Genomic DNA, 57671 nt, shown 5'->3' on the forward strand with positions numbered 1-57671 from the left:
ATGCTGCTGGCCAAGGTCCTAGTGAACGGCCACCAAGAAAGTAATCCGATGAGTTTTTCGTTCGTTGATAAGCGATAACACCAATAGCCAGCATCAAAATAAGATACAGGATAAAGGTGCTTGTAATAGCAAAGCTATTTTCCATTGTGTTTGTCCTCTTTAAAAGATCGCCTTCCATGCCCCTCCCGAAGGAGGGGAATAAAACAGAAAGGATTAGTGGGTTTCGCTACCAAGTTCAAGCAAGGTCGCATTACCACCCACTGCTGTTATATTTATTGTGCGAGTACGCTCGGTAATAAAGCGCAACGATAAATGTGGATCATGTGCTACCGGAATAGCGTTCAAATCCGTTTCAGACACTAGGCTGACAATCGCACCAGTGCGACTTGCTAGCTGACGGTTGAGCGTACGTTCAACCGAGGTGTGGCCAACATAACCTAGACATCTTACGTCTGATTCCATCAACTGGTGATAGGCATCAAAAGATGAAAATTGAATCACGTTAGCCGGTAAAGAAGATTGCTCAAAAGCAGCCTGTAGAGCTTGGGTTAACTCAATATCGTCACTACAAAAGACAACGCTATTACCCGCGACAAGCGCGGCGCAAAGTTGAGCAACCGAAGCTTGTTTCGCTTTATCGCTATGCTCACCTTGAATGATGAGGGCAACCCCACGCCCAGCGGTATAAAGCTCATTGGTTTCTCCAGTGGGTCCGATAAGCTGATGCGGTTGCGCCAACAAAGCAGAAGCCTGATGAAGATGATAAGACATGACTTTGGCCAACTGTGGAATAGAACTTTGTAATAAACCTTTAAATGAAAGTAAGCACTCACATTTAGAGTCAAAGTCGGTAATGTTCCAGTTCTCCCATGCTGAAAAAGCGTCGGAAAAACGAGTCACTTGATGAACCATAATACTTCTCCTTCGCTTGAATTAATGAGCAAATACAGTTTGCGTAAAACGATACAGGTAATGAGGCCCACCCGCTTTAGGTCCAGTGCCTGAAAGCCCTTGGCCACCAAATGGTTGAACACCTACCACTGCACCGACTTGGTCACGGTTGATGTAACAGTTGCCAACACGAGCATGTTTCTCTACCCAGCGATACGTTGTTTCATTACGGCTATGAATGCCCATGGTTAAGCCAAAGCCTGTTTGATTAATTTGCTCAACGACATCGGTTAACTCACGCGCTTTAAAGCGAACAATGTGTAAAATTGGACCAAACTGCTCTTCCGTTAAACAAGAAATATCCGAGATTTCAAAAGCAGTAGGAGGCACAAAGTCACCCAGTTCACACGCCTCACTGAGGGTCAATTGAGCTACTTTTTTTTGTGTTTGCGTCATATGTTCAATGTGAGCAAGCAATTTTTGCTTGGCTTTATCATCAATCACAGGACCCACATCCGTGCTGTGTAAATGGGGAATACCGACGCTAAGCTCGTTCATCGCACCTTGGATCAAATTAATAATACGATCAGCGATATCTTGTTGAACAAACAACACCCGTAATGCCGAACAACGTTGTCCTGCGGAGGCAAATGCCGAGCGAATAACATCTCGCACGACCTGCTCTGGTAACGCGGTGCTATCAACGATCATCGCATTTTGGCCACCAGTCTCGGCAATAAATGGTACTGGGGCTGCATCGCGTTCCGCCAACGTCTTATTAATACGTTGCGCCGTTGCCGTCGAACCGGTAAACACTACTCCCGCAATTGCTGGATGAGAGGTCAATGCACTACCAATTTCAGCGCCACGTCCAGGGAGGAGTTGAATCACACCTGTTGGGAAGCCAGCTTCTAGCATCAGCTCTACAGCTCGCGCTGCAATTAAACTGGTTTGCTCCGCAGGTTTTGCCACAACCGTATTACCGGCGACCAGCGCCGCAGCAATTTGACCAAGGAAAATTGCCAGTGGGAAATTCCACGGGCTGATACACACAAAGACACCCCGCCCCTCGCGACAAACTTGACGCGTTTCGCCATCAAAACTTTCTACTTCAAATGGTTTTAATGTTGCGACTTGCTTAGCGTAATAGCGACAAAAATCCACCGCTTCACGAACTTCATCAATACTATCGTGAATTGTTTTACCCGCCTCTTGATGGCAAAGCGCAACTAATTCAGCAAGATTCTCTTCCAATAAATCAGCAAGTTTGTCTAATTTTTCAGCGCGTTGCGTTGAAGGTTGCAGATTCCACGCTTCAAAGGCTTGCGCAGCCACCTCAATAGCAGCGGAAGCATGATCAAGGTTAGCAAACATCACCTGACCAACTTCAACTCGGCGATCATAAGGTGCGGAGACCACTTCAGGCTCAACGCCTTGGTTCACCATGCTTTGGTAGTGGTCAGTACCACCGATAACTGGTGCAGCACGCCATTGCTTGCTTAACCACGCTTCCACTTTCTCTGCAAAAGGTTTTGCTTCACTTTCGATATCAATATTAACTCCGTACGAGTTCGCTCGCTCAGGGAAGATATTCGAAGGTAATGGAATTTTGTTGTTGTACAGTGTGTCGTACGCTAGCAGCATATCAACCGGGTGTTGAGTTAGGCTGCTGATAGGACAACGAGCATCCACCAAGCGGTGAACAAACGAACTATTTGCCCCATTTTCTAGTAAACGGCGTACCAAGTACGGCAGCAAGTCTTTGTGGCTGCCAACTGGTGCATAAATACGCACAGACTGCTTGTAAGCGCTCATTGCATGGTGGTAGAGAGCGTCACCCATTCCATGTAAGCGTTGGAATTCAAAATCTTTGTGCTGCGCCATCACTGCAATTGCCGTCACGGTTTGCGCATTATGGCTAGCAAATTGTGGAAAAATATTACCGCGAACATTCTCACTAAGTAGGAAGCGGGCGCACGCAAGGTAGGCAACATCAGTCGCTTCTTTACGAGTATAGACTGGGTAATTGCTATAGCCTGCTTGCTGTGACCATTTGACTTCACTATCCCAGTAAGCCCCTTTGACTAGACGCAGCGGAATTAAATCTCCTTGAGCTTTAGCAAGTCCATTTAGCCACATCAAAACAGGTAAAGCACGTTTAGAGTAAGCTTGCACCACTAACCCAAACTTACCCCATTCTTTCACTAAATCGCTGCGATAGACTTTCTCAAAAAGCTTAAGCGATAGCTCAAGGCGATCAGCCTCTTCCGCATCAATTGTAATCGCCACATTCAGTTCAACTGCACGTTCCAAAAGCGAAAGTAATGTGCCGTAAAGTTCGGTGAGAACGCGTTCTTCATTCGCCACTTCATAACGAGGATGTAATGCGGAAAGCTTAATGGAAACCGAGGGGGCAGGGCTTGTTTCCAAACCATATTGGTCACGACCAACCGCCTCAATCGCCATCAAATAGTCTTTGAAATACTTGTTAGCATCTGCTGTTGTCAGCGCTGCTTCACCGAGCATATCAAATGAATAGGTGTAACCCTTATCACGCATCGGGCGGCCATTCTTCTGTGCTTCAGCAATGGTGCGCCCCAAAACAAATTGATGGCCCATTACTTTCATTGCTTGGTGCATCGCTTTGCGAATAACGGGTTCTGAAAGTTTGTTGACTAATCGATTCAATGCTTGTGCTGGACTGGCAGTTTCCGAGTCTGATAAACCAACAACTTTACCCGTTAACATTAAACCCCATGTTGAGGCATTAACAAAAACTGATTCAGAATTCTTAAGGTGAGATTTCCAGTCCGCCACGCTGAGACGATCTTTGATAAAGGCATCAGCCGTTTCAGTATCAGGGATACGCATCAATGCTTCAGCTAAGCACATCAGCAAAATACCTTCTTGTGTATCTAAGCTGTACTCAAGTAACAGGGCATCAATCATCTGAACTGACTTTTTGTCAGCTCGTATCGCTTCAATTAATAATGTGGTTTTGCTCGACATTGCCGACTTTTCAGGCTCCGTCGGAGTTGCTAATGGAAGCAATTGTTTTAGCCATTGGGATTCGTCCACCATATAAAGTGGCGAGATCAGCGACCAAAGCTTATCAAGCGGCTGCTCGACAAACTCAGCTTTCAACACATCTGTTGCTGTAAACATGCGTTTTCCTCAATCTCACACCCGAAAAGGTCGGGTTTCCTGCAATGGCTAGCAGTGTATTTTGAGCCCGAGAAGAATACTTGTCAAAAACTCCGAGCTTTTTGCTAAAAACTCTGGCTATTAACAAAATAAAAACACAATCACATCAAAGAAAGCCACACGTTATGCCGTAAATTGCTACTTTGTTGCTAGAATTTAACTAAACTGAAGACACAGAAAAAACAAGCTTAGAAAAGAAATAGGAAAAAATGTCCTCAACTGCGACACATTTTCTTGTACTGGGAAGGAGAAACGCCTTGTAGGCGAGTAAATGAATGAGTAAAAGTACTTTGTCCGGAAAACCCTGTCAGTTCAGCAATTTGACCAAAACTTAAACGTCCTTGCTCAATCAATGTTTTCGCCATATCAATTCTCTTACCGAGTAGATATTGATGCGGTGTAATGCCCATCTGTTCTTTAAATAACATATGAAACTGACTTTCACCCAGAAATACACTGCCTGCTAATTGAGCGACCGAAATCTTATGGCTTAAATGCAATTCGATATAGCGATCGATCACTTCAAGATCAAAGCGAGACTCTTTACGGTGAGTGTCAAATACAGAGATATGGCGTTGTAGCAAAGCGATAACGGTATCATTACATGCGCGACTCAGCAGTAGGTCATCAGGGGTTGACTGCATTTCCTTGACCAGTAGATGGATCAATTTTTGAATTTGACCATCAAGCTTAAAATAAGTATCCGCACTCGATATCTCATTGATTTTTTGTAGTAATAAAGGATCATCGTTGCTGGGCAAGGCCATGTTCAATACTAAAATATCAGACTGCCCCACCACGCCACCGAAAGCATGATCAGAGCCAGATGTCACCACACACCCCTGCCCAGGGCCGACTAAGTTGCCCACGCCTTGAACTTCAAATTCAGCCTGACCTTTAAGCCCAATGACAATTTGCGTATAGCTATGATCATGACAATCCATATACGAGGGTAACGTCACCAACTCCGCAGGTTTTGGCGACAAAACTTTGTCATTTAGCTGGTAGTTAACCCGCTTAATCGGCGCAATATCACTCATTTTCGAACATCATATTGGATTGATTGCCAAATGTTATAACAAAACTATCAAGAGCCAAAATAAAGCCGTCCTTTTTAACCATATAATCATCAAAGCACATATAAAAAAAATGTCCATGGGTGAAATTAGTTTCGATTCTCAAATCGGAACAATGATCAAGTGCACATAAATTACGGTCAACGCGTGTTCAATCCCAAAACCCCTAAGTAGATCGAAAATAGAGGCTTGCATATTTCGTCATTAGGCTCAAAATGAGGATGCGCACTTATAAAATTTAAAAAATCAGTCACCTATTGGCAGATTTCAATAAATTTAGGTGTTATTCGGAATAGAATTTGCATTACGAAAACAGCTTATCTACTACAGCTGTCAAAAGTTTGTCTTTCCCACTTTTGTGGTTAAACGTTAATTTGTTGCAGGGACCTATGATCACACGTCACATCCCAGCGCTATTGCTTGCGCTAAGCCCTATTTGGGTATCTGCATCGGTGTACGCGGAAGAAGTTACTCAGGTTGATCCTGTCACCGCTATCGATGAAAAAATGACTACTAAACAGAGTGAAATCGACGCGATTTCTTCAGAATATGAAGCAGAGGGAGCCAAGCTTCAACAACTCAAAAATGAACAAGCTCGCCTTCAGCGTGAAGGTGAAGAGCTTAATGCTAAGCGAAATCGCGCTAAGTCTGCATTGGACAAACAGTATGGCCGTCTTTTAGATGATCCAGATACAGATTTAGTCTCATTTCAAAAGAGGTACCAAGAAACTTGGTCTGCAGTAAAACAGAACCAAGCTGAGAAGCTCGAGAACAATCAAACCATGACCGAAAGTGAAATGCGTTTGTCTCAAATTAAACAAAAGCAAGCTCGCTTGAGTAATGAATACTCAAACCTTGCAGAATCACGCATTGAAGCAAGAGTAAAACGCTTAGAAGCTGAACTGCGTGAAAGCAGTGTTCTCGAAACAAGCTATAAAACGGCTTGTTCTACTACGATGACGCTAGGTGAATGTTCTAATCAAGGACAACATCTAACAAAACAAAAAGCAGTGAAGTCATTCCGTGCTAAATTGCTTGATAACTTGACTGAATCGGTTATTGCCAAGCAAAACCTCAAAGGTGTTGAGCTCAATATCTTTGTGCAAGAAAGTCAGATCATCCGCAGTGGTTTCGAAGGTAACAATGAATATTTCACGCAAATGCAAGCCCAGCTTCAGGCAAAACCAGAAGCCGTTGCTGCTTGTAAGTTGTTGAATGTTTCTTCTAGATATTGCTTAAAAGGCGGAACATCGGAAGGCACAAAAAAGAATGACAAACAGTGGGCAAATGTTACTGTCCGTTCAGATCAGTACAATGACGCTGTGACGATCAATGGCATTAACTATGGCAGTACACCGGTTGAAATCGTCCTACCAAGTGGCCGCCACCAAGTAACGGTATCGAAAGATGGTTACGAAACCTACAATCGTGTGCTCACTATTAACGGCAACGATACGGTTTGGGTCAAACTTAGACCAAACAAAGATAGCTAAATAGTCCGCAGATAACGCAGTTTTTCTGTCGTAATTCACAAAGATGCGGTTAAAACGCCATTTTGTCACTAAGTTATTGAAAGATGACTTCAGACAAAATGGCGTTTTCGTTTAGAATAGTCACAATGAACTAATAACCTAACTGAAGTAGATAACAATGCGACAAGGTTTACCCGCTCTCTTATTAGCACTTTCGCCTTGCTTAGTGGCAACGTCGACGATGGCAGAAGGAACGCCTTCCTCAGTTATTGCCATTGATGACGCGTTGTTTACTAAACAGTCCGAGTTACAAGCAGCCCAAACGGCAGCCAATGATCAGCAGGTGATGGTCAATAATCACCAAAGCGAACTGGATAGGCTTAATCAACAGACCCAAAGCTTAGATGCCGCGCTCACTAAAGCGAAAGCCGATTTAGAACGCGACTACATGAAAATGATCGATGACCCTGATCTGGACATCATGCCATCTCAAAATGCCTATCAGTCGGCTTGGGCCAATGTAAAGCAAAACCAGAAAGCACGTTTAGAAGCAGAGCAAAAACTCCAAGAGCTCGAAGCCCTACTGGCTGAAAAAAAAGCGGCTCAACATACCGTCGAAAAAGGCATTGCTGAATTAGAGCAACATAAGTTGCGTGCACGCGTTGAACGTTTAAGAGGTGAGCTCAGACAAAACGGTGAGCAAACGGTCAGCTTTACTAATGCATGTAGTGCAGACATGACACTCGCTCAATGCGCAAAACAAACTAACGATTTAGCCTTACAAAAAGCCGTTAACCAATACCAAAGTCACTTAATCGATCAAACTACTGAATCTAACCTAGTGAAGCAGCACTTAGCGAATGTGTCACTCAACATTCATGTGCTACGTCATAAAGCAGTAGAATCAGGATTTTACAGTGGCAACAAGTTCAAAACCGTACTGGATGTACAACTGGACGCAAGACCTAGTGAAAATACGCCCTGCAAACTACTGAATGTCGATTCACAATACTGTTTCGCCCCAGGAGAATACTCGCCAAACGGTGAAAAGCAGAAAGAGGTAGCCTGGGTCACACTCTCTATTCGTTCTAACCAATACAGTGACAAAGTCACCATTGATAGCGTTCACTACGGCAGTACCCCCGTTGAGGTGATGCTTCCTGTTGGACCTCATGTCGTAACAATAGAAAAAGAAGGTTATCACTCTTTCCATCAAGAGCTCAAAATTACATCCGACAATACGTTGCGAGCCGTTTTGCGCGAAAAAGACAATATATTAAAAGCTGGCCATAAGTTTGCCGACACATTAAAAGGGGATATTAAAGCCCCAGAGCTTGTCACATTAATTTCCGGTGAATACTTAATTGGTGAACATGCATCAAAACAGATTCGCCTTGATCATGCTTTCGCAATTGGAACAACACCAATCACGGTTGGTCAATTTGAAACCTTTATTAATCAAACGACTTATCAAACGGATGCTGAGTTACAAAAACTTTGTACCACAGTCTCTGAGTCTGAGATCACTCCGATTGCCGGAAGCTACTGGCGCGATCCCGGCTTTAAACAATTAAGCCAATCTCCGGTCGTGTGCATCAGCCAAAATGACGCTAAAGCTTATACTCGTTGGCTAAGTAAACAGACTGGCTATACCTACCGCCTTCCAACCGAAGACGAATGGGAAATAGCGGCGAGAGCTGGGGCACAAACCGATTACTGGTGGGGCAATGACTTTGGTACAGGAAAAGCCAATACAGGCTGGAGTGGCACTCCTTGGTCAAATAAAAGCACCTCACCCGTTAAGTCATTTGCACCTAATAACTTGGGTATCTATGACGTCGTAGGTAATGTTTGGGAATGGACCAATGACCCTGTAGGTAAAGCAAAAGGTGGGGCATGGAGCTTTTCTCCATCGACAGCAGCCGCTCATGGCAAACTCTTTATCGCTCCAGCTACATCTGCTAACTATGTTGGTTTTAGAGTAGTTAGAGAACTTTAAGCATAATCAAAGCAGAAAAAGGGGGAATTCCCCCCTTTTTCGTGCTGTATAGATCGAATATAGTAGCGACGATTATTAAACAAGTTTAATAATTTATATCCATGTGGTATATCCGTGAATTCAGCGAGACCCTAGCAGGATTCACAGAACCTCTTCTACACGTCGACAAGATTCATTTCTTGTTTTTATGCCAGCCCCTCTTCAGGCTGGCTTTTTTTATTCATGATTTTGCATGATTACAACTGTTAATGCTCTTGGTATCATATCGGTCTGATATCTAGGGGATCTATCGTGAGTAACTTTCTCAGTGACGAACAAATTTCGTTATTTAAGCAACTACCTGGCTACTGGGGGTGCAAAGACCTTAACTCAGTATTTGTTTACGCGAATGATGCTTACGGTAGGTTAATCGGTGTTGAGGATGCAAAACAGTGTATCGGTCTTACCGATTTCGAGATGCCTAGCCCAACCACAACGTGTGCAGCTGAATTTCAGCAACAAGATCACTATGTCATCACCACTCAAAAACAGTTAAAAGTACTCGATATCCACCCTTATCCCGATGGCTCTTGGCGAGCACATATCTTTACCAAAACACCGTGGTTCAATGTTCAAGGAGAAGTTCAAGGCACGATTTTCTTTGGTCAAGAGTTAACCGATACCGCTATCTTGGAGGTAGGACATTGGATATGCAGAGCAACGGGACTGACGACAGCTCAGCATGCCACTAGCCTTCACGAGACGTTGAAAAACACATTAACAACCAGAGAATCCGAAGTGTTATTTTTGCTTCTCTATGGTAAAAAGCCCAAACACATTGCTCGGGTAATGAATATTTCAACTAAAACCGTCGAGGGTTATGAAGCAAAGCTAAGAACTAAGTTTGGCGCACACAGCAAAGAGCAGTTAATCGATATGGCACTCGACCAAGGTTATGGTTCTCATATCCCTAAGACACTACTCAAAACACAGTTATCAATCGTCTTAAATAACGAATGCCCCGCATAAATCGGGGCATTTTATCAAGTCATAGTCACTATGGAGCTAGGCGTTCAATATCCCATGCTTGATCATGATGAGTAAATATAAATCGGTCATGCAAACGGTGCTCGCCCCCTTGCCAAAACTCTATCGACTCAGGCTTGATGCGATATCCCCCCCAAAAACTGGGAACGGGAATATCACCTTTCTCGAACTTCTTCTTCAATTCTAAATACTTACCTTCTAAGATGCCTCGAGCAGAGATGCGGCTACTTTGACGACTCGCAATGGCGGCTATTTGGCTCTCTTTAGGACGAGATGTGAAATATTTCATATTTTCAAAAGCTGACAGCTTTTCAACGATACCAGTAATGTGCACTTGCCTCTCAATAGGATGCCAAGGGAAATGCAGACTAATTTTGTTATTGTGCTCAATATGCTGCGCTTTGCGGCTGCCTAAATTGGTATAAAAGACAAATCCTTCTTTTTCGACATTTTTCAACAAGACGATTCGCTGAAAAGGTTGGCCATGCTCGTCAACGGTTGCCACTGTCATGGCGGTAGGATCGGTAAGACCGGCATCAATAGCTTGTTGAAGCCAAAGATTAAATTGATCGATCGGATTGGCCAGCAAATCTTTGCGTCTCAACCCACCTTGAATATATTCACGGCGAATGTCTGAAAGTTCCATTGCGACTCCTGTGAGTTTTTTGGTGATTGTGCGCTTATCAGTGAGAGAACTCAAGCGTGTGGCAACACCACAAAATCAATAATTAACAGCTAAACTGTAATAGAAACTGAAATTGAAAGCATCTATTGATTAAAATACTGAATACAAGCCTAATGATGAGTAGCAAAACCTTAACATTTTGCCAGACAAGTAATAAAATCAAGCAAATACACAATATAACTAGGCACAAGGATAACCCATGAGCAATAAGAGTTATAACAAACTCTCCACCACTGAATTAGAGTATGTGGACGATAAAACTGCCGCTCTACTGCTCAATACACCAAATAGTGCGCGTATTATGCTTTGGGTTATGGTCTGCTTCTTTATTTTGGCGATATTTTGGGCTTCATGGGCAGAAATAGATAAAGTCACCGTCGGACAAGGCAAGGTGGTTCCCTCTTCTCAAATTCAAGTGGTGCAGAACTTGGAAGGCGGCTTGGTAAAACAAATAATGGTTCGCGAAGGTGAAAAGGTCCAAAAAGGGCAACAACTGCTGCTTATTGACGATACTCGTTTTCGTTCTGATTACCGAGAACGCGAACAACAAGTCTCCAACTTAACGGCTAGCGTTTTACAGCTCTCGGCTTCAATTACTAGTGTAGTGATTGACGAAAATTTCGATGAAAATCAATGGCAAAACAGCGTAAGAATTGATTTTAACAAACTGGCTTTTCCTCCCATATTAAAAGATACTCAGCCGCTGTTAGTTGAAAGACAGAAAGCCGAATATCGTCAAGATTTGAATAATCTTCGCAACCAACTCTCCTTACTTGATCAACAAGTTAAACAGAAACAGCAAGATCTCGTTGAAATAGAAGCTAGGGTAAAGAACCTCCGCCAAAGTTATAACTTCGCTCAAAAAGAGTTGGAAATCACCCAGCCTTTAGCTGATGAAGGCGTTGTGCCTCGAATTGAATTACTCAAATTACAACGCCAAGTTAATGATACGCGTCGCGAGATGACATCCAGTGAACTGAAAATTCCGGTACTGAAATCAACCATTCGGGAAGCGATGCTTAACCGCATTAGTGCCGCGCAAACATTCCGCTCTGAGCAGCAAGAAAAGCTGAATGATGCTCAAGACAAGCTCTCCTCTATTACAGAGTCGGCGGTAGGCCTGGAAGATAAAGTAAATCGTACCGTGGTTGTCTCTCCTGTGACTGGCACAATCAAAACACTTTATGTCAACACCGTTGGCGGTGTTATCCAACCAGGAATGGATATTGTCGAAGTAGTGCCCACCGAAGATACGCTAGTCGTCGAAGCGCAAATAGCCCCTCAAGACATTGCTTTTCTGCATCCAGAACTACCTGCTATTGTTAAATTTAGTGCCTATGATTTTACTAAATATGGTGGCTTAGAAGGACGACTTGAACACATCAGCGCTGATACTACGCAAGATGAAGAAGGTAAAAGTTATTATCTGGTTCGTATCAGAACCAACGAAACCAGTTTAGGTCATGATGCAAATTTACCGATTATTCCAGGAATGACGGCATCAGTAGATATCATTACTGGTAAACGCACAGTAATGGATTACTTACTAAAACCAATATTAGGCGCGCAAAAAAATGCACTTAGGGAATAACCTTCACCCAATGAACGTTAAACAAAACGTTGGTCATAACTACCAATGAAGTTTTGGCCTGCGTTGTTTTTATTGATATTGACGACATCCGCACCACAAGCGCTCAACACCAAAGAGCAACAGTGGGTGGATGCGGTGACTCGCACTTATGGAACTCGAGCAGGCAAGCGAGTTGAAACGTGGCGCAAAGAAATCGCCAAGTACCAAAATGCGTCGGAACAGCAACAACTCACAAAAATAAATAGTTTTTTCAATCAATTATATTTCGTTAACGATATTGATTTGTGGGGGAAAAATGACTATTGGGCAACACCTCTTGAGTTTCTCGGCAGCAATGCCGGAGACTGTGAAGATTTCACTATTGCAAAGTACTTCTCACTGCTTGAATTAGGTATCGATGATAAGAAGCTACGTCTTGTATACGTTAAAGCAATAGAGTTAAACCAGTTTCACATGGTACTTGCCTATTATTCAACACCGAATGCCGAGCCTTTAATTTTAGACAATATAAATCCTGAAATTAAGCCAGCATCGGTACGTCGCGATTTACTGCCGATATACAGTTTTAACGGTAAGAATTTGTGGCTAATGAAATCGAAAAATGGCCAGCTCGCTGGAGATTCTTCACGGTTGAGTCTTTGGAATGACTTACGGGCTCGTGAGCGTTCGCTAAAATTAAATAAACCAATAATAAGTTACGATGAGTAGGTAATATGACGCTATATAAACAACTTGTAGCGGGAATGATTGCAGTCTTTATAATGCTGATGACTTCAGTATTTATCATTGAGTTCAATACCACCCGCAACAGCTTAGAGCAGCAGCAACGCTCTGAAGTCAGTAACACCATCAACACCGTAGGGCTAGCGCTGGCACCGTATCTAGAGAAAAAAGATAAGATTGCCGTTGAATCAGTCATCAACGCGTTATTTGATGGCAGTTCATACTCTGTCGTGCGGCTGATTTTTTTGGACGATGAAGAGGAGATTTTACGCTCCTATCCAATAAAACCAAGTGATGTACCGCAATGGTTTACCGATCTACACCTGTTTGCTCCTATTCATGACCAGCGCGTAGTGACGAGTGGCTGGATGCAGCTCGCTGAAGTGGAAATCGTCAGCCACCCTGGCGAAGCTTATGCCCAACTTTGGCAAGCTTTACTTCGCTTGCTCACCGCTTTTAGCGCCATTTTTATTATTGGTTTAGCCGCGATTGCTTTCATTCTAAAACGCGCTTTGCGTCCGCTACAAATGATCGTCGAAAAAATGGAGCAAGTGGCGCGTAACCAATTCGGTGAACCGCTTCCTCGCCCCGCAACTAAAGATCTCATCTATGTCGTTGATGGCATCAATAGTATGTCAGCGCAAGTTGAAAAATCATTCAAAGCACAAGCGCAAGAAGCGCAGCAATTGCGTGAACGGGCTTATATCGACCCGGTTTCTCACTTAGGTAACCGCGCCTACTACATGAGCCAACTCAATAGCTGGCTAACAGAAAGTGCACTTGGTGGGGTTGCAATTCTTCAAGCTGAATTCGTTAAAGAGTTGTATGAAGACAAAGGATATGAAGCCGGAGATGGCATGGTTCGACACTTAGCAGACCACCTCAAAGTCTCAATTACATCTCCAGAAGTCACTCTAGCGCGAATTTCAACAGAAGAGTTTGGTTTCATTTTGCCAAACATGGATGAAAGTGAACTAAAAATTATTGCCGACAGCATTATGAATTTTGTGCAAGACGTCAGCGCCGACCCAACGGGTATGGCATCAGCTAAAGTTTCTTTAGGGGTCGTTTATAATAAAGAGCCTAAATCTTCGACACAGGTACTGTCACTGCTCGATAATGCACTGGCACTCGCCACAGCCAACCCAGACCTCCCTTATGGCTTTGTGAGTAGTGAAACCGATCAAGTGGTGATGGGTAAACAACAGTGGAAAACTCTAGTTGAAGAAGCGATTCATAACGACTGGTTTAGTTTCCGCCTGCAAGCTGCGAATAACAGTTGGGGACAAACTTTCCATCGAGAAGTGTTTTCCGCAATTGAACATGATGGCCAACGTTACAGTGCTAATCAGTACCTGTTCGCACTCGATCAGCTCAATGCAAGCCATATATTTGACGAGTATGTTATACAGTCGATGATAAAAAAATTAGAGAATTCAGAAGTTAACGAACCTTTAGCCATTAACATTGCTCAAAGCAGTATTTCTCAGCCAAGCTTTATTCGTTGGATAACCCAAACTCTTACCAAACACCGATCCATTTGTGCAAATTTGCATTTTGAAATACCGGAAGCGTGCTTTATCAATGCCCCTCATCACACGGCATTATTTTGTAATGCCGTGCGTACCGCTGGCGCTGATTTTGGAGTTGATAACTATGGACGAAACTTCCAGTCTTTAGATTACATTAATGAATTCCGGCCAAAATATGTGAAGCTAGATTACCTATTTACGCATCATTTAGATGATGAAAAACAGAAATTCACTTTAACGTCAATTTCTCGTACTGCGCATAATTTAGGTATCACCACTATTGCATCAAGGGTTGAGACTCAAACACAGCTTGATTTTCTTTCCGAGCATTTTATTGAAGTCTTCCAAGGCTTTATTGTTGATAAATAAGAAGAAGGTCAGATGTAATGCAAGACACGCTACTTAATTCGCTTATCTATGTGAGCCGTTATTACGGATTGGCGAATTCTCCAGAAGCGCTTATCAACGGTCTACCACTGTCCGATGGTAAACTGACACCTTTTCTATTCCCTCGCGCTGCTGAACGGGCCGGCTTGGTTGCGAAAGAAAATCGCTCAACACTACAACAAATACCCAAATTGGTCTTTCCCGTTGTACTGCTACTGAAAGGTGGCGAGGCGTGCGTACTTAATAGCATTAACGAGGAAAGTCAGGAAGCTGAAATTGTTACCGCAGAATCAGGGTTAATTCCTGTTGCCTTACCATTAGAGGAACTGACCGAGCGATATATTGGTCGCTACTTTATGGTCAAAAAGCAGTTTCGCTATGATGAACGCTCGCCTGAAGTTTTAAAAACTCGGGATGGCCATTGGTTTTGGGGCACATTATGGCAGTCAAAACATATCTACCGTGACGTACTGATAGCCTCTATATTGATTAACCTATTTGCCATTGCCGCACCCATGTTTAGCCGCTTGGTTTACGATAAAGTTGTGCCAAACCTCGCCTTTGAAACATTGTGGGTACTCGCAAGTGGTATTTTCGTTATCTTCTTATTTGATTTATTGCTAAAACTACTTCGTAGCTACTTTATTGATGTTGCCGGAAAGAAATCAGATATTCTCATATCCTCAAAACTGTTTAGCAAAGTGATGGGAATCCGCATGGAATCACGTCCTCCATCAGTAGGCGCATTTGCACGCCACCTACAGGAATTTGAGTCGATTCGTGAGTTTTTTACCTCAGCAACAATTTCATCATTGATCGACCTTCCATTCGCGCTGCTATTTCTTCTCCTGATTTGGTTTATGGCTGGCAATTTAGTACTTGTGCCCATTGCGGGCGTGCTTATCATTGCTATCTATTCTCTTCTCATTCAAGCGCCGTTACGACGAGCAATAGAAGAGGGTTCTCGCCTGGCCTCACAAAAATACGCAAACTTAATAGAGAGCTTGGCAGGGTTAGAAACCGTAAAATTATTTGGTGCTCAAAGTCAGTTCCAATACCGCTGGGAAGAAGCGGTCGCACATATGGCCAATTGGAATATAAAAAGCCGCCGTATTACCGATGGCATCCAAAATACCGCAGGCTTTGTTCAACAAGCGGCAAATGTGGGGATGATCATTTTTGGCGTGTATTTGATTTCTTCCGGTGATCTCACTATGGGTGGCCTTATTGCCGCAACCATGTTGAGTGGACGTGCCATTGGGCCAATGGTCCAACTTTCACTGCTTTCTACCCGTTATAATCAAGCGAAATCTTCCCTGAAAATTATTGAACAAGTAATGCAAATGCCAGATGAACAAGAAAAAGGTAAGCGTTATATTCACCGTCCAATAGTACAAGGGAAGATTGAACTGGATAACGTCACCTTTCATTACCCTGATTCGCCAGTCGCTTCTATTCGCAATTTGAGTATCACGATCACTCCTGGAGAGAAGGTTGCTATCATTGGCCGCATCGGCTCGGGGAAAACGACGTTAGAACGCCTGATCATGGGGCTGTACCAACCAACAGAAGGCCATGTACGCATCGATGATACCGATATTGCACAACTTCATCACATTGATGTACGCCGTAATATTGGCTGTGTGCCACAAGATAGCAACCTGTTCTATGGCTCTATTCGAGACAATATTACCTTGGGCCGACCTTTAGTCGATGACAGAGATGTTATGGATGCAGCGAACCGAGCTGGAGTGACAGTATTTACTCAGCAAGATCCTGCAGGATTAGAGCGCCAAGTCGGTGAAGGGGGGTTACTGCTCTCAGGTGGTCAACGACAAGCGATTGCTATCGCTCGCGCTCTTTTAGGCAGACCACCTGTGCTTTTACTGGATGAACCCACCAGCGCAATGGATAACCGCTCTGAAATGCACATAAAGCATCAGTTATCCCAACTAACACCAAGTGAAACCTTGATATTGATTACACATAAAACATCAATGTTGGATATCGTTGATCGCGTGATTGTGATGGAAAAAGGTTGCGTCATCGCCGATGGTCCAAAATCTATGGTGTTGAATGACCTCAAACAAGGTAAGGTTCGCGCAGTACAGTAATACCGATTACTTATTGTAATTAGTACAAAAATGGGGAGCACTACACTCCCCCGTTTTTTAAATCATAAGTGAGGTTAGTTATATCCCTCCAACATCCTCTTCTTCAAGCATAGATGCACACTTAATATCGTACTGATTGAACGAAAATATACTTGCGCCATGTACCCGCTTGGTGACGACACGTTCATCACCAAATTGCACAGTGACATGAGTGTATACTTTATTTTTGGCTTCTATTGTGTTGATCTCAAGTAACTGTTCAAACTCATCCGTGAGTATCTCTAACGCTGTTTTGGCTTTTTCTAAGCGTTCATTTGACTGTTGCTTAAATTGTTCAATTTTAAGCTGCTGCTCTTCGGTCCTTTCAGCTTTCGGCTTTTTCTTAAACTCAATTTCTTGGCGGATCACGTCCATAGTGGCTTCTTGAGCTTGGGTATACTGATCTTTGTGTTTGGCTATGCGATCTTTATACATGGCATAGCGAGCAAAAGCCTGCACATGAGTAGCGGTATCCCCTTCAACCCCCAGATTAAAGCAGACAACCTTGCCACCAACTTTGGCATGACCGCCGCTCAATGTACCTTGTTTTTCTTTACTATCAATAACTTTCAGCTCATTGCCACAACGCAACTCATTACTCATACTATGTACCGCTAGATTAATATCTTCCGCGGCTTGTAGTTCACTAAATTGAGCATAATTTGCGGTAATCGAACCACCTGATTTGACAATACAGCTCTTGGGTTCACCTTCCGATACCGTATGACCAATAATACCTTTTCCAACTTCAATGTTATCTTGTGCCTGAACATCAGCAGACTCAATAAACCCACCGATGGTGATTGAGCCCGTAGCACGCACAATCATGCCTGGTTCAACATCTCCAGTGATCACGACACAGCCTTTAAACTTCACGTGGCCGGTAGCAACACTAACATTGTTTAAGCATAGTGCATTATCCACATCCACCGTTTTGCTCTTGAGTATTGGCATGCCAGCCTGGCTAGACAGCAATAAATTAGGATCATTAGGTGATATATAAGAACCTTTACCGGCAACCAATGCTGAATCTGTACCCGGCTTAGGTGGAATAATTTTGCCTTGAACGGTGTAGCCAGGCGTACCTTTAGTGGCTGGAATACGACGCATCACTGCGTCATCTTGGCCAACGGTGATCGTTTCACCGAGGTTACGCATATCGACTTTATCTTGACCTGGCTTTTTGGCTGGAGCTAAAACACGCTTAGTAACATCCTCAACTAAAGCAATAAACTGCGTATCTTTACCCTGAATTGGCTCTTTTCCTTGTGCTACTGGTTGGTTGAAGGTTTCGCCACCTTTTAAAGTGTGGCTCACCATTAGCACTTTTTTTAACGCTAATTTATTAATACCTTTCGTTACATGAGACTGTGCTAACGCGTGTACTACCTCACTTCCTCGTAACGCTCTTCCGCCGTAAGCTCCCGTAACAACCATGCTTGCAAGCATGTCATTATCACTCAATACCACTTCGACGGTTGCATGCTTCATGCAGGCAATAGCAATACCGGAAAAGGCTTCACCTTTTCCTTCTTTGGCACAATTAATAAAACGTGTGATTTCAGCTTCATCTAAAAAGTAATTCGCAGCACCAAGCTCCAATAATGCTTCTTTCAAGCCAGTCTGATCAAAACGCTTGTCGACAGACTCCGTTCCTGGAAGCTGCGCTATCACTTGCATTTTGTCTTGTGAAAACGAGATAAAGCTTGTCCACATATTACTCAACCCACACGTTCAATCATCCTTTACTTGGCAGTGTATACAATTTAATGAGCGGGCTAAATATATCGACAATCAAACTAAGGGATACATCACTTAGTGATGACCAAACTCACCCAATACTGTCTAAAGAATAGGATGGATTGAGATAAATGGGCACTTTTGATATGTAATAAGTCACTTTGTAACTATTCATTGGCATGCTTGATAGCGTATTCTACTACGCGTTGAGTGAATAAATAGCCTTCACACATCGTCCATGTTTTGAGTATTCAAATGATTCACAAAGCTCAGACACTAGTATCACTCCTCGACCATGCGTTTTATCGTTATTCTGGTCAACTAGGTTCTTATAATCAAACCCATCACCATTATGCTCAAGTAAAAAAGTCACTTGCGAGCGATCAGGGTCGTAGTCCACATCCAAATTAACCCAATAACTTTCATCCAACTCGCTCATTCGCTTCTCTCGTAGCTCATAAAAAGCAAAGAACCCTTCCGGGTCATCCTTTAATGCAGAGTCCAATTTCAGTAGGCCATGCTCAATGGCATTAGCGAACAACTCAGAAAGTACAGAACAGGCTAAATCAAGATGAGCACCACTGCTGACAATGCCTCGCATAATATTGCGAACTTCATTCATGATCGCTGTCTTTTTGAGGATACAGGCGGGAAAATGCAAATGACTTTGCATTGGAATAGAGCAAAGGACCGTTTTCTTCTGCGGCGCAAGCACATCATTACGATTTGTGATAGGAAAGGTCATAGAAAGGATCGACAAATCATCACCACGTCCCCGATTGGCAAATTGACGCACTTCCTCATACAGATCTGCGATAAGATCTTGGCGACTTCTTTGTAACACTCGCTCTAAACGTTGCTGGCCAAACTGCTCTCCTTTTTCGTTCATCGCTTCGGTAATACCATCGGTATAACAAATAATTCTTTGATTAGGTTCTAGCTTAAAATGCACCAAATTCACTTCGAATTCATCAGGTTCAAGCACTCCCAATGGCATATGTGAAGAGACTAAGCGTCGAACAATTTGTCCGTCACTGTCGAGCAAATAACCATCAGGTAATCCCCCTCCCCACCATGATACTTCTAATCCATTCGCTCTAATCTCAAACACACTAGCGGCAAGCATCATGCCTATCGGCAGAAATTTCACGAGCGCATTATTCACTTCTTCGACAATTTCTCCAAGCGACATCCCTTTCTCTGTCATAGTAAAAAAAGTTCGTGTCGCAGGAATGGTTGATATAGCGGCAGGCAAACCATGCCCGGTAGCATCCGCAACCATCACATACACACCGCCGTATGGTCGATTTGCTACGACAATGAGATCACCATTAAAAATAGTAGAAGGTGTCGAGATATAATTTATCCCATAAATGTTACTCACCTTGGTGCTCATCTCATCCATTAGGTTAGTAAAAATGGACTCGGCAATAGCGTAGTCATATTGCACCTGCTCATTAAAATGATGGAGTTCATCTCTTTGCAAGGTGACTTCATTATGCATTTTTACAATGCGGTAGTGTGCTTGAACTTTTGCAATCAACACACTCCGCTCAACCGGTTTCAGAATAAAATCATCACCTAGAGATAAGCAACGTTCATAAGAATCGTGGTCGTCTAAGACAGTCAGGAAAATGATCGGGATATGGTGGTAAGGAAATGCTTGGCGTATCTCCTTGGCCGTTGCAAAGCCGTTCTTAATTGGCATCATTACATCAAGCAAAATAATGTCAGGCAACTCGTCCATTGCTAGCATTGCCTCAACGACACCCTCGCCATTTTCAAAGGTATCGATATGCTCGACGATATGAGACAAGATAAATCGACACAGTTCTCTATTCGTCGCATGGTCATCAACGATCATTACTCGCATAACCTGCTCCTTTTAAGTTTTATTCAATAGAAAACTTTTTATCAAACCGCGAAATAAGCAAAATTTTCTTGACTTGAGGTAAGGTGTTTATAATGCGGATCATCCCATCACTCTGTTCAAGATATTTATGCATATTCAGTAACATGCCAAGGCCAGCGCTATCAATGTAATCGACTTTACGCAAATCAATGGTGAATCGATAATCTCGGTAGGGGGAATAACTACTACGAAAATCTTTTACTAAACCAAATCCAAAAGCACCTTCTATTGCAATGGTGATATGTTTGGTGTTGTTATCCACTTCGCTTTCAATACTCATGTACTTTTCTCCTAAAACAGCTCAACATCACCTTCATCCATACTGGTTTGGTTGGCAGCTGGTGCATTTCGGTTGCGCAATCGTTCCGTCAATTGCTGAAGCTGTTCAGCCAATAAGTCTTTAGACATATTCTGACTGTGGACCGCTTTCAAAAGCTCGATAGCTTCTTGCATATACATGATCGATGTTTGCGCATACTCACCTTGCTGCACAACTATGTCCGCAAACTGGAGTGAGCGAACACCATTTCCCACTTGCGTTGTTAACTCATATCCTAACTCTTGAATCTTTTGTACTTCTTGTTCAATTTCGGTATTTATTTGTTGTACACCACGCAGCATGTGATCTACTTTTTCTTTAGATTCAATGACATGAGTCATATCTATCGAGGCCATATCACCAACCGTTTGGTTTGCTTGTTGAACCGTTTGTAGTGCCACATTAATTTCCGATTCTATTTTTCCATTAAGATCTCGAGCTTTTACCGACAGTTCACGAACCTCTTGAGCAACAACAGCAAACCCTCGCCCTGCCTCCCCTGCCCTTGCCGCCTCTATCGCTGCATTAAGTGCTAGTAGGTTCGTTTGCTCTGATAAACCTCGTACTTGCGCCAATAATTTAAACACCGTATCGAGTTTTTCGGACATATCATGGATACTGTGTACCGCGGAAATACTTTTCTCAGAAATATCAATTAGCGTTTGTACAAAATTATCAATTATCGCCTCAGTACGTGGTAAAACTGTGGTTAAATCATATTCACTGCCTTGGTTAGCAAGTAAATTGTTAACCAATGTACTAGAGATTAAACTTTGCTTTTCACTGACACTTTGCAAACCGAAAAAACTGTCATTGAGAGTTTCGATAGATTCATCAATAACAGTGCGTTGCATCGCCAAAGGTTCACTGACTTTCGGTAATGTCTCAGTAAATAACTGCTCTATTTGTTGGATATATTTCATTGAATCAAGGGAAGTATTTCCTTGAACTGTGGGGGATGATGACGAAAGTTTGCTGTTACTTTTAAGGCTTAGCGGCAAGATAAACCAAGGAATAAATGCCGCAAGAATCCATACACCAATGTGCCAACTCAAATCAGAATAAAACATAGCAACTAACAATGCGCTTATCTGCACAACTAAAGCCAATATGTATTTTGCTTTCTGGGTGATTGTTCTATTACTCATTGCCCATTCCTTGAAAGTAAATGTTTACCAATTACGGATAAAGCTCATCACATATCCATTGAGGAATCGCACTCAGTGCTTTGATATGCTGAACAGCACCGATATCAACCGCCGCTTTTGGCATTCCCCATACAATGGAACTCTGTTCGTCCTGAGCGATAGTAAAAGCACCATGTTGTTTCATCTTTAACATACCTTGCGCTCCATCTTTACCCATTCCAGTCAAGAGAACGCCGATCGCTTTATCACCAACCACTTCAGCAACAGCGTCAAACATGACGTCAACAGAAGGCTTATGCCGATTTACCGCAGGGCGATCATCAAGCTGACAATAAAGATGGGCTCCTTTTTTAATTACAATTAAATGTTTATCTCCAGGGGCAAGGTAAGCACACCCATTGACCAATGGCGCCTGATGAGTAGAAAGCTCACGAACCTCAATTGCGCTGTTTTTGTTTAAACGTTCAGCAAATGGGCGAGTAAACATTGCGCTAATATGCTGAGTAATCACTATCGGCGGTAAGCCGGATGGCAATGCAGACAATACGTTTTTCACAGCCTCCGTTCCCCCAGTAGACGCACCAATCGCAATCAATTGGTAAGCAGTCTGTGCGTGGCTGCCGACCAATTTTTCAGTGACATTTGCATGGTGATTTGGCTGAACGATGTTTGCACCTGCGGCTATTTTGAGCTTTTCATTCACCAGTTGTTTATAGCTGACCATTTCAGCCGTATTTTCAATGGCGGGTTTGGGAAAATAATCGACAGCTCCCGCCTCCAAAGCTTCTAAAGTAGCTTCAGCCCCGTGCTGTGCGAGTGTTGAGATCATCACCACAGGCATCGGCCTCAAGCGCATCAAATTTTTTAAAAACTGCACACCGTTCATTTTTGGCATTTCAATATCTAACGTCAGCACGTCGGGGTTATGCTTTTTTATCAGCTCTCTTGCCTGATAAGGATCTTCTGCCATTGCAACGACTTCCAGTATCGGGTCTGCATTGATCAACTCAGATAATAAGGCTCTGAAAACAGGGGAATCATCTACGACCAACACTTTGATCTTCTTACTCATTCAAATAACTCCACATCATTCTGTTTGTTATGAGTTTCACGTTCCAACTGTGTGGCATACCTCTTTTCTTGATTACTGAGCAAAATAGCGTCACTAAATGGAATCCTTTTCAACCACGCTCTGCCTGTTAATGGATCAAACATCACTTTTCTTGGTTCACTGCCACCTAGGTCTTTCGCTGCAACAATGAGCTGTTCTTGTTTTGCATAACTGGTTATAAAGTCGATGTTTTTTTGACCAATCATAATCTTCAAACCGAGCATTTGAGCACCACCAAATAATTTAACTCTTAATCGCTGACGATCAGCCCCCATTTTGATTAATTGGTTAATCAGTAATTCCATGGCATAACAGCCATATCTTGAAGCCGTTGATGCAACTTCATCTGGTTTCCAATGGTCAATTTGTGAATAATTATCAAATGGCAATAGGAAATGGTTCATTCCTCCAACTTTCGCTTCAGGGTCCCATATACACGCTGCCACGCACGATCCCAAACCAGTACAGATAATTTCTTGACGGTTAGTGCAGTAGATACCTCCGGGCAGCACTTTCACCCAATCCACATTCTTTTGTGGGTGGTGGAACCGATTAAAATGTCGGTTATCCTCTGTAGAGTGAATCGCTGACGATGCCATGTTTAATTACCTTATAGCTTCACATAAATGGTGTGGCCAAGATGATGGAATAGATCAGCACATCGCCCGACACTTTCTGAGTGACCAAGAAGTAAAACCCCATTAGGTTTTAGCCAATCATAAAATCGTTTAATCAAGGCCTCCTGCGTAGGTTTATCAAAATAAATCATGACATTACGGCATGAAATCAGGTCTAGGTTATTAGGTACTGTCCATCGAGATAACAAATTAAGTTGCTGAAAATGAACATAGCTTTGTAATTTACTGGCTATCTTCATCTTCCCATGCTGCGCACCGACGCCTTTTAAAAAGCACTTTTTTAAATACGGTTCCGGGATTGTCGCGGCTGCTTCAGCTGAATAAATTCCAGCTTGCGCATGCGCCAACACTTGAGTATCTAAATCGGTCGCATAAATATCGACATCCTGGGCAAAATCAAATAAACCTGAGCAATAAAGTGATGCAATAAAGCTGTACGGTTCTTCACCAGTTGAACACCCTGCTGACCAAATTTTAGGATGACTAACCTGTTGAGCTTTCCACTCTGCTAATAACACTTTTTCTAAGAACTCAAAATGATGATACTCACGGAAAAACTGTGTTTTATTAGTCGTCAGTGTATTAATAAAGTGAATACGCTCTTGTTCATTTTGCTCAATAAGCTGCTTATAATCACTAAACCGTTGCACACCACGTTTGCGCATCTGACGACTGATCCGCCCATAAACCATGGCTCGCTTAGCGTCTGAGAGATAAATACCCACCGTTTTATGCATGAACCACTGAATGAATTTGAAGTCGCTATCTGTTAACTCAAACTCTTGGTTAATATTCATCGCAGTGGCACCGGTTAGAATTCTTCCCATTCATCTCCGTCCTCAGCAAGATTGAGCGTTGAATTAACCACTTTGGTTGGTGATCGGATATCACTCACATTCGCTTTAGTGGTTTGGGCAACTCTATGCGGCTTTTTCGATTCGAAAGTGGTGATATTGCTATCTGTCGCAAAGTAATTCATTAAGTTGAGCAGCTCTTTACCTTCATCTTTCAATGACTGGCTTGCTGCCGACGTTTGTTCAACTAGGGAAGCATTTTGCTGTGTCATCTCATCCATTGCGGAGACAGCTCGATTAATTTCATCAATACCGGTTGACTGTTCAATACTAGAAGAGGCTATTTGGGCAATAAGATCAGAAACTCGCGCTACAGCATCGACAATTTCTTTCAATGTCGCACCAGATTCATCCACCAAACGCGAACCTTCTTCGACCTTCTCAACACTGTCTTTGATAAGCCCTTTAATTTCTTTGGCTGCTGCTGCACTGCGCTGCGCTAAGTTACGCACTTCTCCTGCCACAACTGCAAAACCACGGCCTTGCTCTCCAGCTCGCGCTGCTTCAACGGCGGCATTTAGGGCGAGTAAGTTTGTCTGGAAGGCAATTTCATCTATCACACCAATAATGTCTGCAATCTTTTTACTGGCATTGTTAATTTCAGCCATCGCAGAGATCGCTTCGCCAACCACTTCCCCACCTTTGCCTGCTTTTTTGGCGGCATCATCAGCTAATTCATTCGCGCCTTTGGCATTATCGGCGTTTTGACGAACAGTTGCGGTCATCTCTTCCATGCTAGCGGCGGTTTGTTCTAGGTTCGAAGCTTGTGCTTCTACTCGCTGGCTTAAATCATTATTACCATCGGCAATTTCAGTTGATGCTGTCGCGACACGCGCAGACGAAACCGTAATTTTATCGACCATATCGCGTAAATTGGTAATGGACGTATTGACTGCATCAGTAAGACGACCAAACTCACCTTGGCTGCCTTCTTCCATTTTGGTATTAAGGTCACCTTCCGCCACTTTACTCATCACATCAATACATTGGCCTAGAGGTGCCACGAGTGTATCAAGTAAATTATTGATTCCTTCGCCTAATTCACGCATGAACCCACTGTATACTGTGGTATCGATTCGCTCATTCAGCTCGCCAGCAATCGCCTTTTGTATCAAGCTTTCAACTTGGCGCTGGCCGTCTTGCTGCTCGGTAATATCGACCCACTGCAATGCCGGACCAATATACTCACCCTTGCTATTACGCATCGCGATACAAGTTAAGTTAAATTCTAATGTTCCCACTTTAATATTCGATGAAAATGGCAGGCGATCTGGGTCTGAAATAATGCTGCGCTGGTGGCCCGGATTTTTATGGAACACATCAATGTTCTTTCCTACTAGGTTACTGGCATCAAAGCTCGATAATACTTTACGTAAATCGCTTTCTCGGCTGTGCATCAACTTAGATAACGATGGATTGAGATACTGAATAATGCCATTTTTATCCGCCATCATCAGGTTGGTGGTCATACCCTCGACGGCAGACGCCAAGCGACCAATTTGTTGCTCTTTAGCTCGCTCCTCTGTGACGTCTCGCCACTCCAATGTATTGCCAATGTACTGGCCATTTAAGTCATGAATTGCCGCAACGTTTAGTTCAATTTTGAGATCACCAATCGAAATGTCCGTGCTGTAAGGCAAATTAGTAGGGTCGCTGAGCAATTTTCGTTGATGCGCAGGGTGTTGGTGGAACTCATCAATACAGCGCCCTAACAACCATTCAGCAGAAGCAGTAAAGCCTGACCAAACGGTGCGCATGGTGCTTTCATGCTTCGCAAATAATGCCAATGTTTGTTGGTTAATGTAGGTAATAAGAAGGTCACGATCGATCATAACCATCGCGGTTTGAGCCTGGTCAACCGCGGCGCGCAAACGCGCCACTTCATCTTCTTGCCGTCGTATGGCGGTGACATCTCGCCACTCTAATGTATTGCCAGTATAAGCCCCATTTTCATCGATGATCGCCCCAACGTTAAGTTCGATTTTCACCCCTTTAATATCAATGACGGTCGTAAACGGTAGGTTTGCCGGTGTAGAGAGCATTTGACGTTGGTGCTGTGGGTTAACATGAAAACCATCAATGCAATAACCCATTAAAAATGATTCGTCAGCTCGAAAGCCAGGCCAAACACTTTGAAACAGAGCTTCATGCTGTTTAAGCAAAGTCAATGATTGTTTATTGAGATAGGTTATTTGAAAATCTCTATCAATCATCATCAATGCGGTTTTTGCCGCATTGAGTGCAGAGAGAAGTTGCTGGTTTGACATCCCTTCATTTTCATCGACTAGCGGATCATTTACTGGTGGAACAAATTGCGTTGTGGTTGCTGATTTTCTATTCCAAAATGCCATGAGTATTCCCTCACATAATAGCTTCTTCTACAAACGTCTGGTTTAGCCCTGTTACATCAAAAAGGGCCTCGATATTAATTAAGATCAAATGACCATTGGCTACAGAGGCGATCCCTTTCATAAAACACTGATCGACCGATGACGATAAGGCTGGGACTGGTTTAATTTGCTCTAAACTCAGGTCATAAACCTCGGAAACACCATCGACAATGACCCCTAATGGATTGTTGTGACTATCATTGAGGACAATGACAACCGTTGTGGCGCCTATTTGTGCAGGTGACAAATGAAAACGTAACCGCAAGTCAACAATCGGAACGTATTCACCGCGGATATCAAGCAACCCAAGCAAATAGTCGGGGGCATTGGGTACCGCACGAACGTCATTCCAACCTCGAACCTCACGTACGTCCAAAATTGGTACCGCGTACTCATCACCGTCAAGCACAAAACTGAGAAATTCTTGTGTCGGCATAAGCTACTCCCCACCTAAAATGCGCTGCATATCAAGAAGCTCATAGGTATCAAGCAGTGACATCACCTCATCACCAACATTGAGTAAACCCAGTAAGTAAGACGCCGCGGTAGTTTCACCAATCGCAGGAAAGAGCACATTCTCACCTTGAGCAATCACATCACTCACAGCGTCGACAACCAAACCCATCACTCTTTGTTGTTCTTCTTGCTGACAGTGCAATACCAATACGACAGTAGTTGGTAAGTACTCACAAGGTGACACCCCAAAGCGAATACGTAGATCAATAATAGGCACGATCATTCCCCGCATATTGATGACCCCTTTGACAAATTCAGGAGCATGAGGAATTGGCGTGGGTTGTTCCCATACTCTAATCTCTTCCACATCCTGAATGGCGACGCCATAAAGTTCTTTAGCAAGATGGAAACTTAGAAAATCAGCGGCGCTGCTGCGTTCTTCATACAATGCATTCAACACGCTTTGCGCTTGAGCCGTCTTTTGATGAGTTGATGAATATTCTGCTTCCATTCCTTCTTCCTTTTCATCTTTATACCCTTCCTACTTGAAGTTGCAGCGGTGTTGGCTACATTCGCTCACCCCAATCACATAGTTTATCTATGCTCATGGGGATGAACTCACTTGCCGCCTACCTGCAACTTCAAGTTGTTTGGGTATATTAGGCTGCAATAATTTTGGATGAGGGATTTGAACGGCGATTTGAGTACGCTGAAATTAAACCTTGAATATCTAATATCAGAGAAACTGAGCCGTCGCCTAAAATCGTAGCGCCCGAGATACCGGATACTTTGCTGTAGTTGGAATCTAAGCTTTTAATCACAACTTGCTGCTGATCCAATAACTCATCGACCAATAGCCCGACTCGGTTGCCTGCCGCCTCGACAAAGCAAATAATCCTATCGCTTAACTCTCCACTTTCCCCCATCTCAAGCTCATCTTGCAGACGTAAGATAGGGATGTTTTCTTCCCGTAAGCGGTACAGTTCAACCCCACCAGCGGCATATTTGATGTTGGCATGATTAATTTGAATAGATTCGATGATCGTCAGAAGAGGAATGATATAAACTTCACCGCCTACTTTAACCAATTGCCCATCCAAAATGGCTAAGGTGAGCGGTAAGCTAATGGTGAAATGACTGCCTTTACCAAGCGTTGATTCCACTTCAATATGGCCACCGAGCTCTTCAATGTTTCGTTTCACCACATCCATGCCGACACCTCGACCAGAGATATCTGAAACTTGCTCTGCTGTTGAAAAACCGGGGGCGAAAATGAGGTTAAGTATCTGTTTATCAGAGATGTCTTCACGCCGAGAGTCTTTAGGAAGCACACCTTTTTCTATGGCTTTTTGCCATATTCTTTCACAATCAATACCTGCACCATCATCTTTTACTTCAACAATAATTGAACCACCTTGATGGTAAGCATGGAGTTCTATCGTACCGGTTTCCGCCTTGCCTTGATCAAGGCGAATTTGCGGCTGTTCAATACCATGATCAATGCCATTTCGCACTAGGTGTACTAGTGGATCAACAATGCGTTCCAATACCGTTTTATCTAACTCGGTGTTTTCTCCGACAATATTCAGTTCAACTTTCTTTTCAAGCCGACCGCACAAATCTCGAACTAAGCGAGGAAAACGGCTAAAAGCAAAACTCATGGGTAACATTCTGATATTGAGTACATTTTCTTGTAGATCTTTACTATTTTGCAGCAGTTGAGCGAGGCCAGCTTTAAGTTTTTCCAGCTTATCCATACTGAAATCATTACCAATTTCAGTCAGCATTGATTGCGTAATGACTAACTCCCCCACCAGGTTAATTAAGCTATCAACTTTATCGATATCAACCCGAATTGAGCTAACACTCGATTCGGGTTTCGCCGCTTTAGTTGCTTTAGGAGAAAGGTCAGAAGTTGGTATCGTCACAACAGATAAGACGTCTTCCTGCCTATTGCTCGATTCTACTGTCGGTTGATCTGCATGAGGAGGTGTCATTTGAACGCCGATCTCTAGCCGTGAAATCGCCAAGTCACATTGATCTTCAACCCATTCGAAAATCTCACGAATATCGTTTTCATCAATGCCACCATTTAAGGTAATCGTCCAACCTAAATAGCAAAGTTCAGCCTCGATTTCAGCAAGCTCGGGAAGAGTATCTTGCTGAACCTCTATAATGCATTGCTCATCGAGTTCTTTGAGTTCGCGTAAGAGTCTCAATGGATCATTACCGCTAAAAAACAGTTCTTGATGAGGCGAAAAGACGATCTCCCAACGGGTGTTTGCGTTATGACTTTCGAGAGGGCTCTTTAATTCAGCGTTTTGGTGCTGATCATTATCCAGTACTTGCTCTTCATTATTTCCCGACAATAACGTTTGCAAAGACAGACTAACTTTTTGTTTAAGATCATGATCAACATCGATACCACTTTCGTGTCCTTCGAGCATGTTTCGGATGCAATCGCCACCTTTAAGGAGAATATCAACACTTTGAGCAGTTAACGTTGCTTGTTCATTTCGCACCAGATCCAAATACGCTTCAACCGAGTGAGTGAACTCACTGATATCAAGTAAGTTAAACGTAGCGGCTCCACCTTTTATCGAATGAGCGGCACGAAAAATAGTATTAATGGTCTCGCTGTCAACCTCGAGAGGATCAAGGTTAAGTAGTACACTTTCAAGTACTTCAAGATTTTCACGACATTCTTCGTAAAACATCTTGCGCAACATTTCCATGTCTAGAGCCATAGATATTCCTGCCAATTGATATTGTTATTTATGATGGTATTTTTTTATATGGTTCTATTTTTAAATAACGCGTTTCAGTGTTTTTAATAAAGTGTCAGGGTTAAATGGCTTGACCAACCACCCCGTTGCTCCTGCTGATTTTCCCTCTTGCTTTTTTTCCATACTGGTTTCAGTCGTTAGCATTAAAATGGGGATGAATTTGTACTGTGGTTTCCCTCTTATTGCTCTTACCAAATCAAACCCGCCCATAATGGGCATGTTGACGTCAGAGATAACAACGTCAAACTTTGTCTGCTGCGCCTTGCGCAACGCATCACTTCCATCATTGGCTGTTTCAACCTCATAGCCCGCATCTTTCAATGTGTGACTAAGCATTTGGCGGATTGAAACAGAATCGTCAACAGCGAGAATCTTTGTCATAGATTTTTCCTTACAAAACCCGATTACTCTGCGAACAGGCCTTCTAAAGCCAGCACTGTAATCCCTTCAGTGAGTGTATTTGTTGCGTTTACTAAGCTGATATCGATGTTGGCATGCCTCGCTGTCATAAAGAATGAAGCGAGTAATTGAATTCCTGCGGCATCAACATGTGCCACGAGAGAGGCATCAATGCGCAGAGGGGAATTTTGTTTAAGCCATTCTAGGTATTGAGCTTTGGAATCCAACACCGTTGAAATTTCCAAAGACTCAGCCAACGTTAAATCCATACCAACCCTTATGTATTATTATTTTTCTAATTATTTTGTTTTAAGCCTGATTTTGAGTGTAGAAGGTAATACTTAATTAGCAAGCGGCTGCATAACAACAAAAAGAGAAGATAAAAAAGCAAACAATACAGAAAAAAGTTGTAACTCATTAATAATTAAAATTTTTAATCAGAGATAGTAAGACTAAAAATAATATGAAACATGACTTGGGGAACTTCATTTCAATAAATTATTTACAGTGTAAACTTTATTTATGATCCAACATTTTTGAGGTGAAAAGCTATAATTTTAAAGAATATAAACATCGGTAGGTGGGTGTTTATGTTACCCAACGTTAGCAAATAACTTAAATACTATTCACAAGATTAGTTTGGAATGATTCAACGAAAATATGCTGGTTCAGGCTGGAAACGAATACTAATATTGTTGATATTTACACTATACCCAAACAACTTGAAGTCGCAGATAGGTAACAAGTGAGTTCATCCCCATGAGCATAGATAAACTATGTGATTGGAGTAAACGAACGTAGCAACACCGCAGCAACTTCAAGTAGGAAAGGTATATCAATGTGTTATAAAAAAGCCCCTAAAGACCAATCAAGGGCTTTTTATTTGTGCTGAAAGTTTTAAGCGTGCTGCTTTATCGCTTTAATGAGCACTGAAGTATCCATTCTTCCATCACCTTGAGCGGATAGAGATTGATAAGCTTGGATCGTATTCTCTGTCATTGGTAGTTTCACTCCTTGGCGCTGTGCTTCATCAAGGCAAAAACCTAAGTCTTTAATCATCCAATCAATGGCGAATCCATAATCAAATTTGCCCATTGACATATTCACCGCACGATTTTCCATCTGCCATGAACCTGCCGCACCATTTTTTAAGCAATCCACTAAAGTAGCAATATCTAACCCAGACTTTTCCGCCAAAATAAGTCCTTCAGACAAACCATTTAATACCCCTGCAATGCATATCTGATTGACCATTTTTGCGCGCTGACCTTGCCCTACTCTCCCCATCAGTACCGATGATTTACCATAAGCGGCAAAAATAGGTTGCAGCGTATCGAAGAGAGCCTGGTCTCCACCGCACATAATTGTCAATACACCATTTTCAGCGCCAGCTTGTCCACCAGATACCGGAGCATCCATAAAACGAATGCCAGCGGCTACAGATGCCTTGTCTAGCTCTTCAGCAAGCAATGCCGATGTGGTGGTGTGATCAACCAAAATCGAGCCAGGCTTCATTGCTGCAATCGCACCTGATGGGCTGGTCGTCATACTGCGAACGTCGTCGTCATTACCCACGCAAGTCAGCACAATATCGGCATCTTTAACACAATCGATTACATTATCAGCAAGCTTGCCTTGGTATTTTTCAACCCACTGCTGCGCTTTGGAATGTGTGCGGTTATAAACCGTGACATCAAACCCCGTAGCTTGCAGATGCCCCGCCATAGGAAAACCCATGACCCCTAGACCAATAAAACTCACTTTCATTGTTTTCTCCTTATATTAGCAACGCGTCTGCCCTAGTTTCGGGATTGCATGCATTATATCTATGACAATAACCTTCTCGTTATACCTGTTTTTAGTAGGGATAAGGACGAGAAACATACATGCTTTGCACGGCAAAGATAAAAAAACCGAGCTAGTAGCTCGGTTTATATGGTTTTGATGAAATTACAACTCAGCGTTATGGTAAACCTGCTGAACGTCATCACAATCATCTAGCATATCTAAGAACTTCTGGAACTTCTCAGCATCATCACCGGTAACTGGAGTATGGGTTTGAGGTACAAAAGTAATCTCTTCCACATCCAAAGTGATATCAGGAAATTGCGTGTTCAAAGATGTTTTTACTTTGAAGAATTCAGTGTGTGGCGCGAATACCGTGATAACACCATCTTCAAGTTCTACATCCGTTACGTCAACATCATCCATCATCAGTGCTTCAAGGATAGAATCTTCATCATCACCTTTAAACTGAAATACCGCTTGATGATCGAACATGTGCGCAACAGTACCTGGAGTACCGATTTTTGCACCAGTCTTAACAAAGCATTGGCGAACATCTTGGAAAGTACGGTTACCGTTGTCAGTCAAGCAATCAACAATAACGCTTGAACCACCAGGGCCAAAACCTTCGTAACGAGCTGGTTGGTAATCTTCACCGCCACCGCCAGCAGCTTTGTCTAGCGCTTTATCGATAACGTGAGCTGGTACTTGGTCTTTTTTCGCCTTGGTGATCAGGTGACGCAAAGACAAATTCATGTCTGGGTCTGAACCACCATTTTTCGCACACATGTAAATTTCTTTACCGTATTTGGAATAAACTTTAATTTTTGCGCCTTGAGTTTTCGCCATTGAGGCTTTGCGCACTTCAAAACTTCTTCCCATCGGGATGATCTCTCTAATTCAATTTTATGCGAGGGATTTTAGCAAAAAGTGGGATCATTTCAATTCACCACTTAGCAAAGACATGAACGCTACGCAACGCCCATCACTCTTTTGTATTTGTTCACCGACTGCAAAAACCACTCTTTCTCTGTCTCACTGGCAATCTTTGATTGCTGTTTCGTGATTTCCTCTGGCCCAGCTTTACCCTGCTTAAGTTTCCAAATTAAAAATGAGGCTTGCTTATCAAGTTCCACTTTATTTTTTTCATCAGCAGGCAGTAAAGAAAGGTTGAAGGACATGAGTTAGCCTAGATCAGTAAATACGTGGCACGAAATATAGCATAGGAAATGGGAAAATTAAGAGTAGAAATGTGCGTTTTGTCGGTATGAAATCAAGAAAAACGAAAATACAAAGGGTGGTACCAAGACCACCCTTGTGAATTTAATCGTGGGGAACACGTTAGTGAAGTATACCTAGCTCCTTTGCTTCCTCAATGGTTAAACCACTTTCGCGAATCTCTCTCAATGCTTCAATGCGGCGGCGAGCTTCGGCTGATTTAAGGTTTTTAACCGGTTTTTGAGTTTCTACTTCTTCCGTGAAGTCCCACTTACTTGCAATATCTGTCATTTCGTCATGGTTAATAGAATTAATGGACATTGTTACCTCCGAACAAACCATGTAAGGGACACGTAATCTTTAGCAAAGGGACCGATTGTTGTTAAGAACATTTAGTTCATAATGTGATTGGCGCTAGGGTTTCTGGAATCTAATTAATAAATCCCTCACTTATCCTTTGCTCAACTATCAGTGTAGAAGTACATTTAAGAAATTACCCTAAAAAATGTGTTCTGATCCAGCTCTCATTTTAGCTCTCCAGTCCCTATTCAACCTAACTCTCAAGCCATTTCCCCATATAGATAAATACTCAAAACTAAACCAAACTATACCTAAGCAACTTGAAGTTACCGATAGGTGGCAAGTGATTGGGGTGAGCAACCGTAACCAACACCACTGCAACTTCAAATAGGGAAGAGATATACAAAGAAGTTTTGTTTACAAATGGATAGTCAATCTAAGCGATTGGAAGGAGTGATGATGTCAAGGTTATTGATTTGGTTACATGCAATGGAAGCGCTTCATCAGCAACGAAACGATACTCAATGGCAAGCGCTTGAACAGCTACTTATCGATGTCCCAAGGAGTGTATTTGGGCCAGATCTCAATAACAATCAAAGTAAAGCAATTGCTTACTTTTTGGATGGTTGTCTACGTTTATTTCAACACCAGCAAACCAATCAACCAGATGCTGCCTTTCAATATTTACAGTTTGCTTACGCCAAACTACAGCAGACAAGTGCCGATCCGTTAACCGACTTAATTATCAAAGTTTGGTGCATGAAACGGCTGCAACATCTTATCGTTCTTTCTCTCGAATTTTGTCAGCAGCAAGATCAAACTCAATGGCACGCTATCGCTTCAGGCTTAATTGATGCGCATGTTAGCTTTATGGCGTCACTTTCTTGGAATGATGATCAAGGCCTGCATACCATTTTGGTCCATTAAGATAATTAACCTTGATCATGTTTCCATGCGTGGAATTTGGGCAAAAAAAAGCGAGCTCAAAAGAACTCGCGAATCTATTCAGAATGTAACAATATGAGCCAATCTATCAATCAGATAGGGAAAAGGTTGTCTATTCGTTTTCTAGTATAGTTAATGCAACCAATTGTAATGTCAATTACTGGTCAGAATTGTGTTGTTAATTTGTTCATTACTAAATGCCAATAGCGACTTCATCAAGCGCACGAAAGACCGATTCATCTAGATGGCCATCATAAACCTGTTTGCATACTTTGCGGCGTACGGCGAGGCCTGAAATTAAACGTTCTATTGATAAATGTTTATTCTCGTTTTGTGTGTTGTAAAGCTCAATTAATTTGCTCAACGTCTCATATGGGATCATCTCACCACTCACACGTAGCCAATCAAGCTTATCTATAAGTTCTATACACTCCTCTTTAATTGATGAAGGTGAGTGACCAGTCATTGCAGATAACGCTGTTATACTGCGTTCTAGAGCCTCTGGAGAGGTATATTTAGATAGGGTTATCGTGATTTCGTCAGCATTGATCTCTACAAGGTGTTTTCTCTGCTTAACACGACGTCCCAATTTGCCTTTTGGTGATGGTGCTTTGCGCTGAATTGGCTCAAATTCTCCATCAATAATCTCAGCCAGTTCTTCTAGTTTCTGCTTGGATACAATTTCATTACGCAGAGGATTAGGCAATGTAGGAGCCATATTACGCTTACCAGCGTTGGTTGTACGTGCGCGTGAATAGCGTAAAACTTCTTCAACATCGCACTTAATATCAACTTGGTAATCCGTGATCTTATTCTTTTCTGTTATTGCTGTTACCGTTAAATGATAACCCCATAGGTTAACGATAAAGATCTCATCGTTGCCTTTCCCTTCAGATAGCCGTTTCAATTCACGGATTAGATCCATTGAGAAACGACGCCATTCAATGTTACGGCCCAATTTTTGGTTGAGCTCGCTAAGTAGCATGCTGTCTGTGTGGCGACGAGACATCCTACTCCGAAAATAGGAGTACAATTGAAACACTAAGGTATGTTGTTTCAAGATCTCTGGTGGAAATAGGAAGAAATAATCACGAGTGAGCAGCTCTTCGTAGAATGACGGCTCCCAGACTAAAATATAGAGATTGGGCTTGATCCGGATCTCGCCATCAGCTCCCTCGGTTGGCGCTTCTTCTGAGGCGGTGATCGTTCTAGCAATAAAACGGAATCGATCACTCTTAAAACCTTCCGGCATATTTTCACTTAGCCAACGACCAGTCAATTCGTGCAGTTGAAAATCGGTAAATTCAATACGATCAATACTATCGCGAATTGAATCACGAGCAGGCCCACTGTCCTTTTTTCCACGTAACGACAAAATATCCGTAATGTAGAGCGGTGTTTTATTTGGAGTATGGGTGGTATTAAGTTGGTAGTCTTCTTGGTGATGATCATGGTATTGCACGGTAAGCGTAAACAGCGCAAACAATGTCATTAAATCATCGACCGTCATGATATTCTTCGATGAGCGGGTTTCAATAATCGCACGCGTACCTGAAATTGAAACCATTGATTTCTGGTAACTTTTACGAGTTCTTGGTGGAGCTAATGCTTGGTCAATAATCCCTGCCCAGTTGGTTGGGGAAACGACAAATTGATCCGCTTCATCTTTCATGGCTGGTGGAATGTTTAACCCGTGTTCATTGAGCAAACGTTTATTTACTTGAGTTTGAGCTAATGCTTTCGACCGTTTACGTTTTTCGGTTTGTTTTACTGATTCAGTGACTAAACTCGTTGATCCTAGGACTGAGATCAATTGATTAGGGTTGACGAATTTATGTAACATCGTCTTACCAGCTAGTCCTTCCTCGAATTTAACAGGGATCTGTTTAAATAAACCGATGCTTACTGCGGCACGTAAACGTTGCTGAATCGCAGCTCTGGTTAGTTGACCATCTGTTGCTTCGATTAATTCGGTTGTGGATACTAAACCGTCTTGACTCCGAAAGCCTCGTAAGGAGATAAGATTAAGAAGTTCAACAATACTTTTCGTCACGCCTTTGAAGTGTTGGTATTGCTCAACCCAATCTACGGCTGCCTCAGATATTTCAAAAAGATGACCATCTTTATGACTTCTTGGTGCTTTGATCAGTATTTTTTCGTCTGAGTTCATGATTAGATCCGTATCACACTGGCCGTAATATCGCTATAGTTCCAACAGAATAAAGAAAAAGAGATCATAAATAAAGAAAAATTTACTGCTTTTAAACAACTGATCTTTTTGATTATTCTGATCTATATTGATTATATGATCTAATGATCAGGAGAGATTTCTCCCTGTAATGCACTGTTTTTTAATGATAAAAAAAAAACACCCCCAGAAGCATGATCATCGTAATTATGAAAACATGATCAATGTTTAGGTGAAAGCATGATCAATATTTCGTTGAACGATGATCATTGCTGTTCTGAATCAATGATCAACGTATTCTTAAAAGCATGATCATCATACATCCACAACTTATCCACAGTCATGAAGTGAAAGTTATCCATTTCGCCATCATAATTCGAAATTGGACTAACCTTTGGCTACGGAACAATGATCATGAAAAGTATTCTTTCGTTAATTTTGGATACAGTTTGTACGATTTCATCTCAAAATAACAATGTCATGCTTTGCTATTGGTGTTATTGGGTTGCAAGTATATTGCAGCAAGCATGATCAAGGTCTGAATTGAATGTTCTTCACTTCGTTCGTGTTTTTCTACATGTTGTACTAACAGAAGAGAAATACGCTCGCACTTGATTCCATCTACAATCCCCGTAATTTAAATGAGATTTTACATGCTTCCGTAGATATTCTGCACTTGATCATTGATCCGTAAAGGATCAGGTTCCATTGCGGAGGCTTAATCCACTAGAATGCGATAGATTACCCTTGATCATTGTTCCTAAGTGTCCATTTTTATCAAGAAGCATGATCATCAAATAAGCCTTGATCATGCTTCCACCATTTTATAGTGATCAAAAGCTATTCCTCACCGAGCACGAGCTATTTAGTGCGAACTTGATTGATGATTTTTATTACTATTTTCTCACGATGTCGAATGAAAATGACACTAGCCGTAAATTACAGAGATTCTATAATCGTTCCGAAGGTTATTTTTTAAAGGAGCTATAACTTTTTCATATTTTTATTATCGATGGAATTTACATTATCCCATTCTGGTTTATGTTTTACATTTTCCAATCAATGTGAGTTTACATTGTAAATAAGTGACAACGTAATACTTTAAATCTTTCCAAGTTTGTTGAGATATAATGCTGTGCATTTTGCGTTTGTAAATTGGCCACTAACATTAAATACCTAATTTATTTTCTATTTAATGTGACATTACTCTAAAAGTGATTGTTCACCTTTTTATTGTGTATTGTATTTTTTGCTGTACAATTCTGGCTTAAGTACCTATTACGGAATTTGGCAATGAAAAGAGAACAAACGATAGATAATCTCTACCAACTCGCAGAATTGACGCAACAAGTTCAAGCTGACCGTATCGAAATTGTTTTAGAAGAGCGAAGTGATGACCACTTTCCTCCAATGTCTAAAGCACTGATGGAAACGCGTTCTGGTTTAACTCGTCGTAAGTTGGATGAAGCAATTACTAAATTGGAGCAAGCTGGTCATCAATTTACTAAGAATAATGCCAATCATTATTCTATTTCTCTTGCTGAAGCGCACATGCTAATGGACGCAGCAGGTGTGCCTAAATTCCATCAACGTAAAAAACATGGTGACCACAAACCCTGGATTATTAATGTTCAAAACCAAAAGGGTGGTACTGGGAAATCGATGACAGCGGTACATTTAGCCGCTTGTCTAGCGCTGAATTTGGATAAACGCTACCGTATTTGTTTAATCGACTTAGACCCTCAAGGTTCTTTGCGCCTATTTTTAAATCCGCAAATAAGTTTATCTGAACACAGTAATATCTACTCGGCAGTTGATATTATGCTCGATAATGTACCTGAAGGGACGGAAGTCGACTCTGCGTTTTTACATAAAAATGTCATGTTACCAACGCAGTATCCAAACTTGAAAACCATTTCAGCTTTCCCCGAAGATGCGATGTTTAATGCGGAAGCTTGGCAATATCTTTCTCAAAATCAATCGCTTGATATTGTGCGTCTTTTAAAAGAAAAGTTGATAGATAAAATAGCCGATGATTTTGACATGATCATGATTGATACCGGCCCACACGTAGATCCGTTAGTGTGGAATGCGATGTATGCCTCTAACGCGTTATTGATTCCGTGTGCAGCAAAGCGCTTGGATTGGGCATCGACAGTCAATTTCTTCCAGCATCTGCCAACTGTGTATGAAATGTTTCCAGAGGATTGGAAAGGGCTCGAATTTGTGCGTCTGATGCCGACTATGTTTGAAGACGACAATAAAAAGCAAGTGTCAGTTTTAACCGAAATGAACTACTTATTAGGCGATCAAGTTATGATGGCGACGATTCCTCGTAGTCGTGCATTTGAAACTTGTGCTGACACATACAGCACTGTATTTGATCTCACCACCAGCGATTTTGAAGGTGGTAAAAAGACGCTGGCAACGGCACAAGATGCTGTGCAGAAAAGTGCATTAGAGCTTGAGCGCGTACTTCATAGTCATTGGTCATCACTTAATCAGGGGTAAATAAAACATGGCAATTAAAACGTCTGATCTAAATGCAAAACTGTTTGGTAAAGCGAATAAACGACGTGCAACCACCCCGCAAGAGGCACAAACAGCGGCTAAGGAACAGGCTCAAGTTATCGAACTCGCAGTGGCTGGCGAAGAATTGGTAACGTTTGAGTTAGTACGTATTCCGGCTGATCAAGTAGCGGATAAAACGGTCGTTTTTTCGCAAAATGCACGTGAACAAGCTTTCCTAAACGAACACGCTTTGTCCGATGTTCTCACAACATTACGTGAACGTGGTCAGCAATACCCTGCTGTAGGGCGTAAAACAGCTGATGGTAAGATAGAAGTTTTAGACGGTAGCCGTCGTCGAATGTCTTGTATCCTGGCTGATAAAGAGTTTCTGGTTTACGTTGCCGAAGATATTAATGCTGAACACGCTAAATTTCTTTCTGATGTTGCAAACGCACATAAGCCGCTTTCTTTGTACGAAAAAGGCAAAGAAATGCAGGCAAAGCTCGATAATCAAGACGCTGAAGATCAAAAAGCCTTAGCGAAAATGTTTCAATGCAGTGAAGCGTTAGTTAGTGGTGCTTTAAAGGCTGCTGCTTTACCTTTGGAGCTACTGCAAGCCTACCCAAATGTGGTTGAATTAGGTCGTCCGACTATAGTGAAGCTGCATAAGCAGTTCCATGAGCTAGACGCTGACCAACAAGCGAAATTATTAGCAAAGTGTCAATCTAAAGAAGGCTTTGTATGGCAGCGCAGCAGCGCGCAAGGTGTGGCTAGGTTGACCAAAGAAGTGACTGAAACCATTGAGTCATGGATCCAAGAGTTAGTGCCACCTAAGCGTGCTGCGGCCACCAAAACTGACCTTGTCAAAGGTCGTGCAAGTTATAGTCGCAACGGCAGTAATTTGGCTCTGAATTTAAAGAAAGTTGATGACGCTACGATGCAAGAAATTTTAGATTTTATTCAAAGTAAACTCGATTAATTTTCTGCTGCTCTATAACAAAGCCCGCAATTGCGGGCTTTGTCGTTTACTATTATTGGTTTCTTAGACGTTGCCAATATTTCTCGTAAATGGCGAGTGCTTCAGAGCCAACATCGTTAATGAATTCCCCTTTTGCCATATCTGATTCGGAAGGGAAAATGGTTGGATTATCACGTAGTTCTACGGGAAGTAATGCTCGGCCACTTAGTGTCGCCGATGCGTAACCTAAGCTATTGACTATTTCTGCTTGGTTTTCGGCTTGATACATAAAGTTGATGAACTTATGGGCTAATGCCTTATTTTTACTACCTGAAGGAATGGTAAAATTATCCATCCATAATACGGCGCCTTCTTCTGGCATAACAAACTTCAACTCAGGCATTTCAACCTGGCCTTGGTAAGCGTTACCATTCCACTGCATACCTAAAGCAGCTTCACCTGAAACATAGGGGACATGCGGTGCATCAGAGTTATACAACAAAACGTTATCTTTTAGCGCCTCTAGTGACTGGTAGGCTTTTTCGATCTCTTGTTCATTTTTAGTATTGATGCTGAAGCCATTTAAAATGAGTGCCATACCGAATACATCACGAATATCGTCAATTAACATGACCTGTTGATTATATTGCTTGTTCCAAAGATCTGCCCAACGAGTCACTCCTTCAGGAATAAGCGTTTCGTTGTAGCTGATGCCAGTAATTCCCCAGATATAGGGCAGAGAATAGCGGTTTTTGGGGTCGTGTGCTTGTCCTAACAATGAAGGCATTGCATCTTTCATATTCGGGATTTGTGTATGATCTAGCTCAGCAAGTAGGCCTTCACGTCCCATTTTTTCGATAAAATACGCGGACGCAAATACCACATCGTAACCGCCACCTTTAAGCAATTTGAGCTTGGTATACATTGACTCATTATTTTCAAAAGTTGAGTAGTTGATGGTGACATTTTCTTGCTCTTCAAATTGCTGCAGTGCTTTTTCAGGCAGATAACCGCCCCATGCGTAAACATTTAGCGTTTGTGTATTTGCGCTTACTTGAGAAGCGGTGAGCATTGCTGATAAAACCAATCCTTTGATGAAAGTCTTCATTGCATTTTCATTCCTCTTGAGTCCAGAACCATACTGGAGTTGAGCGAATAATTAGTTAAAAAGTGCTCGGATTAAAGCAAAACAAATTTGTCGTAAAGAAAAATATTTTTATGCATTCTTATGGTGCCTTTTGCCTGTGCTAACATTGGCTGATTAATCGTGGCTATGGCATAAAAATGAAAGCAATCAATGACTACTTAAAGCAACTTATTGAATTGGCAAACCTGACTGATTGGCGTTTTGGTGTTGTAGTGCGTGGTGATGATTTATTTCAGAATCAAGTCTGCGACACTCTGTTAACCACTGGTAATCCTACACCTTGTTTTCAAGTAGGAGGGGTGGCTCGAGATGTCACTCGTTCAGTTCCTTTTAATAAAGGTCAGCAACTGCTAGGACAAGAGTGCCAACGGTTAATTTATGATCTCAGTGATGGGTTTGATGCCAATAGTTTTAGTGCTGCACTTGGTGCATTAAAAGGGGCGGGCATTTTGCTTGTGATGGGGAATGAGGAAAATCGTCATTCTCCTGCGCAGCAATGGCTGAATATGGCGTTTGAGCAGTTACTCGTGCTTGATCAATCTCGCCCTTTGCCGGCACTACCTGATACTTCATTGGTTGCTGATGAATTACCTCTTCCTCTTTTTTCACAGCAGAAAGAAGCTATTGCAGGCATTGTTCACGTCGTTGAAGGCCATCGTAAGCGCCCTTTAGTTATTACGGCTGACCGCGGGCGTGGAAAAAGTAGTGCATTAGGGATCGCTGTTGCGGAGCTGATGAAAAAGCGGAATATTAATATACTCATCACTGCGCCGACAATTAACGCGGTTAAGCCTGTATTTGAACATGCGGCATTGAACCTAGCGGGTTCAAGTTGTAGTACCACTGCTCTTCGATATCAACATTCATCGCTACAATTTGTTGCGCCGGATGAACTGCTAAGACTCAAACCTCAGGGTGATTTACTATTGGTTGATGAAGCGGCTGCTTTGCCTCTTGCTTTGTTGCAGCAGATGGTCGAGCTGTATCATCGCGCGGTATTTTCTACAACGATTCACGGCTATGAAGGGTGTGGTCGAGGTTTCACTCTCAAGTTTCAATCTTGGCTCAATAAACACAGGCCAGGCGTCAAGTCATTCCATATTGATCAGCCGATTCGTTGGAAAGAAGGAGACCCACTCGAACAGTGGCAATATCAAACTTTTCTACTCAATTACGACTTACCAACGTTGGCGATACCATCTTCTTTTAGTCTTAGTCACGTAACATTGGAGTTGATACCCAAACAGCAGATGCTCAATGAGCCAAGATTGCTGCATGAGGTTTTTTCGTTGCTGGTCAATGCACACTACCAAACTTCACCCAATGATTTATTCCATTTACTAGCTGATGACAACATGCAGCTTTATGTTTCGATGTTAGGTAAGCGTTGTCTTGGCTGCATTTTAACGGTAGAAGAAGGTCAATTAGATGAGCCTTTAATTCGTTCTATTCAGCAAGGACAACGTCGTCCTAAGGGGCATCTTGTACCTATATCGCTTGCTAACCAAGTGGGTATTGCCGAAGCGGCTTTTCAATCTTGTACGCGAATTATGCGAATAGCCGTTCATCCAGATTGGCAACGAAAAGGCGTTGGTGCGCAGTTGCTTACTCTGCTGAGCAAAAAGGTGACTAGCGATTATCTTGCAACAAGTTTTGGAGCGACAAGTGAGCTCATTCATTTTTGGTCATCACAACACTTTGTTCCTGTGAAAATTGGCACACAGCGCGATCAAGCCAGCGGTTGTTATTCCTTACTCATGGTTCAGGATTCAAGTCTTTCTTGGATCGCAATAGCGACACAATGTTTTAAGCGCCATTTCTTATATTCGCTAATGGATACATTACAAAATATCGAACCTGAATTGGTGCGAACTTTACTTATGCAGATGGCTAACAACAGTGAGGTATTCAACTCAGATCCAGTCGAGATGGTTCCGTATCGTCTACTGTCTGATTACAGTGCCGGCGGTTCAGATTTTGAAAGTGTCAGCGTTTGGATTCAGCAAGAACTCCATTGCCTCAATTCTGAATTCGCATTTTCCATTTCGGATGTATTGGTAAAAAAATGTTTGCAGAATAAAAGTTGGTCGGCTTGTGCCAATGAACTTGGATTATCTGGGCGTAAGCAAATTGAACAAGCCATTCGCCATGATCTGAGTTTTATTTTGGATAATTTACACTGTAAAACTGCTGAATCCGATTAATAATGAAGCTGGGATTTACAGTGTAAATGGAAGGTGTTCGCTGTTTTTCGAATGTCACTCAAGGTCATCAATAGCAAGTTGTTAAGATAGGTATAGTTAATTGATCTTCTGTGACTCTTTTAAAAGTCGATTTTACCGCGCAAAGACTTATTTGCGCCATTTCTTTTCTTCGCCTCAATCCGTCGACGTTGAGAACCTTTAGTCGGTTTTGTTGCGGTGCGTTTCTTTACGACCACCATTGCTGAAAGAATCAGTTCTTTGAGGCGGTTGAGTGCATCTTCTCTGTTTTGCTCTTGGGTTCGATAAGACTGAGCTTTGATAACGATGACACCTTCTTTGGTAATTCTTGAGTCAGATAAGGCGAGTAGTTTTTGCTTGTAAAGATCGGGTAGGGTAGAGCGATGAATATCAAATCGTAAATGTATCGCACTAGAAACCTTATTAACATTCTGCCCGCCGCTACCCATGGCACGAATTGCTGAAAGTTCAATTTCCCAACTAGCGAGTTCGACGGTGTTAGATATCTTGAGCATAAATCCAGAGTAAGAAGTGATTTCAGTCGTCATTCTAATGGAGTTGCTAGTGGTTTACCATCTCACCTATGAATGAATCGATCTAGCAAGACCACTGAGAGTTTATTTTTGCGCTAGACGTATTCAAGGGGACGAGACAATATTATTTGATAACACAGAGCTTAATCACACATGTGAGAATCTATAGTTGGTCAAAGTGGATAGAGTTTGATAGGTTAAGAAGACATAGTGATTGGAAAGGTATAATTATATGAAAGTAAACGTTCAAACACATCATGTATCAATTAATGAAGACTCACGTAAAGAAATTGAAAGTAAATTTGAGAAAATTTCATCTCACTTTCCTCAATTGATCAGCTGCGACATTATTATCACCAAAGAACACGGGCAGCATGAGGTAGAAATCTTCACCAATTATGAGGGCGTGCGCGTTTCAGCTAAATCGACAAACGACGTTATGTATCCGGCTATTGCTGCGGCGTTGAAGAAACTTGAAGCTGGTTTAAGCAATCGCAAAGGGCAATTGAGAGCCGATATTCATGCTAAACCAATGGGCATGAGACCTGAGATAGATACTGACCTTATCTCAGAAGAGTAATCTTATTTTCATATCATCAAACAGATTCTTGAAGCCAGCCGCATCGTGCTGGCTTTTTTTATACTCAATGCCTAGGATGGTGCAGAATGTGTAAACCAACAGGTTGTTCGACCGATTATTGCTTTAACTTTAATGCAATCAATATTTCCATATCATAAGTTTGAACCTCGGTTATAGATCACATTCATCGTGCCAATAAAACCGATATCTTACACATCGTTTATTTGTTTTAAGGTTGGTTGTATGGATATTCGATTTTGTGAAAAATGTGGTGAAGCAACACCACACAAAGAGATCATTAAACAGAAGCCTTCGAAGTATGGAAAAAGTAGAAAGGAGCAGTTTAAAGCATTTTTAGAAGGGTTCTTTTCGGGAACTGCAAGCCCAGCATTGGCATCATTAGAACTTATTGACCGATATGTTGTTTGTGATAAATGTGGGCATAAAGTACTCGAAAATCACGGTGAAGAATTTCAATGATACGATAACTACAAGGATATTATTTGATGACCAAATTTCAGTTTTTTTGCAAACCAGGCTCTGAACGTAAAGAATTTACTTATCTCGATATGAGTAGCGAGACATTCTCGGATGAAAAAGCGCAACTATTACAATTAGATTTTGAAGTTGAAGATGATGTCATTTACGCGAGTACAGCAGAAGAAGCTGTTGAAAAGTTTCGTTCAAATTATCTTTATGCTTTAGAAGAGTACAACAATGCACATCCATCGAGTGCCTTTATCACTTTGGTGATTGAAAGCTACAAGGAGGTGCGTCGTCGATTTGCTGTACGTTAACTAGTTTGCATTTCACAGCTACTTATTTTCAATCTTTCTCATTGGTTCGATACTTATTTTGTCTAAAAGAGCGTTTCGCGGAGCATATCACTATCAATCATTGCTTCAATCAGTGATATGCTGATTGTTAGAAAAAGTAAAAGAATACAAAGCTCACTCAATGAGGAACAATAATGATCAACATTGCCTTTTTTAGCACGAAGTCTTATGACCAAGCTGCATTCGAACAAGCTAAAAATAACCACCAGGTCAATTACCACTTTTACGACTTTTTACTTACTGAAAAAACAGCCAAAATGGCCAAAGGTTGTGAAGTGGTGTGTGCGTTCGTTAATGATGATTTATCACGTACGGTTCTAGAACAACTTGCAGTGCGTGGTGTTAAGATGATCGCTATGCGTTGCGCAGGGTTTAATAATGTCGACTTGGATGCAGCAAAAGAGTTCGGTATTACTGTGGCTCGTGTACCTGCTTACTCACCAGAATCGATTGCTGAACACACGGTGGGATTAATGATGACATTAAACCGCCGTTTCCATAAAGCGTATCAGCGCACCCGCGAAGCGAATTTCTCACTGGAAGGTTTGGTTGGTTTTAACTTTCATGGTCGTACCGCCGGTATCATAGGCACTGGGAAAATAGGTCTGGCAACGATTCGGATCTTGAGAGGGCTTGGTATGAACGTGTTGTGTTCTGACCCTTATCCAAGCGAAGTAGCAAAAGAGCTTGGAGCCACTTACTGTGAATTAGAGACGCTTATTCGTCAATCTGATGTCATCTCCTTACATTGTCCAATGACAAAAGAGAATTACCATCTTTTGGATGCGGCTTCCTTTGGGAAAATGAAAGATGGGGTGATGATCATCAACACCAGTCGTGGTGAGTTGTTAGATTCAGTTGCCGCTATTGAAGCGCTTAAGCAAGGGCGTATTGGTGCGCTTGGTTTAGACGTTTATGAGAGCGAGAAGGAACTATTCTTCCAAGATAAATCAAATGACGTGATTGTGGATGATGTATTTCGACGTTTGTCTGCGTGTCACAATGTTATTTTTACCGGTCACCAAGCTTTCTTGACTACCGATGCACTGCAGAGCATTGCCGAAACCACACTGTCCAATATAGATAGCTTTGCACAACAAAAAAGCAATCCAAACTTCTTAGATTTTACTTGATAAACGTCATTGTCTTTCATCTTTCGGAGAATCCATCACCACCATCGTGCTGATGGATTTTACCGTTAAACACTCACCAAGTACGTCTGCGTGAAAGCGTTTATAAGCACCGAGATCTTTTGTTTCAACGCGGAGAAGGTATTCGTTCATCCCCGTGATGTTGTGGCATTCCACCACTTCTTTCGCAAAACGTACATGTTCTTCGAAACTAAGTTGTGCTTTTTTCGTGTGACTGTTTAAACCAATCGCTACGTAAGCTACAAAACCGACATCAAGCTGTGTTTTATCCAATATCGCACGATAGCTTTTAATTACCTTTTTCCGTTCTAGATCTTGAACTCGTCGCAGAGTTGCTGAGGGAGATAACCCTACTCGCTCGGCTAGTTCAACATTAGATACTCGGCCATCAATTTTTAGTTCTTGCAATATTCTTTCGTCAAATCGGTCCATGGGTATTTTTTATTGTCCATTTTTATTGTTTAAAACAAATATAAGCACAATATTGCTAGTTGATACCATTATTATTTTCTTATCGTTTATCAATAGAGAGAAAAAAATGGATTACACACAGTGGGGGGCATTGATTGGGTTTGCCTTTGTCTCAACATTTTCACCGGGGCCGAACAACATTATGCTCATGACATCAGGAGCCAATGTCGGTTTTGTACGTACCATTCCCCATATGTTGGGTATAACCTTTGGTTTTAGCCTCATGTTGTTGTTAGTTGGTGTTGGGCTAACAGAGTTGTTCCAACGCTATTCACTGTTACAACAAGGCTTGCAAATCACTTGCATGGCATATTTAGTTTATTTGGCCATAAAAATTGCTTTAAGTAACCCGGCACAAAATGCTGAGCACTATCAGCCGATGTCATTTGTAGCCGCAGTACTGTTTCAATGGGTTAATCCTAAAGGGTGGTCGATGGCATTAACCGCTGTGAGTGTTTATAACCAGAGTGCTAGTTGGGCGCAGTTGTTACTTATTTCACTGGTGTTTGCACTGGTAAACATTCCATCGGTCAGTGTATGGACAGCCGCTGGCAAACAACTGAGTTATTGGATGAATCATCCAAGCTATGTACGTTGGTTTAATGGTGCTATGGGGGCTTTACTGCTGTTTTCCGTAGTCTCTATGTTATAGATCGTTACTATTAATCAATATCTAAATGCTACTCACAGAGGAACGTCTCACCAAAATTGGCATAAACAACTTGTGATCATGGTGCTCAGTTTGTTCATTACTTGCTAGTTCCAATGAAAGTTTCACCGCTTGATTAGCCATCACTTGAATCGGGTAGCGAATCGTAGTGAGGCGAGGGTAGATATAGCGAGCGATATGCCCATCGTCGAACCCAATTACCGACATGTTCTCGGGAATACGGACACCATTTTCTTGTAATAAGGTGAGGCAACCAGCAGCCATGTAGTCATTGTAGGTGGCGATCGCGGTAATCGGTGTATTTTTGGCCATTAGGTTAACCATCGCTTGCTCTCCACCAAGCTCATCGGGTTCACCGTATTCGATGTACTCTTCAATGGGTTCAATGCCATTGTCACGCAAGGCATCTAAATAGCCAGTTTTGCGGTCGTGCGCATCTTCAATATCGTGGCTTGAGCAAATGTATGCGATATGTTTATGGCCATTTCGAATCAAATACTCTGTCGCCATGTAAGAGCCTTTGTGGTTGTCGAGCGCGATACAACGGGAAGCTATTTCCGGTACGATTCGGTTGATTAATACCATGCCGGGAATTTCTTGAGCTAACTTAGTCAGTTCTTCGTCGCTCATGCCTTTGCTGTGCACGACTAACGATTCACAACGGCTGTTAATGAGTAAGTTAATGGCGTTGCGCTCTTTGATCGCATCATGGTAACCACTGCCAATTAATAACTGTTTACCTTGCTCACTTGCTATTGTGTCAATTGCTTTGACCATGGTGCCAAAGAAAGGAGCAGAGACATCATTCACCAAAACGCCTATTGCATTAGAGGATTTACTAACTAAAGCGCGTGCATTGGCGTTGGGGCGATAGCCTAGCTTCTCCATTGCCGCTTTGACCGCGATAATGGCTGATTCACTGGTATGTGGAGCGTTGTTGAGTACGCGTGAAGTAGTTGCAATGGATACGCCTGCTTCTTTTGCAACGTCTTTAATGGTCGCCATAGAGCCTCTTTTCTTCTGATTGTGGTTAATTAGACAGTGGATGAGTGAATAACACAAATGCTAAAGATCGTTTAACTCGATTGTTGCAGGTTTTATTTAACCATTTGATAAAAAAGCCCTCAACATGATTGAGGGCTAAGTTAACAGAAGCGATAGGGTAAGTGCTAGGCGTGAGGTTTTAACGTGACTGTATATCGGTACGTTTTCTCTAGTAGCTGAAACTCTTTATGAACACTTGGGCTCCAAGAGTCATCGCCACCAACCCCCATATGTTGGTGATCAATGCGGACATACACTTTATCTTCTGCTTCCAATTCATTGGTGTGTTTGGCCTGCGTTAATTGCTCCAAGCTATATTGGCTAACACTAAATGCCAAATCGCCCATGAACGTCAGGTCGCCGACAGCTAGCCATTTTGTGCCGCTGCGTAGGCCATTATCGGTTGGAAAAATATAGGATGTATGCATCGACTCTAGGGGTTGAGTATGTAAGCCAAAGCGGGCGGCCGACAAGCGGTCAGGGTAGTTCTCGAATGGGCCTAAACCTAGCCAAGTGACTTCCTCCGCCAATGGTAATTCCAACTCTAAACCGATACGTGGCATCGGAGGAAGATGGTCTGCCAATTTTACGCTGATATCCAAACTCATGCAGCCTTGGTTATCGAGTGTGTAAGTCCAAACGGTTAGCGCTTGAATGGCCTCATTATAGCGATAAGCAAAGGTTGAGGTGACTTGAATGGCTTGGTTTAGTGTTTCACTGACGCAACTGATACACTCACGCTGCCATTGGCCAATACCCGCTAGTTGCCAACGACACACCCAAGCATTTGGGTCTATGTTGTCCACTTCGCTAACGCCAATATCATTATCTAATGGTGCGCGGAAAAAGTTATCTTCGGGTGATCGCAGTATTTGCGGCTGTCCATCTACTCGCCAATCAGTGAGTAAGCCGGTCTGTGTATCCCATTGCCATTGATGTTTTGCATCACGACTGTTTACCAAAATCTGAGAGCCTTGTTCGCTGAGTTCTGGCGCTGGTTGAAGATTCACCTCAGGCAGTGATAAAGCACAAGTATTGACTAATGCAAACTGCTCGGTAGCGATAGTATGACCCGCAGGCGCCCAAGCGGTTGGATTCACTAAACAAACATCCGTATTGAGATGATAGAGTGCATCGGCTTTTGGTTGGAAATTCCATTCAATTATTATGTGTTGCTGGCTGTCAGCCTCAATAGCGAGCGCTAACTGACCGGTTTGAATGGCTACACCATTTTCTAACAGAGACCAGTTTAGCTGTTCGTTATCGGTAGCACGGAACAAGTTCTCGTTAGTGATGGTTAAGTGGCAGTGCTGCTCATGTTGTTTATTGAGCACAACGGTGATCATCCGTTGACAGAATTTGGCTTCTTCCAGTGTTGGGTGTGGGGTGCGATCTGGGAAGATCAAACCGTTGATGCAGAACTGACGGTCATTGATTTCATCACCAAAATCACCACCGTATGCCCAGAAATGCTGACCATTGTCATCCCATCGGCTTAAGCCTTGATCCACCCAATCCCAAATAAAGCCGCCTTGTAGGCGAGGGTAATCGCGGAACGCATCCCAGTAGTCATTAAAGCTACCTAGACTGTTGCCCATTGCGTGTGCGTATTCACACAAAATCAAAGGACGAGTTTCGTTTGGTAACGACACCCATTTCTTGATTGCCCATTTAGGCACGGCTTCGTCTTCGATGACCGTATTCACACGCGCGTACATTGGCGCAATGATGTCTGTCGCGGTGGTGTTTGAACCGCCACCTTCGTACTGCACTGGGCGAGAAGGATCGTAGTTTTTAGACCAAGCGTACATCGCATTATGGTTGCTGCCGTGACCAGACTCGTTACCTAAAGACCAGATGATGATCGAAGGGTGGTTCTTATCACGCATCACCATTTGGGTGTAACGGCTCATGTAAGCGTGTGCCCACTGCGGATCGCTCGATAGGCGGTTCATTGGCTGCATGCCATGAGTTTCGATGTTTGCCTCATCGCACACGTACAAGCCGTACTGGTCACACAATTCATACCAACGAGGATGGTTAGGATAATGCGCCGTACGTACCGCGTTGAAGTTGTATTGCTTCATCAAGCAGATGTCACGGATCATGTCTTCTTCGGTCATCACATGACCAAGCTCTGGGTGATGTTCATGGCGATTGACACCGCGGATCAGCAAAGGCTTGCCGTTGAGCTTCAATTGGCCATCGGTGATTTCGACTTTACGGAAGCCCACTGGGTACGCTTCGCTTTCTAAGTGCGTGCCGTTTTCATCCAACAGTGAGACGACTAAGCGGTAGAGGTTCGGTGTTTCCGCCGTCCATTTCTTTGGCTCGCGTAGGTGCAACGTTTGGAATACCAAGTCATCCCAGGTGCCACGTTCATCAATGCGTCGGTTGTGTGGACGATCGATGCGAGGCTCTGTCACGGCTTGTTCACCGTCAAACAGCTGCACTTGGACTTGATAGGTGTCAGGCGCAGAAATAGAAGTCACAACCGACAGGGAACCATCGCGGTAACACGCGTCTAAATCCGGCGTGATGAACACATCTTCAATGCATAATTTGGGTTTAGACAGTAAAGTCACGTCGCGGAAAATACCGCTCAGCCACCACATATCTTGGTCTTCCAAATAACTACCATCGCTCCAGCGAATGACCATTACTGCTAAGCTGTTGTCACCGGCATGGAGATAGGGTGATAAGTCAAATTCAGCGGGTAGTCGGCTGTCTTGGCTATAACCAACCCAATGACCGTTACACCATAAATAAAAGGCAGAGTTCACACCGTCGAAGATAATGCGCTGAGTCTCGTTGAGAGACGCTTCGCTCAGAGTCAGGCGAGTACGGTAGCATCCGGTTGGATTATCTGCGGGCACATAAGGTGGATTGACTTCAAACGGGTATTTGATGTTAGCGTAAATTGGTTTGTCGTACCCTTGAAGTTGCCAGTTCGATGGCACGGTGATCTCATCCCAGGCGCCATCATCAAAGTTGGCTGTAATGAAATCACCGTCGACCTGTTCTGGGGCATCAAACAGTTTGAACTTCCATTGACCATTGAGCGAGTGACGCTGGGCATTGCTTGCTTGACGCGCATGTTCAATATCACGGTAGCTCGCCAGTGGACTGTGCGCTTTAAGACAGTGAATATTCACCGACTGAGGGTTCTCCCAGTCTCTTCGTTGGATAATGTCTGAAAATGCTTTCATGGTGTTCCTACTCTTGTACGATTCAATGTTTTGGATTGTCATCACGAGCATAATTCGTGACGTGGCTATTTATTCGGTAAAAATTTATTCTGCTAAACGTTTTTAACTAAAACTTGAACGATTAGATATTGGCCCATTTTTCATAACCAAAGTCACTCATGTTCTCCACTGTTGTGGAGCTTGCTCGTGATGTTAGGGCAAGAGACAGCCCCAATGCTTTGAGTAGCATTTTGGGATTCATGAAGTGTCTCCATTATATTTTTATTTATCGATAATTTTTTATGATTGAGTCCTAACTCGCGATGGAGTGTAAAGAATATATGGAAACGTTTCCATGATGGAGTTGGCATTTTCGCCTCAATGAAGGAGGTGTTCGTTGGTAATGGGATTTTTATCGTTAAATTTAGAGTTTTAGGCTCGGTAGATGTGGTTTGTTATGGGGTTAATTTCGAATCCTTTATTTTTGATATGGAAAGATACTATACCAAAGTAGGTTAGTGATTCGTATTTGTTACTAATTTGTGAGGTTAGTGACCGTGGAAGCGAGAAAGGAAAGCTCAGCTTAAACAAACTGAGCTCTGAGACAAAGAAGTATATATAAGATCTTATCGGCAGATTTGCGACATTTCTTACACTGCTATTCCGGGATTTTAAGTTAGGATCCAAAAGAGACACTTCGTTTTGTGCTCCAATGCCTAAGAATATGAGGGACGCTAAGGGAGTTCAAGGTAATTTCGTTATCGGAGTGTCATTGATGGATATATTAAATAGTCGCATTGTTAATACATTGATTTTTAATGCTATCTATATAAAGCATAGAGTCATCTCATTGATGTATTTTTATGTTTTAAGTTATATCCGCTTTGTTTCGGTGTGAGTGATAAAGATAAACTCGACGATCACAGCATTCCTATAAAATTTAAACGGTTTTATTTAACTCTTTTTTTGTAAACGTTTCCATTGATATGGAATGGCTCACAGAAACTTTTCTTTCTTTCCTTATGATGCGTAACCATTGAAATATCGAAGGTAAGATACTGATGACGAAGAAAACCCTGATAGAACTGACTGGCCAGCAGAGCCAACTCATTGTCGAAATTGCGGATTTTGCCGAAATTCTACATTGGGGTCGACCTGTTAATGGCGATCTGTCCCATTTTCGCTCTGCACTTCATCGACCCGTACCATACGGCCGCTTAGACAATGATGTTGCAATGACACTGAGTCCTGAATTGGGTCGAGGAGTCTTTAGTAGCCCCGGTGTAGAAGGTCATAGAGAGAGCTTGGGTTGGGCTCCAGTGTTAGTGGTTCAGTATATTGAACGTAGTGACAACGGATTGCGAATTGAAAGTGAAGATAAGCAAGCGGGCTTACACCTGACAACCGAGTTGTGTTTGGATGAGTACGATGTAGTGAAAACTCGTCATACGCTAACCAATACAAAACAAGGCGTATACCATGTTACACGCCTGGCCAATACCCTGCCGTTGCCTGCGCGAACTAATGAACTCATGACCTATTACGGTCGCTGGGTGCACGAATTTCAAACCGCTCGTCAACCCTTATTGCAAGGTGGTTATCAACAAGAAAACCGTCGAGGCCGAACTTCTCACGAGCATTATCCCGCTTTGGTTGCGGGTACTCAGCATTTTGATGAAATGCAAGGGGATGTATGGGGATTTCATTTTGCTTGGAGTGGTAATCATCGATTGCGGGTAGATGTAAAAGCGGACGGTCGTCGTTATATGCAAGCTGAAGTCATTTATTTACCTGGTGAAATCGCATTGCAGCAAGGTGAGAGTCTAACCACGCCCTGGCTTTATGCCAGTTATAGCCATGCTGGTTTGAACGGTATGAGCCACCAGTTTCATTCGCATGTCCGTCACGCTATTCTGCCTTCGGATTTTATGCAAAAGCCACGACCTATTCATTTAAACACATGGGAAGGGATCTATTTTGACCATGATCCTGACTATATTATGTCGATGGCATCAGAGGCTGCTGCGATGGGAGTAGAGCGCTTCATTATCGATGATGGTTGGTTTGAAGGACGTAATGGCGATAAAGCAGGGTTAGGCGATTGGTTTTTAGACCGAGAGAAATACCCAAATGGTTTAGAGCCTGTTGTTGCACACGTCAACAAATTAGGCATGGAATTTGGCCTGTGGTTTGAGCCCGAAATGATAAACAAAGATTCAGATCTTTATCGTGCTCACCCTAACTGGTTATTAGCCGTTGACGGTTATGAGCAGCCAACCGGACGTAACCAGTATGTCATTGATTTACAAAATGATGAGGCGTTTAATTTCTTATTTGAAAGGCTCGATCATTTTTTGAATACTTACAATATTGCCTATATAAAATGGGATATGAATCGTGAGATTGTACAGCCAGCTCATTTAGGTAAGGCCGCAGCATCTCTTCAAGTCGAGCGTTATTACCAGTTGGTTGATAAGGTGCGCGCTAAACATCCTCAAGTTGATATTGAGTCTTGCGCTGCTGGTGGGGGACGCATTGATTTTGAAATACTCAAACGAACTCAGCGTTTTTGGGCATCAGATAATAACGATGCTTTAGAACGTCAAACGATTCAACGTGGCATGAGCTATTTTTTCCCACCTGAAGTCATGGGCAGTCACATTGGTGCGAGTCATTGTCACTCGACACGTCGCCGCCATAGTATTGAATTTCGTGGTTTGACGGCCTTGTTTGGTCACATGGGAATTGAGTTAGATCCGGTCAAAGAAGAGCTGTTAGAAAAGCAAGGTTTTGAACGATATGTTCGGTTGCATAAGATGTTGCGTCAATTGCTGCACACAGGGCGAACTTGGCGGATTCCAGCCGACGACAAAGCACACCAAATACATGCTGTTGTTTCTCAAGATCAATCGGAAGCGGTCGTCATGATGGCACAGCTTACTATGCCAACCCATTCACTCAGTGGCCATTTACGTGTTCCGGGATTGGATAGTAATGCGCTGTATCGCGTATCGGTACTGGATAAACCTGAAAACTATGATGATATTGTCAACTATCAACCACCTTGGACGGAGTCTGGCTGCGAATTGTCAGGTGCTTGGTGCGCTGAAGTTGGTTTAACCATGCCAATTCTAGATGCCGAAACGGCTTTATTGATTAAATTCGAACGTATTAGTGATTAACTATTGCCCATTCTAATATGAAGTTTTAGGGGGAAATTTACCACCCGTTGATAGCTTCAATTATGTTGGGATACCAATACACTCCTCTTATTAAATCCGCATTGATATTTCTATCCGTGCGGATTTAACCATTCTGTGGAATCGTTGCCATTTTGTAATCCCTTTTATTTAAAGAATTTATTTAAGTAAATAGCGGTATAGATCCCATTTCTTAATTGTTATTGTAAACGTTTCCAGCGTGGGTGTGTTTGATCACAGTAACGATTGTTTGGGATAGGTAGTATCCCTTTCGGACTTACAAATAAATTAATAAAAGGTATGTGTTGCGGTTTCTAGTTAGGGGAAGCGGTAATACGCCTAAAGGAAAAATTATGTCTGATAAAATTACTCTACAAACGAAGTTATCGTATGGCCTTGGTGCTTTGGGCAAAGATTTTGCCTGTGCACCAATCTATATTTTTTTAATGTTTTACTTTACCGATGTGGCTGGTCTATCTGCTGCGTTCGTTGGTACTATTTTTTTAGCTGCGCGTATTGTTGATGCTATTACCGATCCTATGATGGGCGTGATTGTGGACAATACACGCTCTAAGTTCGGCAAATTCCGTCCATGGATTGTGATTGGCACACTTTTAAATGCTGTTGTGTTAGTTGGTCTTTTCAGTACTCACATGTTTGAAGGGACAGCACTATACGTCTACGCAGCGGCAGCTTATATCCTGTGGGGGCTAACTTACACCATTATGGATATTCCTTATTGGTCAATGATCCCTGCTCTGTCTAGCTCTCGCCAAGAACGTGAAAAACTTGTGGTATGGCCACGCCTTTTCGCAAGCTTAGCTTGGTTTGTGACCGGTACATACGGTCTACATATTGTTGGCAAGCTGGGTAATGGCGATCAAGGTCAAGGCTTCTTTAATGTTGCGATGCTCATCGCTGTATTGTTCGTCATGAGTGCCTTTTTGATTGCTCGCAACGTGAAAGAAAAGCAGGCACCAACCAATGCAAAACCTGCTGAAAGATTTAGCTTTAAAGATGTATTGGTAATTATTGGTAAAAACGATCAACTAAAAGCGTTGATTGGCACAGTATTGTCATTCCAAATTGCTAACTTATTGGTGGGCGGCTTTGCCATTTACTATTTCTCTTACGCACTGGGTAATGCGGAGCTATTTCCGATTTACATGATGGTGGCTGGTGCTGCCGAAATTGCTGGTGTCTTCTTATTCCCACGTATTGCAGCCGCGTTACCTCGAAAAAATCTCTGGTTGATGGCGTGTGGTTTCCCTATTTTGTCATGCTTGGTGCTATTACTAATGGCACTTATTGCCCCAGGTAATGCAATGTTAATTGGTCTGGCTGGTGCTGCAATTAAGTTCGGTGTTGGTATCGCTAATGCTCTTCAAACCGTCATGCTGGCAGATGTTGTTGATTACGGTGAATACAAAACTGGTCGTCGTAGTGAGAGTGTGATTTTTTCAGTACAAACCATGTTGGTGAAATTTGCTGGTGCTGCAGGTGGTTTCATTGTGGGTGTTGGTCTATCTGTAGTTGGTTATGTGCCAAACGTTGAGCAGTCAGAGAGTACAATCATGGGGCTGCAATTTATGATGGTTGGCTTACCAGCAATTATGATGGCAGTCAGCGGTTTTGTTTATCAACGTTACTACCGACTTCACGAAGGTTTCAACCAGGAAGAAGAAAAGGAAATTGAAGCGCAATCTGAACACGTTGCTGCATCAGCGTAAGAATGTTTCCTCTATTGTGTAAGCGATGCAGCTATCGTTTATAGAACTGCAAATAAAAACCCCCGATGCTTGTACTAACATCGGGGGTTTACAGTGTAAAGTGTGATTAAACTTTAAAGCGAACCAACAAATTATAGAGCTCATGAGCTCGCCCATTCAGCGTTTGGCTACCGTGACGGTTCTCGTTAGCTAAATCGGCTGATTGACTACTTTGATCGGAAATGACCACAATACGCTCAGAAATTTCTTGCCCTACAATGCTCTGTTCTTCCGTTGCTGTTGCAATCAACGAGTTCATGTCCATGATTGTGCCAATTGAATCTTGGATTTTTTTCAGGGCATCTGAAGCTGCATTGGCTTCTTGAACCGTCGTTACGCTGCGGCTTTGGCTGGAATCCATTGCTTTTACGGCGGCATCCGATGCTTTTTTCAATTGCTCGATCATTTGATGGATGTCACCAGTACTTTCTTGAGTTCGGCTAGCTAATTTACGTACTTCATC

46 protein-coding genes (1 of these 46 running past the window's edge) are annotated in these 57671 nt (G+C 42.5%); 18 read left to right on the top strand and 28 right to left on the bottom strand.

All coding sequences use genetic code 11. The annotated features are described in order from the left end of the window. Positions 1-213: 213 nt before the first annotated feature. The 3 genes from MCT08_RS13780 to MCT08_RS13790 all read right to left on the bottom strand — a co-directional run bounded on the left by MCT08_RS13780 (position 214) and on the right by MCT08_RS13790 (position 5135). On the bottom strand, positions 214-912 hold the full coding sequence (locus tag MCT08_RS13780) for a 1-pyrroline-5-carboxylate dehydrogenase (protein WP_171979867.1): 699 nt from the start codon (positions 910-912) through the stop codon (positions 214-216). A 21-nt stretch (positions 913-933) separates the two neighbouring features. Next, a complete protein-coding gene (gene putA, locus MCT08_RS13785; RefSeq protein ID WP_274678686.1) occupies positions 934-4056 on the bottom strand; it encodes a bifunctional proline dehydrogenase/L-glutamate gamma-semialdehyde dehydrogenase PutA in 3123 nt (1040 codons plus the stop codon). Between the two features lie 254 nt (positions 4057-4310). Then, positions 4311-5135, bottom strand: coding sequence for an AraC family transcriptional regulator (locus MCT08_RS13790; protein ID WP_168786972.1), 825 nt, complete (start codon positions 5133-5135; stop codon positions 4311-4313). Between the two features lie 425 nt (positions 5136-5560). Between MCT08_RS13790 and MCT08_RS13795 the strand changes: the two genes are divergently transcribed. The 3 genes from MCT08_RS13795 (at position 5561) to MCT08_RS13805 (ending at position 9650) form a co-directional block, all read left to right on the top strand. Next, the gene (locus MCT08_RS13795; protein ID WP_053309054.1) at positions 5561-6664 is read left to right on the top strand and encodes a PEGA domain-containing protein; all 1104 of its coding nucleotides are present in this window, start codon (positions 5561-5563) and stop codon (positions 6662-6664) included. Positions 6665-6821: 157 nt separating this feature from the next. After that, positions 6822-8642 carry an SUMF1/EgtB/PvdO family nonheme iron enzyme gene (locus MCT08_RS13800; protein WP_274675043.1) on the top strand — a complete coding sequence of 607 codons (1821 nt, stop codon included), beginning with the start codon at positions 6822-6824 and terminating at the stop codon, positions 8640-8642. 291 nt (positions 8643-8933) lie between these two features. Beyond that, positions 8934-9650 (top strand): PAS domain-containing protein, encoded by a 717-nt coding sequence (locus tag MCT08_RS13805; protein WP_053308960.1) that lies wholly within the window; start codon positions 8934-8936, stop codon positions 9648-9650. A 28-nt stretch (positions 9651-9678) separates the two neighbouring features. Here the strand turns inward: MCT08_RS13805 and pdxH are convergent, their stop codons facing one another. Then, positions 9679-10314, bottom strand: a complete 636-nt coding sequence (gene pdxH / locus MCT08_RS13810) for a pyridoxamine 5'-phosphate oxidase (RefSeq protein WP_053308959.1) — start codon at positions 10312-10314, stop codon at positions 9679-9681. Between the two features lie 238 nt (positions 10315-10552). On the opposite strand from pdxH, the gene MCT08_RS13815 reads away from it, so the two are divergent. From MCT08_RS13815 to MCT08_RS13830, 4 genes are read left to right on the top strand one after another with little or no spacing between them, the layout of a single operon-like run. Next, the gene (locus MCT08_RS13815; RefSeq protein WP_053308958.1) at positions 10553-11944 is read left to right on the top strand and encodes an HlyD family type I secretion periplasmic adaptor subunit; all 1392 of its coding nucleotides are present in this window, start codon (positions 10553-10555) and stop codon (positions 11942-11944) included. A gap of 45 nt (positions 11945-11989) precedes the next feature. After that, a complete protein-coding gene (locus tag MCT08_RS13820) occupies positions 11990-12652 on the top strand; it encodes a transglutaminase-like cysteine peptidase (protein ID WP_053308957.1) in 663 nt (220 codons plus the stop codon). Positions 12653-12657: 5 nt separating this feature from the next. Continuing rightward, the gene (locus tag MCT08_RS13825) at positions 12658-14568 is read left to right on the top strand and encodes a bifunctional diguanylate cyclase/phosphodiesterase (RefSeq protein ID WP_053308956.1); all 1911 of its coding nucleotides are present in this window, start codon (positions 12658-12660) and stop codon (positions 14566-14568) included. A gap of 17 nt (positions 14569-14585) precedes the next feature. Beyond that, complete coding sequence (locus MCT08_RS13830) at positions 14586-16700, top strand: type I secretion system permease/ATPase (RefSeq protein WP_053308955.1); 2115 nt, start codon at positions 14586-14588, stop codon at positions 16698-16700. A gap of 78 nt (positions 16701-16778) precedes the next feature. On the opposite strand, the gene MCT08_RS13835 is transcribed toward MCT08_RS13830, so the two are convergent. The 17 genes from MCT08_RS13835 to MCT08_RS13915 form a co-directional block, all read right to left on the bottom strand. Continuing rightward, positions 16779-18455 (bottom strand): flagellar assembly protein A, encoded by a 1677-nt coding sequence (locus MCT08_RS13835; protein ID WP_274673002.1) that lies wholly within the window; start codon positions 18453-18455, stop codon positions 16779-16781. A gap of 223 nt (positions 18456-18678) precedes the next feature. Then, positions 18679-20352, bottom strand: a complete 1674-nt coding sequence (locus MCT08_RS13840; RefSeq protein WP_274678687.1) for an ATP-binding SpoIIE family protein phosphatase — start codon at positions 20350-20352, stop codon at positions 18679-18681. 19 nt (positions 20353-20371) lie between these two features. Then, positions 20372-20671 (bottom strand): STAS domain-containing protein, encoded by a 300-nt coding sequence (locus tag MCT08_RS13845; RefSeq protein ID WP_053308952.1) that lies wholly within the window; start codon positions 20669-20671, stop codon positions 20372-20374. An 11-nt stretch (positions 20672-20682) separates the two neighbouring features. After that, positions 20683-21858, bottom strand: coding sequence for a methyl-accepting chemotaxis protein (locus MCT08_RS13850; protein ID WP_053308951.1), 1176 nt, complete (start codon positions 21856-21858; stop codon positions 20683-20685). 31 nt (positions 21859-21889) lie between these two features. Continuing rightward, positions 21890-22930 (bottom strand): protein-glutamate methylesterase/protein-glutamine glutaminase, encoded by a 1041-nt coding sequence (locus tag MCT08_RS13855; protein WP_274678688.1) that lies wholly within the window; start codon positions 22928-22930, stop codon positions 21890-21892. Then, positions 22927-23568, bottom strand: coding sequence for a chemotaxis protein CheD (locus tag MCT08_RS13860; protein ID WP_274678689.1), 642 nt, complete (start codon positions 23566-23568; stop codon positions 22927-22929). The genes MCT08_RS13855 and MCT08_RS13860 overlap by 4 nt, the downstream gene beginning before the upstream one ends. Positions 23569-23579: 11 nt before the next feature. After that, complete coding sequence (locus MCT08_RS13865) at positions 23580-24434, bottom strand: CheR family methyltransferase (RefSeq protein WP_274673005.1); 855 nt, start codon at positions 24432-24434, stop codon at positions 23580-23582. Next, complete coding sequence (aer2, locus tag MCT08_RS13870; protein ID WP_274678690.1) at positions 24419-26812, bottom strand: aerotaxis transducer Aer2; 2394 nt, start codon at positions 26810-26812, stop codon at positions 24419-24421. The genes MCT08_RS13865 and aer2 overlap by 16 nt, the downstream gene beginning before the upstream one ends. Before the next feature lie 10 nt (positions 26813-26822). Continuing rightward, positions 26823-27287 carry a chemotaxis protein CheW gene (locus tag MCT08_RS13875; RefSeq protein WP_274675040.1) on the bottom strand — a complete coding sequence of 155 codons (465 nt, stop codon included), beginning with the start codon at positions 27285-27287 and terminating at the stop codon, positions 26823-26825. 3 nt (positions 27288-27290) lie between these two features. Beyond that, entirely contained in the window at positions 27291-27818 is a 528-nt protein-coding gene (locus MCT08_RS13880) for a chemotaxis protein CheW (RefSeq protein WP_053308945.1), read from the bottom strand. Between the two features lie 148 nt (positions 27819-27966). Then, positions 27967-30054, bottom strand: coding sequence for a chemotaxis protein CheA (locus MCT08_RS13885; RefSeq protein ID WP_274678691.1), 2088 nt, complete (start codon positions 30052-30054; stop codon positions 27967-27969). Positions 30055-30114: 60 nt separating this feature from the next. Beyond that, positions 30115-30474, bottom strand: coding sequence for a response regulator (locus tag MCT08_RS13890; RefSeq protein ID WP_053308943.1), 360 nt, complete (start codon positions 30472-30474; stop codon positions 30115-30117). Between the two features lie 23 nt (positions 30475-30497). After that, entirely contained in the window at positions 30498-30761 is a 264-nt protein-coding gene (locus MCT08_RS13895) for an STAS domain-containing protein (RefSeq protein ID WP_053308942.1), read from the bottom strand. Positions 30762-31389: 628 nt separating this feature from the next. Next, positions 31390-32259, bottom strand: coding sequence for an NAD(P)-dependent oxidoreductase (locus MCT08_RS13900; RefSeq protein WP_053308941.1), 870 nt, complete (start codon positions 32257-32259; stop codon positions 31390-31392). Positions 32260-32442: 183 nt separating this feature from the next. Beyond that, positions 32443-33159, bottom strand: a complete 717-nt coding sequence (locus MCT08_RS13905) for a YebC/PmpR family DNA-binding transcriptional regulator (protein ID WP_053308940.1) — start codon at positions 33157-33159, stop codon at positions 32443-32445. Positions 33160-33248: 89 nt separating this feature from the next. Continuing rightward, a complete protein-coding gene (locus tag MCT08_RS13910) occupies positions 33249-33458 on the bottom strand; it encodes a DUF3283 family protein (protein WP_053308939.1) in 210 nt (69 codons plus the stop codon). A 160-nt stretch (positions 33459-33618) separates the two neighbouring features. Continuing rightward, positions 33619-33816, bottom strand: coding sequence for a PA3496 family putative envelope integrity protein (locus MCT08_RS13915; protein ID WP_053308938.1), 198 nt, complete (start codon positions 33814-33816; stop codon positions 33619-33621). A 438-nt stretch (positions 33817-34254) separates the two neighbouring features. Between MCT08_RS13915 and MCT08_RS13920 the strand changes: the two genes are divergently transcribed. After that, positions 34255-34722: a transcriptional regulator gene (locus MCT08_RS13920; protein WP_274678692.1), complete on the top strand. Its 468-nt coding sequence runs from the start codon at positions 34255-34257 to the stop codon at positions 34720-34722. Positions 34723-34933: 211 nt separating this feature from the next. On the opposite strand, the gene MCT08_RS13925 is transcribed toward MCT08_RS13920, so the two are convergent. Beyond that, entirely contained in the window at positions 34934-36910 is a 1977-nt protein-coding gene (locus MCT08_RS13925; RefSeq protein ID WP_053308936.1) for a replication initiator protein RctB domain-containing protein, read from the bottom strand. A gap of 1311 nt (positions 36911-38221) precedes the next feature. Here MCT08_RS13925 and MCT08_RS13930 point away from each other — a divergent pair. After that, positions 38222-39439 (top strand): ParA family protein, encoded by a 1218-nt coding sequence (locus MCT08_RS13930; protein ID WP_053308935.1) that lies wholly within the window; start codon positions 38222-38224, stop codon positions 39437-39439. A 7-nt stretch (positions 39440-39446) separates the two neighbouring features. Then, the gene (locus tag MCT08_RS13935; RefSeq protein WP_168524379.1) at positions 39447-40418 is read left to right on the top strand and encodes a ParB/RepB/Spo0J family partition protein; all 972 of its coding nucleotides are present in this window, start codon (positions 39447-39449) and stop codon (positions 40416-40418) included. 52 nt (positions 40419-40470) lie between these two features. On the opposite strand, the gene MCT08_RS13940 is transcribed toward MCT08_RS13935, so the two are convergent. After that, positions 40471-41505: a polyamine ABC transporter substrate-binding protein gene (locus MCT08_RS13940; RefSeq protein ID WP_168524378.1), complete on the bottom strand. Its 1035-nt coding sequence runs from the start codon at positions 41503-41505 to the stop codon at positions 40471-40473. A 176-nt stretch (positions 41506-41681) separates the two neighbouring features. Here MCT08_RS13940 and MCT08_RS13945 point away from each other — a divergent pair, with 176 nt between their 5' ends. After that, positions 41682-43748 (top strand): GNAT family N-acetyltransferase, encoded by a 2067-nt coding sequence (locus tag MCT08_RS13945; protein WP_274678693.1) that lies wholly within the window; start codon positions 41682-41684, stop codon positions 43746-43748. A gap of 119 nt (positions 43749-43867) precedes the next feature. Here MCT08_RS13945 and arfB read toward each other — a convergent pair whose 3' ends face one another. Continuing rightward, positions 43868-44281: an alternative ribosome rescue aminoacyl-tRNA hydrolase ArfB gene (gene arfB / locus MCT08_RS13950; RefSeq protein WP_053309053.1), complete on the bottom strand. Its 414-nt coding sequence runs from the start codon at positions 44279-44281 to the stop codon at positions 43868-43870. Between the two features lie 250 nt (positions 44282-44531). Between arfB and hpf the strand changes: the two genes are divergently transcribed. The 4 genes from hpf (at position 44532) to MCT08_RS13970 (ending at position 46848) form a co-directional block, all read left to right on the top strand. Continuing rightward, a complete protein-coding gene (gene hpf, locus MCT08_RS13955; protein ID WP_274676574.1) occupies positions 44532-44879 on the top strand; it encodes a ribosome hibernation-promoting factor, HPF/YfiA family in 348 nt (115 codons plus the stop codon). A 243-nt stretch (positions 44880-45122) separates the two neighbouring features. Further along, on the top strand, positions 45123-45359 hold the full coding sequence (locus tag MCT08_RS13960; protein ID WP_053308930.1) for a hypothetical protein: 237 nt from the start codon (positions 45123-45125) through the stop codon (positions 45357-45359). Positions 45360-45385: 26 nt separating this feature from the next. Further along, positions 45386-45676, top strand: a complete 291-nt coding sequence (locus MCT08_RS13965) for a hypothetical protein (RefSeq protein ID WP_171375445.1) — start codon at positions 45386-45388, stop codon at positions 45674-45676. Between the two features lie 173 nt (positions 45677-45849). After that, positions 45850-46848, top strand: a complete 999-nt coding sequence (locus MCT08_RS13970; protein WP_053308928.1) for a 2-hydroxyacid dehydrogenase — start codon at positions 45850-45852, stop codon at positions 46846-46848. Positions 46849-46854: 6 nt separating this feature from the next. Here the strand turns inward: MCT08_RS13970 and MCT08_RS13975 are convergent, their stop codons facing one another. Further along, positions 46855-47298, bottom strand: coding sequence for an Lrp/AsnC family transcriptional regulator (locus tag MCT08_RS13975; RefSeq protein WP_053308927.1), 444 nt, complete (start codon positions 47296-47298; stop codon positions 46855-46857). A gap of 106 nt (positions 47299-47404) precedes the next feature. On the opposite strand from MCT08_RS13975, the gene MCT08_RS13980 reads away from it, so the two are divergent. Further along, positions 47405-47989, top strand: a complete 585-nt coding sequence (locus MCT08_RS13980; RefSeq protein WP_274678694.1) for a LysE family translocator — start codon at positions 47405-47407, stop codon at positions 47987-47989. Positions 47990-48010: 21 nt separating this feature from the next. On the opposite strand, the gene MCT08_RS13985 is transcribed toward MCT08_RS13980, so the two are convergent. Both MCT08_RS13985 and MCT08_RS13990 read right to left on the bottom strand, forming a co-directional pair. Beyond that, positions 48011-49012, bottom strand: a complete 1002-nt coding sequence (locus MCT08_RS13985) for a substrate-binding domain-containing protein (RefSeq protein ID WP_274675550.1) — start codon at positions 49010-49012, stop codon at positions 48011-48013. Positions 49013-49176: 164 nt separating this feature from the next. Further along, positions 49177-52260 (bottom strand): beta-galactosidase, encoded by a 3084-nt coding sequence (locus tag MCT08_RS13990; RefSeq protein ID WP_274678695.1) that lies wholly within the window; start codon positions 52258-52260, stop codon positions 49177-49179. A gap of 1040 nt (positions 52261-53300) precedes the next feature. Between MCT08_RS13990 and MCT08_RS13995 the strand changes: the two genes are divergently transcribed. Both MCT08_RS13995 and melB read left to right on the top strand, forming a co-directional pair. Further along, complete coding sequence (locus tag MCT08_RS13995; protein WP_274678696.1) at positions 53301-55421, top strand: alpha-galactosidase; 2121 nt, start codon at positions 53301-53303, stop codon at positions 55419-55421. A gap of 371 nt (positions 55422-55792) precedes the next feature. Then, a complete protein-coding gene (gene melB, locus MCT08_RS14000; RefSeq protein ID WP_274675481.1) occupies positions 55793-57169 on the top strand; it encodes a melibiose:sodium transporter MelB in 1377 nt (458 codons plus the stop codon). 106 nt (positions 57170-57275) lie between these two features. Here melB and MCT08_RS14005 read toward each other — a convergent pair whose 3' ends face one another. Next, a protein-coding gene (locus tag MCT08_RS14005; RefSeq protein ID WP_172532581.1) for a methyl-accepting chemotaxis protein crosses the window boundary here: on the bottom strand, positions 57276-57671 show its 3' end. It continues 1266 nt past the right edge of the window; 396 of the gene's 1662 nt are visible here — the last part of the coding sequence; the start codon falls outside the window, past its right edge — the gene reads right to left on this strand; its stop codon occupies positions 57276-57278.

Origin of the sequence: Vibrio aestuarianus, from assembly GCF_028858425.1 — a bacterium.
In the GTDB taxonomy this organism is placed as follows: Bacteria; Pseudomonadota; Gammaproteobacteria; order Enterobacterales; family Vibrionaceae; genus Vibrio; species Vibrio aestuarianus.

Coding starts and splice junctions, on each gene's coding strand:
- MCT08_RS13780 (WP_171979867.1), bottom strand. CDS start 912: ATGGTTCATCAAGTGACTCGTTTTTCCGACGCTTTTTCAGCATGGGAG.
- putA (WP_274678686.1), bottom strand. CDS start 4,056: ATGTTTACAGCAACAGATGTGTTGAAAGCTGAGTTTGTCGAGCAGCCG.
- MCT08_RS13790 (WP_168786972.1), bottom strand. CDS start 5,135: ATGAGTGATATTGCGCCGATTAAGCGGGTTAACTACCAGCTAAATGAC.
- MCT08_RS13795 (WP_053309054.1), top strand. CDS start 5,561: ATGATCACACGTCACATCCCAGCGCTATTGCTTGCGCTAAGCCCTATT.
- MCT08_RS13800 (WP_274675043.1), top strand. CDS start 6,822: ATGCGACAAGGTTTACCCGCTCTCTTATTAGCACTTTCGCCTTGCTTA.
- pdxH (WP_053308959.1), bottom strand. CDS start 10,314: ATGGAACTTTCAGACATTCGCCGTGAATATATTCAAGGTGGGTTGAGA.
- MCT08_RS13815 (WP_053308958.1), top strand. CDS start 10,553: ATGAGCAATAAGAGTTATAACAAACTCTCCACCACTGAATTAGAGTAT.
- MCT08_RS13820 (WP_053308957.1), top strand. CDS start 11,990: ATGAAGTTTTGGCCTGCGTTGTTTTTATTGATATTGACGACATCCGCA.
- MCT08_RS13825 (WP_053308956.1), top strand. CDS start 12,658: ATGACGCTATATAAACAACTTGTAGCGGGAATGATTGCAGTCTTTATA.
- MCT08_RS13830 (WP_053308955.1), top strand. CDS start 14,586: ATGCAAGACACGCTACTTAATTCGCTTATCTATGTGAGCCGTTATTAC.
- MCT08_RS13835 (WP_274673002.1), bottom strand. CDS start 18,455: ATGTGGACAAGCTTTATCTCGTTTTCACAAGACAAAATGCAAGTGATA.
- MCT08_RS13840 (WP_274678687.1), bottom strand. CDS start 20,352: ATGCGAGTAATGATCGTTGATGACCATGCGACGAATAGAGAACTGTGT.
- MCT08_RS13845 (WP_053308952.1), bottom strand. CDS start 20,671: ATGAGTATTGAAAGCGAAGTGGATAACAACACCAAACATATCACCATT.
- MCT08_RS13850 (WP_053308951.1), bottom strand. CDS start 21,858: ATGAGTAATAGAACAATCACCCAGAAAGCAAAATACATATTGGCTTTA.
- MCT08_RS13855 (WP_274678688.1), bottom strand. CDS start 22,930: ATGAGTAAGAAGATCAAAGTGTTGGTCGTAGATGATTCCCCTGTTTTC.
- MCT08_RS13860 (WP_274678689.1), bottom strand. CDS start 23,568: ATGGCATCGTCAGCGATTCACTCTACAGAGGATAACCGACATTTTAAT.
- MCT08_RS13865 (WP_274673005.1), bottom strand. CDS start 24,434: ATGGGAAGAATTCTAACCGGTGCCACTGCGATGAATATTAACCAAGAG.
- aer2 (WP_274678690.1), bottom strand. CDS start 26,812: ATGGCATTTTGGAATAGAAAATCAGCAACCACAACGCAATTTGTTCCA.
- MCT08_RS13875 (WP_274675040.1), bottom strand. CDS start 27,287: ATGCCGACACAAGAATTTCTCAGTTTTGTGCTTGACGGTGATGAGTAC.
- MCT08_RS13880 (WP_053308945.1), bottom strand. CDS start 27,818: ATGGAAGCAGAATATTCATCAACTCATCAAAAGACGGCTCAAGCGCAA.
- MCT08_RS13885 (WP_274678691.1), bottom strand. CDS start 30,054: ATGGCTCTAGACATGGAAATGTTGCGCAAGATGTTTTACGAAGAATGT.
- MCT08_RS13890 (WP_053308943.1), bottom strand. CDS start 30,474: ATGACAAAGATTCTCGCTGTTGACGATTCTGTTTCAATCCGCCAAATG.
- MCT08_RS13895 (WP_053308942.1), bottom strand. CDS start 30,761: ATGGATTTAACGTTGGCTGAGTCTTTGGAAATTTCAACGGTGTTGGAT.
- MCT08_RS13900 (WP_053308941.1), bottom strand. CDS start 32,259: ATGAAAGTGAGTTTTATTGGTCTAGGGGTCATGGGTTTTCCTATGGCG.
- MCT08_RS13905 (WP_053308940.1), bottom strand. CDS start 33,159: ATGGGAAGAAGTTTTGAAGTGCGCAAAGCCTCAATGGCGAAAACTCAA.
- MCT08_RS13910 (WP_053308939.1), bottom strand. CDS start 33,458: ATGTCCTTCAACCTTTCTTTACTGCCTGCTGATGAAAAAAATAAAGTG.
- MCT08_RS13915 (WP_053308938.1), bottom strand. CDS start 33,816: ATGTCCATTAATTCTATTAACCATGACGAAATGACAGATATTGCAAGT.
- MCT08_RS13920 (WP_274678692.1), top strand. CDS start 34,255: ATGTCAAGGTTATTGATTTGGTTACATGCAATGGAAGCGCTTCATCAG.
- MCT08_RS13925 (WP_053308936.1), bottom strand. CDS start 36,910: ATGAACTCAGACGAAAAAATACTGATCAAAGCACCAAGAAGTCATAAA.
- MCT08_RS13930 (WP_053308935.1), top strand. CDS start 38,222: ATGAAAAGAGAACAAACGATAGATAATCTCTACCAACTCGCAGAATTG.
- MCT08_RS13935 (WP_168524379.1), top strand. CDS start 39,447: ATGGCAATTAAAACGTCTGATCTAAATGCAAAACTGTTTGGTAAAGCG.
- MCT08_RS13940 (WP_168524378.1), bottom strand. CDS start 41,505: ATGAAGACTTTCATCAAAGGATTGGTTTTATCAGCAATGCTCACCGCT.
- MCT08_RS13945 (WP_274678693.1), top strand. CDS start 41,682: ATGAAAGCAATCAATGACTACTTAAAGCAACTTATTGAATTGGCAAAC.
- arfB (WP_053309053.1), bottom strand. CDS start 44,281: ATGCTCAAGATATCTAACACCGTCGAACTCGCTAGTTGGGAAATTGAA.
- hpf (WP_274676574.1), top strand. CDS start 44,532: ATGAAAGTAAACGTTCAAACACATCATGTATCAATTAATGAAGACTCA.
- MCT08_RS13960 (WP_053308930.1), top strand. CDS start 45,123: ATGGATATTCGATTTTGTGAAAAATGTGGTGAAGCAACACCACACAAA.
- MCT08_RS13965 (WP_171375445.1), top strand. CDS start 45,386: ATGACCAAATTTCAGTTTTTTTGCAAACCAGGCTCTGAACGTAAAGAA.
- MCT08_RS13970 (WP_053308928.1), top strand. CDS start 45,850: ATGATCAACATTGCCTTTTTTAGCACGAAGTCTTATGACCAAGCTGCA.
- MCT08_RS13975 (WP_053308927.1), bottom strand. CDS start 47,298: ATGGACCGATTTGACGAAAGAATATTGCAAGAACTAAAAATTGATGGC.
- MCT08_RS13980 (WP_274678694.1), top strand. CDS start 47,405: ATGGATTACACACAGTGGGGGGCATTGATTGGGTTTGCCTTTGTCTCA.
- MCT08_RS13985 (WP_274675550.1), bottom strand. CDS start 49,012: ATGGCGACCATTAAAGACGTTGCAAAAGAAGCAGGCGTATCCATTGCA.
- MCT08_RS13990 (WP_274678695.1), bottom strand. CDS start 52,260: ATGAAAGCATTTTCAGACATTATCCAACGAAGAGACTGGGAGAACCCT.
- MCT08_RS13995 (WP_274678696.1), top strand. CDS start 53,301: ATGACGAAGAAAACCCTGATAGAACTGACTGGCCAGCAGAGCCAACTC.
- melB (WP_274675481.1), top strand. CDS start 55,793: ATGTCTGATAAAATTACTCTACAAACGAAGTTATCGTATGGCCTTGGT.